Raw genomic sequence first — 57,671 nt, 5'->3', positions numbered from 1 at the left:
TCACCTGAAACCCCTCCGATTATATGTCTTTACTACATTAAGTGTAACAATCTGTTATGAAGGGAGTATAAAACTGGTGTAAAGTGTCTGTAAAGTGTGTCTTGAAATTTTGGCACGTATATAATACGGTCGTTCACATTCAAACTTTATAACAATTAGTGGGGTAGAAAAAAACCCCACTAATTGAGTGATGCATCATCTTATGTTTCTGCTATTGTAAACGCTTAACCGAAACCGTTACAAATCTGTAGTGTCGTGAATGGAGATAAATTTCCGGCTGGAATTGTTTTTCGGAATAGTTACTTGTAGAATGCCATTATTCAATTTTGCTTCGGTTTCTTTTTCGGAAATTGCAAATGGAAGTGTTACAGTTCTTTCTGATTGGTGGCTGTAACCTTCTTCATCCGTGTTCGAATGATCTTCAACAAAAATTCGTAATTGATTACCAAATATCTCTAATTGGATTTGATCGCGTCTGTACCCTGGAAGTTCAGCTTCTACAATCACATTGTCCTCTGTTTCACGTGTACGAACAGCCAATGGGCGTTTAATAAGCGAATTGAAATTCTTCGCAGATTCATTAAAAAAAGCGTCCATTTGTTCCATAATACCTTGAAACGGTCCTCGTTCTCCGCGTTTCCAACGTTTATTATCCATTAGCAAACACCTCGTATATGCGTATTTACTCATAATATATGCTTTATCTATTCAATCGTTTTGGGCGAGTGCACCAAAATAATGATTTTACCTAAGGATTCTCAAATGTATATCACATTTGAACCTGTCCAACACATACCTGCCAACTCGTGAGTGGGAGTTTTGTACAATAACGATATATCCATTGGAATTTTTTATCATTATAGGTAAGTATAAAGTTTTTGAAATTTATAGTAACAGAAAAACAAAGGCTTTTGCTATAAGACTTGCGACAAGCTAAGTTTTTCTATGTAAAACTTTTGAGAAAAATTTTAGAAACATTTGCGCTCTTTTTAGTAATATATCGAAAGCGTTACCTATAAAGGGAGCATCGCAAATTTAAAATAAATATTAATTATATATTAGCGTAAAATTGTGTAAATAAACGTTAATTGTCAAAAAAAGCAGTATAGACAAAAAACACTACTAGTGATATATTAGTTAGTATTATTTTTAGGAGGCGATTCTCTTGTTAACTAACCCGTTAATTGCTACTGTACTTATTTTTGCATTAATTGCACTGGGAGAATGGCTCTCCATTGTTTCTAGAGCAAGAATACCTATGCTACTCACTGCCATGACAGGGTTTCTTGTTCTTGTTTGGACAGGGATATTTCCAGAAGATATATTGGAAAAATCACAGTTTGCTGCATTAGGCGCCATATTAATTGGTCCTGCAATCGTTCATATGGGTACTTTGATTCCTATAGCTTTATTAAAAAGTCAAATAAAAGCCGTTTTTATTTCATTAGGTGGTATACTTGTAGCAAGTGCCACTATTTTAATAGTTGTTTCGCTTGCTTTTGACTATGCAACGGCTGTTGCTGGAGTTGGACCGTTGAGTGGAGGAATTATTGCTTTAATTGTTACTTCTGAAGAGCTTGCTGCTGTAGGTAAATCTAGCCTTGTCGTTATACCAGCCTTAGTTGTTGCTTTTCAAGGGGTTTTAGGTATGCCATTAGCACTAAATTTTATGCGGAGATATGCGTTGAAGCTTCAAAAGCAAATGGATACCAATACATTTATCCCTATGGATGCAAGCATTATGTATAAAGAAGCGTCTAGTGCGACAGAACAAATCAGTCCATTAAAGCAAAGTTTAACGTTAAAACTGTTTTACGTGTTTGTGGGAGCAGCAATAGGTGTTGCTCTTGGTGAATTAACACCTATACATTATAGCTTATGGTGTTTGGCAATCGGTATTATTGGTTTGAAATTAGGTTTGTTAGAGAGTAAATCTCTAGAACAGGCGAATTCTTTTTCTATAACAATGGTAGCAATAATATTTGTAGTTATCGGCACAATGGCGGGGGTTTCTCCTCAAGATGTTCTCGCAAATTTACCTAGTATTTTGCTGATCTTAATTTTAGGAACATTCGCAATCGCACTGGGCGGGTATGTAATGTCCAAGCTAGTAAAATGGGATGTATTAAAAGGTATGCCTGTTGCTTTAACCGCATTATTTGGATTCCCTGCGGATTACATTTTATGTGAAGAAGTGAGTCGTAGTGTAGCTAGAAATAAACAGGAAGAGAAAATAATCTTCAATGAGCTACTTGCGCCTATGCTAATTGGCGGATTTACAACTGTAACAGTAGCATCTGTAGTTCTTGCTGGAATCTTAGTAAAAACTTTATAACGGGAGGAAGAAAAATTGGGAAAAAAATTAATTAAGAATGCGCTTATTATTGACGGAAACGGTGCAGCTCCAATAAAAGATAGTATCATTGCCTTAGATAATGAAAAAATTACTTACGTTGGTAAAGAAGAAAATTATACATTTGATGGATCAGAATCCGTAATAGATGCTCAAGGTGGCACCGTTTTGCCGGGGTTTATTGATACACACGTACACATGATGTTTGAATACGCACCAATTACCCAAAGACTAGCCACTCCATTTTCATTTATGTACTATCAAGCAGCAAATTATTTAAAAGCAACTTTACATGCTGGAATAACTTCTGTTCGCGATGCTTTAGGTGCTGATTTAGGAGTGAAAAAGGCTGTTAACGAAGGATTAATATGTGGACCAAGGATGCAATTAAGTATTAATGCTTTAACAATTACTGGAGGGCATGGCGATGGTTATACTATATCTGGAAACACCGTGGATTTGTTAGCTTCTAATTACCCAGGTATGCCAAATGGGAAATGTGATGGCGTAGAGGAAGTTCGTAAAAAAACACGACAAATGCTACGGGCTGGTGCAGAAGTGATTAAAGTTCATGCTACAGGTGGTGTGTTAAGTGCCACAGACCATCCTGAATTTACGCAATTTTCATTGGAAGAATTGAAAGTTATTGTAGAAGAGGCAAACTTTCGCAAAGGTGTTAAGGTAATGGCTCATGCCCAAGGTGCTGAAGGGATAAAGAATGCGATTAAAGCTGGTATTCACTCCATTGAACATGGGATTTTTATAGATGATGAAGCTATTGAATTAATGTTAGAAAATGAAACTTATCTCGTGCCAACCTTACTTGCTCCGGTTGCTGTTTTAGAGACAGCAAAAGATGCAGGAATGCCTGATACAGCTGTAGAAAAGTCGAAAGAAGTGATTGAACAGCATCAAGCAAGCATTGCGAAAGCGTACGAGGCAGGCGTAAAGATTGCAATGGGAACGGATGCTGGTGTTATGAAGCATGGAACAAATTTACGAGAACTTGGTTTAATGAGAGACGCTGGGATGACTGCTATGGAAACAATTGTGGCTTCTACTAAAACAGCCGCAGAGTGTTTAGGATGGGAAGAGCAGTTAGGCACCCTTGAAGTGGGGAAATTAGCGGATATTATCATTGTAAAAGGCAATCCACTAAACGATGTTGATATGCTAGCGAATAATGATACCATACAAGTAGTAATCAAGAATGGGAAAGTAGAAAAAAACTTATTGTTTTAATTATATCTTACTATTCATAAGCTGTTGTTCGTTCAAAAAGAATGAGATACCTTTTTAGACCTAACATTTAGTAATTAATGGGAGACAACGATTTGCCGATATTTTTGCAAGAGCGTGGCTTTGATACATGCACCTCACATACTCTTTACTATTACAATTCGGTAACCAAACATATATATTTGTAATCGTACTTAAGCATTGAACAAATACCCGATCATCATCATTTGATGCTCGGGTATTTGTTGCACTATAGGAAAGTATAGAACCTCTAGGCTTATTAGTATAAGAAAAACGACGGCATTCCCATCGCCATCAAGGCGTGGTGGAAAGCCAAGTTTTTCTAAGAGGATAAGAAAAGTACTATTGGATACCGATTTAATGGAATAGCGACGTCCGGCTCCAGCGGACAGCAACTAGGCGACTTCACTCCATTGCCCTAAGCTGAGTCACTATCGGTTCGTGCTAAATAGGAAGGCCGACTAAAAACGGGCTTGCCTTCGTGCGTCGGCATACCCCTGTTTTAGTGGCAGGCTTCCTAAAACTTTCGTTGATTCGCTCCACTTGCTACGTTGCAAAACGGGCGCTTGCACCTTTTTTCTATTATAGAGAGTCACTTATTCGAAAAAAGGAATGATACCTACAATTAGTTACATTTACCATTTAATTGTATAATAACGCTAGCTAAAGTCGCAATAATTGTCGAATGGTAAGAGATGTTGTTTTATTTATCATCGAATTTAGATAACAATACTATTATTTAGAATTTTTCGTAGCTATTCTTAAAGGAGAGCATATTCTACAACCGTGAGGACTGCTGAACACATTTAATCTTCCTAAATGCTACTTAAAGCCTTTTGACGATGTAGTTGATTTATTTATAAGCTTATATAGAAGCTTATATTAAACGAAGGGAGAAGTGAAACCATCCAAACAGCAATTCGCACGAATTCAGTTAAAAGTAAAGTAGAACAAGAACTTACATTTCGTATGCCTACAAAAGATGATGGGGCAGCAGTCTGGGATTTAATTCATCAAATTGATAATCTGGATTTAAACTCTTCTTATAGTTATCTTCTATGGTGTGATATGTTTTCTGAAACATCTATCATCGTTGAGGAAGAGGGAGAAGTGGTTGGGTTTATATCCGGGTTTATCCATCCGAATAAACCGAATACATTATTTGTTTGGCAAGTTGCTGTTGATACTTCACAGCGTGGGAAGGGCCTAGCGACACGTATGTTATTTGAACTGCTAGAACGAAAGCAGTTAGCAGAAATTCAGTTTGTTGAGGCAACGGTAACACCTTCTAATTTGCCCTCACAGTATTTATTTATGGGCTTAGCTAAAAAACTAAATACAGAATGTGTTGTTGGTAATTACTATACTTCCGTCGATTTTCCACGAACAGGACATGAAGATGAACAGTTGTATAAGATTGGCCCTATTCCAAGGGAAAATAACAAATAAAAGGATGATTTGGTGACTACAACAGTTGTAAAAAATAGTCCAATGCAAGCATTTGAAGAATTAGAATCAGCAGTAAGAACTTATAGCAGAGGATGGCCGACGATTTTTGAAAAAGCAAAAGGCTATAAACTTTGGGATATAGATGGAAATATGTATATTGATTTTTTTGCAGGTGCTGGTGCGTTAAATTATGGTCATAACCATGAAAAGATGCAACAGAAACTAATCACTTATATACAAAATGATAATATTATTCATAGTTTGGATATGGGGACGACACCTCGTAAAGAATTTTTGCAGACCTTTTATAAGACCATTCTAAAACCACGAAATATGGATTATAAAGTGATGTTTCCAGGCCCAACTGGAACGAATACAGTTGAAAGTGCATTGAAGATAGCTAGAAAAGTAACTGGACGTGATACAGTAATAAGCTTTACGAATGCTTTTCATGGAATGACAATTGGATCGCTGTCGGTGACAGGAAATTCATTTAAACGTCATGGAGCCGGGATACCACTGCATCACAGTGTTTCTATGCCGTTTGACGAATATATGGATGATCAAGATTCACTTGCTTACTTGGAACGATTTTTAGAAGATAGCGGGAGCGGTGTCGCTTTGCCTGCAGCAATTATTCTTGAAACTGTCCAAGGCGAAGGAGGCATTAATGCGGCTAGCACGGAATGGCTGCAAAAGGTTGCTTTCATCTGTAATCGTTGGGATATTTTATTAATTGTAGACGATGTTCAAGCTGGATGTGGGAGAACAGGACCTTTTTTCAGCTTTGAGCTAGCTGGTATCATACCAGATATAGTGTGTATGTCAAAATCAATTGGTGGTATTGGACTTCCAATGGCCATTACTTTAATCAAACCGGAATATGATCAATGGGCACCAGGGGAGCACAACGGAACATTCCGAGGTAATAATTTAGCGTTCATCGCAGCAACAGAAGCTTTAACGGAATTTTGGAAGGATGAAGAATTTTCAAAGTCTATACATCGGAAAAGTAAAATCATGAAAAAACGTATAGATTATATTATCGAAAAATTCCCATCATTAAATGCGAAAGCTCGTGGAAGAGGATTGATGCAAGGGATTGCCATGGAGAAAAGTGAACTTGCGTCAGCCGTTTGTAAGGAAGCTTTTGAAATTGGGTTAATTATAGAAACATCTGGGCCAGATGATGAAGTTGTCAAGTTTCTACCACCGTTAACTATTGATGAAGCGGGGATCAACCAAGGGTTTGATATTTTAGAAGTAAGCATTGAACAGGTGTTAAACAATAAAGGATAAATAAAGGAGATACTTACATGATTGTTAAATCACTAGACGATATCATTGGCACTCGAGATGAAACATCGGGTAACAATTGGACGAGTCGCCGTTTTATCATGAAGAAAGATAATGTAGGTTTTAGTTTAAATGATACGATAATTAAAGCAGGAACAACAAATTTCTTCTGGTATAAAAATCATATTGAAGCGGTTTATTGCATTGAGGGGGAAGGTGAGATAGAAAAGCTGGAAACTGGTGAAGTATATAACCTGAAGCCAGGCACTATGTATCTATTAAACGAAAATGATAAACATGAGCTTCGTGCAAAAACACAAATGCGTATGGTCTGTGTTTTTAATCCTCCTCTAGTAGGAACTGAAACACATACAAAAGAAGGATATTACCCACTTTTAACCGAATAAACAGCAAATCTTTAGAGCGAGGGACATAAGTAAAAGGAGTATAAACGCGGCTTATCACCAAATTTTATGGTGAAAGCCGTCGTTTTGTTTTCCTCTACTATGAACCCCTCATTAGCCATACCATTTGCGGTAGTATGTAATTATGTCCCTTTCTCACTTATCATGATGTAAGAATTGTTAGTAGAGAGAACACAGTCAACTAATCACTAATTATTAGCACGGGTATTTATGAAGTTTTATCTTGTTTTAACACCGTTCGTTGGGTCGGAACGCCACCTAAATTAACGTTCCATTCTATAAACGTGTAAGGAGCCCCATCAATAATAAATCGCCCATTACCTTCATAGAAAGCTTGCTTTCCTTGTTTTTTTAATTCTTGTAAAATAGCTTGTATATAATCATCATAATTAACATAGCGCTCATCTAAATCAAGAACAACTTTCCCTTTTCCGTGTCCAGATAGGAAATGAAACAAAAACAATCCCCCAATAAAAGCTAGAGGTACTAAAATAATGCTCCATATATTCATATTTTTTGTCTCCTTTATGAAATAGTACGATGCAGAAAGAAAAATGTTTCATAATTTGTCTATAAAATCCATTAAATGTAATTTTCGCTGTGTAGGAAACGATAAAGGGTGCACTTAGGAAATAAATAAATAACTATTTATGCATGTCTTGATCCATCGCCCAGTAACTAAGCGACTTCATGAAATCACCCTACGACGGTTCTTCACCTTGCTATGACCTTTTTATCTTCGTTGATTTGTTCCATTCGCTACGTTATTAAACGGGTGCCTCTCGTTGTTGTTCTTGCGCTATATTTAATAGCATAGCACTACCAATGATTGCCATACGTCCAATTCCTGTTAAATAGCTTTAGGCTTCCTCTCGTAGTACAATGCCAATTAATGATCATCTATACGGTTTTTATTTGCGGTAATACTGATTATAAAATAACTGTCAACGAATTTTCCACTCGTATTTTTTCCATATATTGCTTTAGCCAGATGACCGAATTTGTTTATATAATAGTAGTGGAGGTGATATATTGTATATTGGCTTAGTAATATGTATTCTTTTTAGTTACTTGTTCTTTAAAGGCTATCAAAATACACAAAAATTCGTCGTTAATGAAATTACGATAGATACAGATGATAGCGATAATAAAGAAAAGGTGCTTCAAATATTGCATATTTCTGATATGCATTTAGAAAATATTTCCGTTACTCCAGATCGTTTAATAGAAAGCATCGGTTCTTATAATATTGATATAATCGCTCTAACTGGAGATTTTTTAGATCGGAAACGGAGTATACCTAAGTTAATTCCCTATCTAAAAGCTTTAAGGAATTTACAACCAGTGTACGGTTCATTTGCTGTTTTTGGAAATCATGATTATGTGTTAAAAGAGAAAAACTTTGTAAAACTTAAGAAAGTATTAAATGAATACGGTTTTCAAACATTACAAAATGAAAATAGACAAATAGAATTAGATGGGAAGAAAATAAATATCATTGGAATTGATAATTATTCCACGAAGCATAGTGATGTAAAAAAAGCTTTCACTGGTATAAATCAAGGAACCAATTTAGTATTAACCCATGATCCTAACGTTGTCATAACGATCAATGAATATCGATTTGATTATTTACTTTCTGGACATTTTCATGGTGGGCAAATCCACTGGCCAAAACCTTATCATCTAAAAAAAATGGGACAGTTGGTCAAAATGAATATGATAAAGGGGCTCCACAAAATAAATGGGCGTCCTTTCTATATTAGCGAAGGGCTTGGTCAAACCGGCTTTAACATTCGTATTGGTAGTCGTCCGGAAATAACTATTCATCATTTTGCTGTAAATGGTAAGGTAGAAAAGGCGATTTTAAAATAAGAGACCAGTAACATGAGAGAGGTTACTGTAAATTTGTATGTGAAAAGTTTAACTCATTTCCTTCACCTTCTAGTAAATTTAAGGTGGAGGATTTTTATAAGATAAGAAAGCTTTTGTTTTTCTGATACTTTGCTATAGAGCAAAACAATTTCTAGTTAAAAAATGAATAAAAGTGTACATGAATAGAGTTTGCAAATCACTATGTTGTAAAAATTGATAGAAAGAAGATTATCTATACATTTAAAACAAGATTATGGTAATGTAAAGCTATTGTTTTATCTTTTTGGGAAGGAATGTCATCCTTATGGAAGTTTTTACTGGGAAATTAATCCTTATTTTCTTGTTTATTTTTGTCATACACAGTATTGAAACTTTAGCTTATGCAGTGCGATTATCGGGGGCTAGAGTGAAAATGATTGCCTCTGCACTTGCTTTATTTAATGTAATGGTTATTGTATCAAGACTAGCCAATATGATGCAGCAACCGTTTACAGGGAGCCTTATTGATACAGCACCGCCAGTGTATGCGCTACAAGTGGTTGAAGATCAATACCGTATATTAATTGGAGCTTCTACTGCAGGTACTATCGCAGGTATTATTGTATTTCCAACGTTTATCGCCTTGTTTTCTAGAGCTATTATTCATTTGGCGAATGAAAAAGGATCTATACCTGCGCTTATAAAAAAAGGCTTTTCAATGGAATTTTTTATGCGCGGGTGGAAACATTTTCGCTTACCAAAACGTACGGATATAAAAGAAATTCGTTTCAGTGATATACCAATGAAATTATTTCTTATGAATATGATCATAACAGCTATTTACACAATAGGTGTGTTAGCTGCTTTATACGCCTCATTGCTTGTACCAGAACGTGCAGCTACAGCTGTCATGGCTTCTGGATTAATTAATGGAATAGCAACAATTTTACTTGTTGTTTTTGTAGATCCAAAAGTTTCTGTTTTAGCAGATGACGTGGTGAATAACCGAGGGAGTTATCGAACTTTAAAAGGCGTTTCGCTTATGATGGTAACCTCGCGTTTGTTCGGTACATTATTAGCCCAAGTACTATTTATTCCTGGAGCAAAGTATGTTGCTTGGTTTACTAAGTTTATCGTTTAACGATAGGTGTTTATTACATAGCTCGTAATAATTAGTGCGCTTTTTATTATGGGCATGGTTTTGCGGGGAAGTGTTTTTCAGTAAAAGTATAAAATTCTATATTTTTAGTATGATGAAAACTACATATTTTGTCTTCAAAACTTGGCTATCAATCAATTTTTATATACATATTGGTTATGCAAAAATAACAATATTAATGTATAGTATATTCAAAACAAGCTAGATGGAGAGTAAATGGATGGTATATAATAAATGGCGTTTGCTTGAAAAGTTAAATCAACAAATAAAAACAAATAGGCATGTGATTGGAGTTGCAGCTGGATCTGGGCTTACAGCTAAGTATGCAGAGCAGGGCGGAGCTGATTTTATCTTAGCATTATGTTCTGGGCGTTTTCGCCAAATGGGTGTTAGTTCTTTGGCTGGTTTTACAGCTTGTGCGAATAGCAATGAATTAGTTATGGACTTTGCTTCAAAAGAGTTGTTGCCAGTTATGACAAAAATTCCAGTTATTTTTGGATTGTTTGCCACCGATCCTATGCTTCATATGGAAGACTATATTTCACGTATTAAGCAATATGGTTTTATTGGAATTAATAACTATCCGACTGTCGGCTTAATTGATGGTCAATTTCGAGAGGCGTTAGAATCACAGGATATCACTTTTTCTAGAGAAGTAGAGGCTATTCGAATAGCAAACCAACTTGATTTATTTACAGTAGCATTTGTGTTTAATCAATCACAAGCTATCGACATGCTTCATGCTGGGGCTGATATTATTTGCGTACATTTAGGTTTAACAACAGGCGGTGTGTTAGGAGCAAAACAAATTCAGTCTTTACAGAGTGCTAAGAAGTTAGCCGTAGATATTTTTCGAGCATGTGATGAGCTTAATCCGAATATAATTAAGATGGTTTATGGTGGACCTGTCAATAGTCCAATTGATGTGCAATTTATGTATGATGGTACGGGTATTAATGGGTATATTGGTGGGTCCGTGTTTGAACGCATTCCAGCTGAGCAAGTAATTAAAAATACAACCAAATCCTTTAAAGAAACGTTTAACATTCAATATGAAGCTTCTATTCAAAAAATAATGGAAGGATTTGCAAATAAAGAAGACTATGTAGAGTTTATTAAAGACTATATCAGTAATCATTATATGGAAGAAATCACCTTAAGTGATTTAGCAAATATTTTAAACTTATCCAGAACGTACGTAAGCACGCTTTTTAAAGAAGAAGTAGGCGTTTCTTTTGTTGACTACCTCATCAATTTTCGATTAAATCGGGCTATTGAAATGATGCATACGGAAAGATTACCCTTAGCAAGAATTGCTGAAATGGTCGGATATGCGAATTACGTACAATTCAGTAAGATTTTTAAAAAAAGAAAAGGAGTGTCTCCAAGCCGATTTTTGAAGGAGTAGTATATATTATGGGTGATGGTTAATACTTGAATTATAATCCCATTTACGTTTTTTTAAAGGAAATTACAAACGTGAAATCGTGTTAAACGTTTGTAAGTGAACATAAAGACAAAATGAACATACATAACGACATTAATTTTCACTTCCGAAAACGGTATCATATAAGTGAGGGCAAAGTAATTTTAAATTACTACTGCTTTTACTTTCACAAATGGTGCCGTTTATTTATTCACGAAAAAGGAGAGAGTACATTGACAAAAACGATAGCTTTAGCAGGGACGTTTGATACAAAAGGAGAAGAATTTTTGTATGTAAAACATCTAATTGAGTCATTAGGTTTTAAAACCTTAACCATTCATACTGGTGTATTCAGACCACAATTTCAACCAGATATTTCAAATGAAGCCATTTTTCAAGCTGCTGGGGAAGACATACAATCCATTGTAGCTGCAGAAGATCGAGCGAAAGCTACGCTTGTATTATCAAAAGGTATGGAAATCTTATTACCTCAACTGTATAAAGCAGGAAAATTTGCAGGGGTACTCTCTTTTGGAGGATCAGGTGGAACTTCCATTGTAACTCCTGGGATGCGAGCGTTACCGATTGGCGTTCCAAAAGTGATGGTATCTACAGTTGCCTCTGGTAATGTAGCCCATTATGTTGGGACAAGCGATATAATGATGTACCCTTCTATCGTTGATGTAGCAGGTTTGAATCAAATTTCTACAAGAATATTTTCGAATGCTGTGTTTGCGATTGCAGGGATGTTACGATTTGAAAATAATCAAAAGATAGAACAAAAACCACTTATAGCAGCTACCATGTTTGGTTTAACGACGCCGTGTATTAATTATGCGAAGGCATATGTGGAAAAGCAAGGTTATGAAATGCTTGTTTTTCATGCCACTGGGATCGGCGGTAAAACAATGGAGAGTTTGATTGAAGATGGGTTTATTGCAGGTGTGCTAGATATTACTACTACGGAATGGGCGGATGAGTTAGTTGGAGGTGTATTAGCAGCTGGACCGAATCGTTTAGAAGCAGCGGCTAAACATCACATTCCACAAGTGGTTTCTGTTGGGGCAGTCGATATGGTTAACTTTGGACCTTATGAGTCGGTTCCTGAAAAATTTACTGGGCGCAAATTTTATAAACATAACCCAACAGTGACGTTGATGCGCACAAATGTAGAGGAAAACAAACGCATTGGAGAAGTTATAGCTAAAAAGTTAAATTTAGCACAAGGGAACACTTCTTTAATTTTACCATTAAAAGGATTATCAGGCTTAGATGTAGAAGGTCAGCCATTCTATGGGCCAAAAGAAGATCAAATGCTTTTTCAAACGCTAAAAGAAAACGTTGACAGAACGAAGGTTCAAGTAATTGAATTGGAAAAAGCAATTAATGACCGTGCTTTTGCAGAAGCAGCAGCCGAAAAACTTATTCAATTAATTGAAAAGAGAAAAGGAGAGAAATAGCATGTTAAGTAGAAAAGAAATTATACAACGATTTCATGAACAAATAAATGAAGGTAATGTTTTACTTGGAGTAGGGGCTGGTACTGGGATTACTGCAAAGAGCAGTGAAGCTGGTGGTGCTGACATGTTGATCATTTATAATTCTGGACGTTATCGCATGGCAGGCCGTGGTTCTCTAGCTGGGCTTCTCTCCTATGGAGATGCTAATCAAATCGTCGTAGAGATGGGCAATGAAGTTTTACCAGTTGTTAAAGATACGCCAGTTTTAGCAGGTGTAAATGGAACAGATCCATTTCGTGTCATGGACGTATTTTTAAAGCAACTGAAAGACCAAGGATTTAGTGGAGTACAGAATTTCCCTACTGTCGGATTAATTGATGGTGTTTTTCGTCAAAACTTGGAAGAAACAGGGATGGGTTATGATTTAGAAGTAGACATGATTCGTAAAGCACATGAGCTTGATATGTTAACTACCCCATATGTCTTTGATGAAGACCAGGCTAAAAGAATGGCAGCGGCTGGAGCTGATATATTAGTAGCCCATATGGGTTTAACAACAAAAGGAACCATTGGCGCTCAAACCGCATTAACATTAGATGATGCTGTGGAGCGTATTCAAAAAATAATTGCTGCAGGTAGATCCGTAAATCCTGAAATCATGGCGATTTGTCATGGTGGACCAATCGCAGAGCCCGAGGATGCTGCTTATGTGATTAAAAGAGTCGATGGGATTGTTGGCTTTTTTGGAGCTTCCAGTATAGAACGATTTGCAGCAGAAAAAGGGATTAAAGAACAAGCGGAAGCATTTAAACAAATTGGTAAGTAAGTTTTAACAATACTTGTACGGAAGTCATGTTTATGTAAAAGAACTTCCCTAATTTTAATTATTGATTTGACATTTTTGTAATAAAAGGGGAAAGATTGCGCATAATGAGTGTAAATGCTAAGAAAGCTAGGTGAAAAAATGGAAGTGCATCATCATTTTCAACCAGGTGAAGTTGTTTACATCATTATTCGCAATCCACATGCCCAAAATGTTGCACACATTCAACAAGCTGCTGTAGTCGAACACCCAGAGCAATCCAATGAGTTGGCGCTATTTATCCATGAAACGTACTATCCTTTAACAGAGGAAGTAGCTGTGTATAAAACATCGGATGAAGCTGAAGCGGCATATGCCTCAGCATTTGGCGTGGCGGAGCAGGAAGGATATTATGGTTAAGCCGTTTGTGCCGCAGCTTGTTTATGTGGAACCAAAAGCATTGGATTATCCTTTAGGGCAAGAGCTCGTTACAAAATTTGAAAATATGGGAATAGAGATTCGACAAACTACTTCTCATAATCAGATTCGTAATTTACCTGGAGATAACCATTTTCAAAAATATCGGGTAGCAAAATCTACTTTAGTAGTAGGATTACGAAAAACGTTGAAATTTGATACGTCAAAACCTTCTGCCGAATACGCTATCCCTTTTGCTACAGGGTGCATGGGCCATTGTCATTATTGTTATTTACAGACGACGATGGGGAGCAAGCCGTATATCCGTACGTATGTTAACACAGAAGAGATATTTGAAGCTGCAGAGGCGTATATGGAAGAAAGAGCCCCAGAAATTACACGTTTTGAAGCTTCCTGTACGTCGGATATTGTAGGTATCGATCATTTAACCCACACATTAAAACGGGCAATCGAATTCTTCGGGAAAACAGAGCATGGACAGTTGCGATTTGTTACGAAATTTGCTCATGTTGATCATTTGCTCGATGCTGAACACAATGGAAGAACTCGCTTCCGCTTTAGTATAAATGATGATTACATTATTAAATACTTTGAGCCGGGTACGTCCAGACTTCATGAGCGGATAGAAGCCGCTGCTAAGGTGGCTAATGCAGGTTACCCATTAGGTTTTATCGTTGCACCAATTTATTTACATGAAGGTTGGAAAACGGGTTATTACGAGATGTTTGAAAAATTAGAAGCAATGTTGCCAGAAAAAGCGAAGAAAGATTTAACTTTTGAAATGATTCAGCATCGTTTTACGAAGCCAGCTAAGCGTGTAATTGAGAAAAATTATCCAATGACCAAGTTAGAGCTAGACGAATCAAAACGAAAATGGAAATGGGGCCGTTACGGCATAGGAAAATATGTATATAAAGATGAAGAACAAGCTGATATAAAAACGACATTACATGGGTATATTCAAGAGTTATTTCCAGCTGCTAAAGTGGAATATTTCACGTGATAAAATGTTTATCTTTAGAATTTGTGGCAACACCATAAGAACCTTTTATAAATGAGGGCTGCTAAACCGTTAAGGTGGTATAAGCAGCCCTTTTTCTTATGGTCTAGGAAATTATAAAATTTAGCAGCTGTGGATAAACTTACTAAGTTATTTAGCCACGTCCGGCTCCAGCCCCCAGCAACTAGGCGACTTCACTCCATCGCCCTACGATAAGTCATCATCGGTTCGTGTTAAAAAGGAAGGCCGACTAAAAACGGGCTTGCCGCCCACGGCATACCCCTGTTTTAGTGGCATGGTTCCTAAAACTTTCGTTGATTCGTTCCACTCGCTACGTTGCTAAACGGGCGCTTGCGCCTTTGTTCTTACGCTTAGAAAAACGGGAGCTTCTCCTAAAGATTTTTGGTTTATAGTAGCAGAAACAACTTTTGCAAGACCAGCCTTCTATAAAATAAATTAAACTAAAATATCAATGCCTTTTTCTTTTAAGTTCACAACACATTCTTGTAAATATGTGTCGTCATGTTCGGGGTAGACAGGCCATTCATTACTAATATTTTCTTCCCCTGCATAGAGGCTTTCTTTTGTATGTTGCTTACATTGTTTCCCTCGGTAAAATGCGTTTTCCCATAAAGGATCGACTCGATATCCTCTTCCTTTCATTTCTTCCATAATGAATTGGTGATATAAAAACAGGCGATATGGAGAGTAGTGAAACACGTAATTTACAATTGCGTGACTTTTTCCCCAACCGTTTCCTCGTAAAGCACAACATTCTCGATGTTGCCCTAAAAGTTGTTGTCTAGGTAATTTTGTGATTAGCTTTTCATGCCAAAGTCGCATAATGTTATGTCCCCTCCTTTCAATAAATAGTGTCGTAAATAGCTTGTTAATGTGCCAATAGGATAATGTATGATAAAATGGCAGTATGGTAAATAATTGATATTTTGGAGGGTATGCGCATGCTCGTAGATTATTTTCTTACATTACATCCAATAATTCAAGCATTAATTGCAACTTTATTTACATGGGGGATGACAGCACTCGGCGCGGCTCTCGTTTTTACAACCAAAAATTTTAACCAACGTTTTTTAGATAGCATGCTCGGTTTTGCAGGCGGCGTAATGATTGCAGCTAGTTTTTGGTCGTTATTATCTCCAGCGTTAGACATGGCGGAAGCTAATGGTGACACGCCATGGGTTCCTGCCGCTATCGGTTTTATGTTTGGTGGAATAGCACTTTGGGGTGTTGACAAGGTATTACCACATTTGCATCCTACTTCTCCAATCCAAGAAGCAGAAGGGATACATCCAGGACGTAAAAAACGTAGCACGCTGTTAGTTTTGGCGATCACGTTACACAATATTCCTGAGGGCTTAGCCGTTGGTGTCGCATTTGGAGCTATTGCTGCTGACCTTCCAACAGCGACTATTACAGGGGCAGTAGCCTTAGCAATTGGTATTGGCATTCAAAATTTCCCTGAAGGTGTTGCGGTATCAATGCCATTGAGAAGGGAAGGGATGTCTAGGAAGAAAAGCTTTATGTACGGTCAATTTTCAGGAATGGTTGAACCAATAGCTGGTGTTGTTGGTGCTTTAGCTGTAACGTTTATTCAGCCATTACTACCATATGCACTTAGCTTTGCAGCCGGAGCAATGATTTTTGTAGTGGCAGAAGAGGTTATTCCTGGGTCGCAAGAACAAGGCAATCGTGATTTAGCCTCCATGAGTTTAATGGTTGGCTTTACAGTTATGATGATATTAGATGTTGCGCTTGGTTAAAGAAAAGCTCCAGAATAGACAAATCTATCTGGAGCTTTTTACTTCTACAAAATCTATTTTTACATTTGTTCCCTTTCAATGGTAACAGGGACCCAGCCTCTAACGCTGTTAATAAGCCAAATATTCGATATTTGTTGTAAATCTGTAATAGTAATGATTTTTTCTTGCACTTCTTTTGTTTCAAGTACATATTGACGGAAGGTTCCTGGTAGCAACCCGCATTCTACTGGGGGAGTATAATATTTTTTATCTATTTCTACGACCACATTGCCAATGGTAAATTCGGTAACTTGCAACTCATCATTCCATAATAAAACGTCATCAGCATCGGGATGCTCTGTTAAAAATGCTTCGTATATTTCTCGGTTTGTCGTTTTATGATAAAAGAAAGGGTTTGTTTTGTTTATTGCCCGTGTAGCAAGACGGACATGCAGTTGTTTTTTTAACATGCTTATCGGCTGCAGATCTAAATTAATTTGCCCAGTTTTGGATAACAATAAACGCAATTTGTGCACTCTTGTATTCGATTGCTGGGCAATTTGTTCCAGTTTCTGCTTTATAAATAATGGATCAAATGGGTAAGAAAAATGGGTAGCCGATTTTTCCATTCTGTTTAAATGGTACGCAAGCAATGGATAGCAACCGTTTTCTAGCCGAATACTTTCCAGTAAGTCAAAGCTATTTTTCTTTTTTTCTAACACGAGCGTTTTGGCAAGCATTTCTTCATATTCTTCCTCCGCTGTTGAATCCCAAGTTATTCCTCCTCCTACACCGTAAGTAGCTTCATTACTAGTGTTGTCAATGGATACTGTTCGAATTGGTACATTAAAGATCGCTTCATGTTCAGGAGTTATGTAGCCAATTGCACCACAATAAATATTGCGCGGTGTTTTTTCTATATTACGAATGATATTCATGGTGCTGACTTTTGGTGCCCCGGTAATCGAACCACAAGGAAACAATGCTCCAAAGATGCTCGTTAAATTCGTTTCCACTTCTGCTGTAACAGTTGATGTCATTTGAAAAACAGTGGGGTAGCGTTCTATTGTAAACAGTTCAGGTACACGTACGGTGCCGCGTTTTGCAATTCTACTAAGATCGTTACGTAATAAATCAACAATCATCACATTTTCCGCACGATTCTTTTCAGAATAATAGAGCCAATCCGCATTTGCTTTATCCTCTTCGATTGTGCTACCTCTTTTTGCAGTTCCTTTCATCGGTTTTGTAGTAACTACCCCCTTTTTCAAATGAAAAAAAAGCTCTGGGGAAGCCGATAAAATAGAATAATTGCCCGTTTGTAAATAAGCAGCGTAGTTTGCAGCTTGTGAAGCGGCTAATTGCTCATAATATGCAAAGCTATCACCTGTAAAATAGCTCCTTAAGGGAATGGTATAATTAACTTGATATGTATGACCTTCTTCAATCTGCTGTTTAATATGTTCAATTTGCTGCTTATATTCTTGTTCTTTGATATCCATTTGCCATTTTTGAATGGCAAATGGACTCACTCGTCGTTTGTGAGGTGCCTCCGCTTCTGAAAAAATACCGAACCATATTAGCGGAAAGCTCCCGTTTGTATGTACTTGAAAAGCTGGGTCAAATGCTGGTGCAGCTTCATAAGCTAGAAACCCTCCTGCGTAGTATCCAGCTTGAATATATTGCTCCACCTTCTGCAAACAAGGGACAACTTCAGATAACTCATAGGTGGAAATAATGGTAATGGGATCTTTAAATGCAACAGGTTGCTGTTCGTTAAAGTCAAATTGCAGGTAAATATTTTCCATTCTTATAACTTCCTTTGACAGTAAAAAAATTATGAAGTAATTCGATTCCACTTTTTGATAAAATTGCCTCGGGATGCGCTTGTATGCCTTCTATTGGATAAAGTTTATGGCGAAGCGCCATGATTTCTCCCTCTTTTGTCGTAGCGCTTGTTTCTAAGCAGTCTGGCATGGATTCTTTATTTACAATGAGGGAATGATACCGAGTAACTGCTAGAGGATTATTTAGATTTTGAAACATTCTTCGATTATCGTGGGTAATGAGAGATACTTTACCATGCATGGGTTGCTTTGCTTTTTCAATCGTGGCGCCAAAAGCTTGGGCAATCGTTTGATGACCAAGGCATATACCAAGTATAGGAAATTGCTGGTATAGTTTCGTTACAATTTCTAAACAAATTCCAGATGAATTTGGAGTTCCAGGACCTGGAGACAGGACAATCGCTTCTGGCTGCAATTGTTGAATTTCTTCTACAGTGATCGCATCATTTCTTTCAATAAGCACTTCCAAATCAAGCTGTCTCATATATTGTACTAAATTGAAGGTAAATGAATCATAATTGTCAATCATGAGTATCATAAAATGACTCCTCGTATATTAATTTAGGTGTTATATTCATCCGTTATTTTTCTAAGATTTTATTTGTTTTCCTAATCCAAATTGTATACGTACTTGAACCCGTCGTTTTTCACTATAGGCGGACGCTTTCCTCATGGTTGCTTGAGTCTCCTCACTCGCAAAAAACGCCAAGCTCATGCTTTTCCAGCAGGAGTCGACACCTTTCCTTCCAAGCGAATGATTATGTGCTCCTACTATTACTGGACAGGTCCAGTTTTTAGCCGTTTTTTTGAGATGTATTTGTCCCTTTGTTCCACTATCGGAAAAACGTTAGCTTTTGCCATAAAACTTGGCGACAAGCCAAGTGTTTCTAACGTATATAAGTATAACATAGATAGAAGGTAGAAAAGGCTTCAAGTAACCAGAAGGGAAACATCCCCACTGGTTATGTTGAGAAAAAATGATTCGTGCTTCTAGCACCATTAAAAAAGTTTCATGTTTGCAAAAACTTCCGAACTATGCAATTCTCCTTTTATTCGTTTCATATTCGTGTCTTTACCTTGAAGCCAACGGTTAAAGTCAAATAGTAAAGGCTCTCTATCTCCTCCTAGCGCAAACCACGCAAGTTTACTTTTAGGTAAATATAGCGCCGTATGCAATGTTCCAGCCCAAGCCCCATATTTCGTCGAAAATATACCATTATTTGACTGATTGAGCATTTGGAAAGCTTGATAACGGGTATGGATATGTGTAGACTGACTTTCTATTGCATCGTAACGTCGCAAGGAATCATCCATGCGAAAACGGTTTTCTTCAGATAAATGCTGAAAATGATTTGTGCAAATAGAAGCATTGTGTACCACAACATCTCGAGGAGAGGCTTCGACGACTTTTCTCATGCCATTTTTATCGAGTAAGGCGTAACTAAAAGAGTGTCGATGTGGTATTTCCCTTAAAAGTGCGACAGCCTCTTCTACATTTTTACATGATTCCAAAATAATTCGTCCAATCATATTACATAAAAATCCGTCAGCAGACTGCTTACGATTAATAAAGTTATAACCCATTGCTAAACCATGCTCGTTCATCCCATCTGTTCGCCCTGTTATTTGCATTGTAGGGCCGAGAGCGGCGTATCCATAATCTGTAGGTTGATACAGTAAATAACGACCTTCATAGGTAGAGGGTGCATTATCGTAATTTCGCACCATGTAATCCGTATTTGTGTAAATCGAGCAGCCACTACGACCGTACTCCAAATAATATCCACCAAAATCTTGAATTGCTTCATTAATATTCATTTGTAGAGCATCTTTTAGACCGTGAAGTTCATCCCAGATACCAGGTGCAAATTGAAATAATCGTTCTTTTATTTTGTTGTCATCTATTATAAAATGGCGTTGCTTTTTTGCGGCCCATTGCTTTTTTCGATTGGGTAAAATAGGCAAATTTTTTAATAGCGTTCCTTGGTAATAACCAAAGTCGTAATGAGTTCCACGAAATTGATTAATATCACTATAAACTTGTTGCATGGAGAACCTCCCTTTCATTTAGAGGCTTTTGAGTATGATATACGAACATTCAGTGGAGGATGTACTTAAACTCCCTGATGAGTCAAGATTTCACATTATATAGGAATATAATTCATTTTTCCGTCATAGAATTTTTCTAAAAGGAAATATAAGTGGTGCGTTTGAATCGTTTGAAGCTATATAGAGTTTACGCGATGTGTAAAAAAAAGCATAATAAAATGCTTTATGAAAGTAGTGCTGCTTTTTAACATATGTATTTTTAAAGACTTACTGGTGGCAAAAGGCTGCCGTTACGCTTGTACTGTACTATAAGGGATCCAATTTTATCTTATGAAAATGCTAAACAATTGCTTATCTCCGAGCATGTTGGTGCAATTTTTTGTTTTACAATAAACCAATGTATAAAAAATGAAACTTAGCGATAAGCCAAGTCTCATGAAGAATTTTCGTTTTGCAACGAGCTTTATTTCATTAAATTTAGGTACAACAATGTTAATGCTTAACGATTTTGCTTTTTTATTTCCTGATTCATTGGATTTTCTCTGGAAAATTCAACATCGGAACGTAACTTATTGTGTTTATTTTGATTGTTTTGCTTATTTTTGTCTTTGTTACGGTTTTTGTTTTGTTCAGACATGTAACTTCCTCCTTTGCTATACGTAGATTTTCCATATAGCAAATAAATTATGTATATACCTTGGGGGCTATGGATTATTAATCGTGCTGTTTTCGGTTTTGAAAGAGATAGAATTTAAAACTGTAGAGAAGGCTAGTTACAGCGATTTTGAGAAGTGAAGTTTTTTCTAATATTTTTTACTCAATAAGAAGGTCTAGCGGTGTATCGTATAACAACAACTACAGTTTCGGCTATAAAGATTAGCGACAAGCCAAATTTTCTAAAAAGTATTGACACGTATTTGTGTAGAATGTATTATTATAAATTAAATCCGACTAATTTTATAAGGAAAGGATGTTTTTAATGAAAGTTCAACCAGTTAGTGAAGTGAAAAACCCTGTACGTACGGATCAGTTTCAATTAAACAAACCACAAACTACTTTCATTACAGGCGGAATCATTGTTGCTTTTCTCCTTGGAATATATTTAGTTACTACTCAGGAAATCACCCAGCCAATTTTGTTACTACTTGGTTTGTTATTAGGTTACACATTGTTTCACGCACGTTTCGGTTTTACTTCTGCCTTTAGACGTTTTATGTCTGTAGGTAATGGAGAAGCATTACGTTCTCATATGCTCATGCTTGCTGTAGCAGTTACGTTGTTTGCCCCAATTCTTGCTTACGGTTATTCTTTTTTTGGTGCAGAAGTAAACGGCTATGTTTCGCCTGTTGGTATTAGCTTGCTAGTTGGAGCTTTCGTATTTGGGATAGGCATGCAACTTGGTGGTGGATGTGCTTCAGGGACACTTTACGCTGTTGGTGGGGGGAGAACGGTTATGTTTGTAACACTCCTGTTTTTTATTATTGGGTCTACCATTGGCGCAAAACATCTTCCTTTTTGGACAGAAGATTTACCGAGCTTTGCACCTATTTCATTAGCTACATCTACGGGCCTTGGGTATGGTGGCGCATGGTTGATATCAATTATTTTGTTTGGCATGATTACATGGATCACGATTGTTGTAGAGAAGAAAAAACAATCACCTAAAATGGCATCTGTACCTTCCGAAAAAGGCTGGAAGCGTATATTGCGGGGGTCATGGCCTTTACTTGCGGCAGCGGTGGTATTAGCTGTATTAAATGCGCTAACACTTATGACGCGAGGCACACCTTGGGGAATAACATCTGGTTTTGCACTTTGGGGCTCTAAAATTGCTGCACTTATAGGTGTGGATGTAGCAAGCTGGGGTTATTGGCAAGGGGATAATGCTCAAGCATTACAAGCTTCCATTTTTGCTGATTCCACAACTGTACTGAACTTTGGCGTTATTATAGGAGCTTTTATAGCTTCTGCTGCTGGTGGTTTATTTAAATTTACACGTTTAAATTTGAAAAATGTCGCTGCATCAGTTATCGGTGGATTGTTAATGGGTTATGGAGCCCGTTTAGCTTTTGGGTGCAATATTGGCGCTTATTTTGGAGGAATTGCCTCATTTAGTTTACATGGCTATATATGGGGGATTTTAGCGCTAGGAGGAACATTTATCGCTTTATATGTACGCCCATTATTTGGCTTGTCTGTACCAAAATCAAAAGATTCGTTTTGTTAAGTGAAACTGCCGGAGATTCTTGCGGCAGTTTTTTACTCTAGAACAAATGAGAACTGGACAAAGGGAGATTGAGTTCTTGGTTTGTAGAACGTGATAGAAGAAGCCAGCTAGTAATCGATAGCACGGTAGCTGTTAGATTTTAGAACATTATCAGCGGAACTTAACGACCCCAAATTGGAACCAGGAGAACTTGGTCTACTTTGCGACATATATGCTAAAGAAAATAGACTTTATGTAATTTCTAATAGCTTTAGTAGTGGCTATTTGTTTTTGAAGGTTTATATGATAGGTAGGACTATCCATTGTTCCATCGCAAGCTAACTGATTTACAGTAGCATAATTGAACATTTGCACAAGCCTATTTTATTCCCAACTAGAAGCGAATAAGTGGGTGAAATTTCATTTTATGTGAACTTTGTCACAAATAAGTTCACAAACATGTCACGAAAAAAGGCTTGTTGTATCCGATTGCAAATGATATATTTTGTTTTAGATTGTTAGAATTTGTTATGGAATGAGGGGAGGTATCTATGTTACCACTTGAAAGGAAGGAACGTATTAAAGAGCTGATCTTGCAGAAGAAAAATTTGAAAATTGCAGATTTAAGCGACATGTTTGGTGTATCAGAGATGACCATACATCGTGATGTTAAATCCTTGGAAGAAGAAGGAATTGTTACAAAAACCTTTGGTGGCATATCCTTAGTGCAAACAGAGGAAAACAGGCAGGATAGGTGTGTTTATTGTGCAAGGTCAATAAATGAAAAAATGGCTTATCGCTTAATATTGACGAATCATAACATCGAAGTTACTTGTTGTGCCCACTGTGGCTTACTACGCCAACAACAACTTGGTGATAAAGTGAATCAAGCCATCTGCCCTGATTTTCTAAGGAGTACAACCATTAGTGCTTCTTTAGCTTGGTATGTGACGGATACTTCTTTACATATGGGCTGCTGTCATCCGCAATTATTAACTTTTGAGTACCGAGAACATGCTGATAAATTTGTAAAGGGTTTTGGAGGAAAAGTGTATTCATTTGATGAGGTACAAGAAGTCTTACATCAACAAATGAAAGGATCGACACAATGCAAGCATCACTAAAATTTTAAATTTAAAAGGGGATTTGTTGTATCATGAGAAGAAGATTTTGGATGTTTATTGGAATTATTGCGTTAATCTTAATGACCGCATGTGGACAAGAAGAGAAGGCTGAGAAAAGTACGGATGCTAAAGAGGAGGAGCCGAAAGAGTTAAAAGTGGATTTTGAAGTTCCTGAATCAGCTGAAATAGGAGACACTGTTGAGTTGAAAGCAACGGTAACTTATGGGGAAGAAAAAGTAACAGATGCAGATGAAGTGGTGTTTGAAGTTTGGGAAAAAGGTAAGAAAGATGACAGTACTAATTACGAATCTACCAATCATGAAGATGGCACTTACACCGCAGAAGTTACTTTTGATAATAACGGTGTATACGAGATGTTTGCTCATACAACCGCTAGAGATCTGCATACGATGCCGCAAAAAGCGATTACAGTTGGTGATGTGGAAAATGTAGAAACAAAGGATGACGAAGAACATGCCAACCACGAGGGAACAGACGGATTTACGTTACACTTTATGGAACCAGAAAATGTGGCAGCGGGAGAAGAAACCGAGTTAATGGTACATCTACAAATGAATGAAAAACCTTTAGAAGAAGCTTCTGTTCGTTATGAAATCGGTCGGGAAAATACAGCGGATAAAGAATGGGTAGACGCTGAAGAAGGTAAAGCAGGAGAATACACAGGTTCTTATACATTCACAGACAAAGGGAAATATCAATTAATTGTTCATGTAGAAAACGATGATGATTTGCATGAGCATGAAGAGTATGAAATTACAGTAGAAAAATAACGACGCGTCTCACTTATAAAAATAATTGGTAGAAAATTGGAGTCTACACTACTACTTTAAAATATAAAAATAAATTTCTATATGTGGAATGGTTCAATACGTAATACTAAAAAATGTAGCAGCGTTATAGCGTTATTTTATGTAATGCCACTATAAGTAATGTAGAAAGTAATCCCTCTTATGCTTTATAATTTGGAGGGATTACTTTTTTTGCTACAAAAGTGTAATGATGTAGACTTGTATAAAAAAGTTAGGTTACGCTTAAAGAAAGCTTGCTAAGCTATGTTTTCTAATTTGTATATCTTTACGTTGCTGCTTAAAATAAAAAGAGGTGGATTCATGAATGTCAAACGAATCGTAGATATAGCCAAAGAGTTAGACAAAGCTCAAATTACCTGGGGAATTGGCGGTTCTATGCTGTTAGCTTACTATGATATTGTAGATCATGTAAATGATATAGACATTATTGTAGAACCAGAGCATATAGATAAGGCTGTCCATGTTTTACAAAGGATGGGAAAAGAAAAAGAAGTAGAGCGCCACAAGCCATTTGCTACCGTATATTTTCATAAGTTTCGTGTGGAAACGGCAACTGTGGATATGATGGCTCAATTTCAGTTAGAGCATATAAATGGTTTGTATACCTATGATTTTTCCAATTATTCCGTCAAGCGGCATAACTATTTAGGGGAGGTACTTCCATTCTGCTTACTAGAAGATTGGTTCGTGCTTTATCAATTAATGCCAAGAAGAGAGCAAAAAGTCAGGTATATGGAAAAATATTTCCGAAAACACGGCATTTCCCATACAAATGTTTTACAAAATGCATGTAAGCAGAATTTACCTGCTTCAATAGAAATGAAAATATATGCTATATTGGAGGAGAACCATAGATTACGTTAAACATCCTAATGGGAGGAGGAGATACATGATTTTATTTCAAGTGGATAATTATTCCATAACTATACATGGTCAAACTATCGATCTTCTCAGAAAAGAATACTTACTATTGAAATATTTGTATATGAATGCGAATAAAGCGTTATCTCGAAATCATATTTTAGAAGGAGTTTGGCCACTACAGTCTCCGTCTGATCGAACAGTAGATGACCATATTTATCGGTTGCGAAAAAAATTAAAACCTTATCGATCCTTCTTGACCATTGAAACGATGAAAGGATATGGATATTGTCTGCGTATAAATAATACTTATGTAACAAATGAAGAGACACATTTAAGGAATAATGTTGAAATACAATCTTTGTATGAACAATTAATTTCCAAATATCATCTATATGGAAATGGGCAAGCTGTTAGAAACCTTTTGGATGAGAAAGTGTTTACTGTACAAATGGAAGAATCGATCCGTGCTAGATTGTCTTTTTTTAATGGCGACTTTTCTTCTCTATTAAAGAATAAAGACTTGCCTATAAAGGAAAAATCTTTTTGTTATCTTTCTTTTTATGCATTAGTAAACACAGACCACTATTATAATTATGGATTACTGAAAAGATACATAGAAAAAGGCTTCATTGATGAAAAAGATTTACCCGAAGTGTATTTATTAAGTTCTTTTATGTATTTACAGCTGAGTCATTCGGAACAAGCATGTTTACTTTTGAAAGAAAAAGACGCTTTTATTTTAAATGAAGAAAATGGCTTTTATGGTTTTCAACAGCTTTGGTGGCTTATGTACGCCTTGTATATAAAAGATGATTTATTAACAGAAGAAAAAATAGCAGAACTCCATCAATTTCTTGATACAAAGAGCTACCAAAGAGAAAGAGGATTATTTTCTTTATTAAAAGGATTTTACTATATTCAATTAAACAAAGAAAAACAAGCTTTAGATAGTGTACAGCATTTACTATTTTAGAGAGAGAAGGATTTCCCCTTCATATTCTTTTATCTATAAATATAGGGGAACTACTGCTGTCAGTTTATTCAAACTTCCGACTCAAAGAGTTACTTAAATACTTACGTGAAACCTACGAAACAAACTATCACACAGACCACTATAAAGAAAAAATAAAACAAGAACTTTTATCTTGCTTATAACTACAGTAACCGTTTTTATTTAGGAACTGTTTTTTAAAGTTTATGAAGGTTATAAAGTTAATGTCGGCTGTTTCTTCAGGGAACGTACGTTTTTATTATGACATTTTTTCATCCTCTGATATTCTTCTGACATTCCATTGCTATCCTTTCGTTATACAACTCTAAACCGAAAGGGAGTATATGGATTTTGAAGATTAGTGTCATTTCTCCAATATATATTATTTTAATCAATGCCATCTCCTTATTAATGTCAGCACTTATTTTATTTAGCATTCTTAGAAGTGCTAGTTACCATATTATCAGTACGAATGGTGAAGTGGAAAGACAGACTGAAGGCAGCTTTTTTCGTTTATGGATGGAAGGTTGGATGGTTATTTTAAGAAGGAAAATCTTAATTTTTAGTATGTTGATTATGGTTATAGGGGTTACAGGAGTACAAATGGTCGATATCCAAATTGGTGTTATATTACGTATGTTTGCTCCTGCAAAACCTGAGCTAGCTGGCTGGTTAATGGGTGCTTCTGGATTAGGAGCTGTTTTGGCTATCCTTGTATTAAATCGTTATACAGCTTTGAAACAATATGGCAGGTTGTTAGGCCTAAGTTTGTTTCTTGTTGGCATTGGATTTGGTGGAGTTGGATGGTTAACACATGGTTTTCTAACAATATATCTTCTATTACTTGGATTTATTGCTGGAATAGGGATTGGATTGTTGAATAGTATATTCTCTTATATTGCCCCTTCGCTGATTAAAATGAAATAAGGTTGGACATACTGAAAACTATCAAAATAAAATGTTAGGTGGTTTTCATATGTTAATAGAAATTAAGGATATTGAAAATGTGTTCCATATTCCAGAACCTTGGTATATCCATGTCTGTATATTTGATGAAATAAAGCAACAGCTAGATGTCTATTTAAAAGTAGATAGAGATGCTTTATTTTCATGTTCGGAGTGCGGGGCTAAAAATCAACGTTTTTTTGATATTGCTGATTACAACCGGACATGGCGTCATTTAAACTTTTTAGAATACCCATGCTATATTCATGCAGAACACCCACGTACAGATTGTGAAAACTGCGGAAAAAAGCGTCGTGTTTCTATCCCTTGGGCTATAAAACCACGAGCTTCTTTTACAAAGCTATTTGATGCGTGGATTATGATGCTTGTTAAAGACATGCCAATGAATGCAGTAAGTCGCTTAGTGGGGGAGCACGATACACGTTTATGGCGAATATTACATCATTATGTAGATCAAGCTATGGCTCATCAAGACCTTTCTCATGTTACTAAGATTAATACGGATGAAACGTCATCAAAGCGCGGGCACCAATATATTACTATATTTGTGGACTCAGATAAAAAGAATGTCATTCATGTTGCCAAAGGAAAAGATGCTGCTACATGGAAAACGTGTAAAGAACGCCTAGAAGAACAAGGTGGTCATGCGAAAAATATAACAGAAGTCTGCATGGATATGTCACCTGCTTTTATTAAAGGCGCCTCTGACTATTTTCCGGAAGCCTCTATCACTTTTGATAAATTTCATGTGATTCAAGAGGCTAACAAAGCTGTAGACGAAGTTCGTCGCAACGAGCGTAAGACATGTGCTGAGCTCAAAAATACCCGTTATGCTTGGTTGAAAAATGAAGAAAATTTAACGAAGAAACAAAAAGCCATGCTGGATAAACTGAAAGATACAGAATTAGATACTGCCAAAGCTTATCGTATGCGACTTTGTTTGCAAGAAATTTATCAATACCCTGCTCCCATCGCTCCTATGGTATTGGAAGACTGGATACAATGGGGATTACGATCTCGACTAGAACCAATGATAAAGCTGGCAAAGACGTTAAAAAAGCATTTTGATGGTGTAGTTCAATGGTTTCAATCGCAATTAAATAATGGTATTTTAGAGGGTATTAACAGCTTGTTCCAGACGGCTAAACGAAAGGCAAGAGGGTACCGGTCTGATAAAAATATTGTAGCTATGGTGTATCTTCTTGCTGGGAAACTAGACTTTTCCATCAAATAAAAAGAACAGGTATCAGTATGGAGTCATGTGTCGCTCGCAACCAAACCCGTTCCCTTGTCCAATACTTAGGATACCACCTAGAAAGAAAATTATACATCGAATAAGATGTTGCTTAATTGGACTTGTATCAGGTGGTGATTGTGGAGCGAAGCAATTAAATCCGTTCCCTTGTCCGGTTTTGATTTGGTTTTTTCATAGATTTTATAGAAGCTATTAAACTGTGTTTTATGCTATTTCATCGTATTTAGCGAAGAGCCCTTATATTATTCAAATGAACACATCCACCTCAGAAATAAGTAGAGTTACTGGCATAACAAATACTGTTATAAGCAGTACAGTGATTTTATCTCCTCTGATAGGTGGTTTATTGGCCGAAGTAGTAGGTATTATTTCATTGTACCGTTGGGTTGGAATTAGCCTAGTAATAGTTTCTATATTTTGTATAATAAGTAATAAATGGTTCAATGAGGGGCGACTATTAAACGTTAGGGAACAAAGTATATCATAATGAAAAATAGTTGTAAGAAAAACAAAGCAATTATTCAATCTAGGAAGCTGCTTCACATGTAAAAGTAAACGTTAAAAACATAGAAGAGAGAGGCACTTTGTACAATGCCTCTCTGTTTAAAGACCCTTATAGTTATTCGTTGTCTACATCTGCTAGTTCTCTATTTAATTCGTCTGTTTCATATCGTGGGCTACCTAAATCATAATCATCTGTCGTGTGCTTTTTACCACTTATATTTTCCAACAGCTCTTTGACATCAATGCCGGAAGATGCCTTCAATGACTCTTGTAGATTTGCCATTAAGTTTGTTGCATATCCAGAAACTTTATTTGCTCCACCCTCTGCATTATTGCTACCTGTGTCTACTACAGTAATTTTATCAATATTGGAAAGTGGACTAGCGACTTCTTTTGCATATTCTGGAAGCATTTTAATAATCATATCTAGAATAGCTGCTTCTCCGTATTGTTCAAATGCTTGCGCAATTTCTCGTTTTGCTTCTGCTTCTGCTAAACCAGTAAGCCTGATGACTTCTGCTTCTGATTCCCCTTGAGCTCGTTGTGAATCTGCTTTAGCAAGACCGTCCACACGTACACGTTCCGCTTCTGCTTTTGCTTCCGCTTCAATACGATATTGATTTGCCTCTGCTTCTGTCATTTGTTTCATTTTATCTGCTGTAGCTGCTTGCTCTACAGCATAACGATCAGCATCTGCTTTCTTTTTCACTTCTGAATCGTATTGTCGCTCACGCCGTAAGATTTCTTTTTCTTCCAGTTCGATTTGTTTTTGTCGTTCAATGATTTTAATTTGCATTTCCTGTTCAGTAACGTCTTGTTTAGCTCTTGCGGTTTCAAAATCATACGCTTGGTCTGCGCGAGCTTTCGCAATATCCTGCTCACGACGATAGTCGGCTGTTTTTAACTGGTTGACTTTTTCTGCTTCAGCGATTTCTGTTGCGCGTTCTAATTCTGCTTTTTTCGCCTCTTTGGCAGCTTCTGCTTGCTTAATCCGCGTTTCTTTATCTGCCTCAGCTGTAGCGATATCTGCATCTCGTTTTACTTGGGCGATTCTAGGTTTACCAAGAGATTCTAAGTAACCATTTTTATCTTTCACATCTTTAATCGTAAAAGAAACAATAATAAGTCCCATTTTTGCTAAATCTTGTGAGGCGACACGCTGTACCTCCTGTGAAAATTTATCCCTGTTTTTATAAATTTCTTCTACCGTCATCGATCCTAAAATAGAACGAAGATGCCCTTCTAGTACTTCTTTCGCTTCTACTTCCCGATCTTCTTTCGTTTTTCCAAGAAATTGTTCAGCAGCAGTAGCAATTTCACTAATGGACCCACCTATTTTAATAATCGCTGTTCCGTCTGCCATGACTGGAACTCCTTGTTCTGTATAAACTTCAGGTGTTGTTACTTCTAATTTGCTAGATAGTAGACTGAGAGGCTCTGCTTGTTGGAACACTGGCAATACAAATGAGCCACCGCCGCGAATGATCTTAATTTTGTTTCCAGATTCATCGATATGGACATTTTTCCCACCAAGATAACTTCCAGTGACAATAAGTGCTTCATCCGGACCAGCTGTGCGATATTTGGAAACAAAAATACCGATAAGTGCTACGAGTAAAAATAAAACAATACCAATAATAATCCAAAATCCTTCAAACATAGAATTCCTCCTTAGATTTGTTTTGCTAAACAGATAATCCCTTGCTGAGTGCATTTGAAAATAATTAAAATGCATGCACGGAATGGGCTGAAAAAGTGTAAATTACTAAAGTAACATGCTTAGAACTCGTGCATGTTTCTATGCATCTAAAACATCCTTCGAATAAGCTTCAGCATAGAGCACGCCACCTTTTATATCTAAAATTAATACTTCTGTTCCTTCAGGTATGGGCTGGTTGTGATACGCTGTTACAGGTTTAGAGATTCTACCACTTTTGCTTTCAATAACAACTTCTCCGTATCCATCTGCTGGAACGGGAATGATAATTTTGCCGACACGCCCAATTAACGATTCCTCTGTATAGCCAAGAGATTCTTCTGCAGAAGCCAAAGGAACCAAAATAAATACATTTAAAAGCGTATCAAGAATAAAGGCAATAAGCATGGCAATGAAAATAATGATTAGGCTGGACAAGGATGTTAACGTTTCAAGTAAGTAACCCGTTGCTGAAAAGAAAGTGACAAAGGCAAGAATAAGGATAGGATTAGCTATAGGAATTACTTCACCAATCCCTTCTAATATATCGCCAAAAAGCATGTAAATAATGGTTAGGGCTGCAGCAATAATCAGCATGTATAAATATAATGTCTCGATTGGCAACCCAAAAACAGTCATATGTATTCCCCCTTTTTAAGCCGTAGCGTATAAAACCTTAGGCTTTATAGAATATGAAAAACGACAATTTTCAACATGTTAGGCAATGAAGTTCGTTTTTCTACAAAAGTAATGGAAATCATTTACTTATAATACGAGTGAGTGAATAAATAGTTTCAGATTAAAGTAAATTAATTTTAGAAAATGTACCGAATTTTAGACGTCTCGCTTATTTCGCTATAAGATACCCATTTCAAGATTTGAAAGAGGAGGATGGGCAAATTTAAATGGAGAAGAAAACCATGTGTCGCTTATGAAAGATGGACATTATAAATACCGTTATGCATTATTTTTAGTACTAGTAGTGCTTCTCTGTCACTGCTCCCTTGAAAATATTCGTCTATTTCAAGGGAGCCAGTGTATATACATTTTTTTTGGAAGCTAACTAAAGACGCCTTTGTAATTACTCTTATTCAACTGAATTCAGCTCTTCTCATTTATAGCATAGGAAAGTATTTTTTTTTGGCTTTATCGTATAAGAAAAACAAAGAATTTCTCCATAAGGTTTGGCGACAAGTTATGTTTATCTCATATTCTTTTATTCCACATAAGTTACCTCTCTGTCGTTACTTGCTCAGCATTTTTGTAATATTCTCCAATTACTTTCCCTAAAGCTTTCGTTGTATTGGATAGTTCTTCTTTATTATTATCTACGCCACCAACTTCGATTAGGATGGACTGTTTGGATAAATCTTGATTGTAAATACCATTACCATCTGTGTGATCTTTTAAAAAGATACCGCGACTTATGCCAGGATAATTTTCTTCTAGTTGGGCATTGAGCTTTTCTACAAATGCAAGGTTTTCTTTGTAATTTTCATGTTCCTCACCAACAATAAAATACAATTTGGCAAATGGCTCTCCGTGAATCGTCGTAGTAGTAATATCTTTACGCTGGGCATCACGATGAATATCAATAAAATATTGTATTTTCTGGTTGCTTGCCATCGCTGCTTCTACCGTTTTTCGAGATAATCGGTAGGAGTCGTAATAATCCCAACCTTGCTCGTGTAGAGCAGCAGTAACGTTTGTTCGATCATGAAAAGTAGGTATACCTTGCTTTTCTAATTGCTCCGTTAACATGGAGCCTACTAGAACAATATTTTTTGCATTATCCGTACTAGATGCTTGTGATGGTTTTTGTTTATCTTCTCCTAATAAGGGTAAAAATCCCTCCCAACTATGACTATGGTAAACATACACTTCTGCTTCTTGCTGATCCGTTTTATTTTTATCGTCTGTTTGCTCTTCTTCCGGTTCTTCTTTTAATAATTCCTCAAAATCTGGTGGCGGGGATTCAATAGGCATGGATAATTCATCTACACCGTTTGAAACAAACGAAAAATGAAAGTCAGGGTTTCTTCCAGGAAGTGCTAAATCTAGTAAGCTTGAGAAATTTCTAGGCGAAACACCAGATGTGGTTTCTAATAATAGTTTTGGTAAATTTGCCATTTGTATATCATTTTCTTCAAGTGTAGTTTCCATTTGTGGTATTTCTGTGCTCATAACCATATAGAGTGCATCAGAAAAAACAACTGATTCTGTTATTCCATCAAGCAATGGTAGCTGAAAGAATTTGCTTTGAAATTGGGGTAAAGTAAGGAAAAAAATGAGTGAAAATATACTTGTCATAGCTACTAACCCGGTTAATAATACACGTTTCATTCTATGTCAGCCTTTCTTTGTTTCTTTAACATATTCTATGCAAGAGAGACTTTTTAATAGAACGAACAAATATGAAAACATGTCATTTTCTACCGAGAAGACAATACTTGGAAAAATTCTACTTCAGTGGACAGCTTATCCATGAATCCATTTGGCAAACATATTGCATTTTTTCCTATCTGATCTTTCCATTGCTATTTCTTATTGGACAAGGAAAGCTATGCATGCGAACAATGAACGAAGAAACTGATTGTCATTTTCAAGGAGTAACGGTGCTTCTCCTCCGCTACCTTATTCTAGCATTGTTTGCCAGAAGGGGGATTATTCAAACAAAGCTAGACGATAGCTTAAAGTGCAAAAACACCTAATTTAACTCTTCTACATGGAATATTAAGGAAACGTTAAAAACATTAAAATAAAGCAAATATTATGTAAAAACACCCAAAAACAATAATTATTATGTTTAAATAAACGTGGAAAAGGAGCCTTAGAAGTAAGTTATTACATTGAGGGAGGGTGAAGAATGAGCAAAGTGGAGTTATGGGATATCTCCAAATCTTATGACAAACAGGCTAATGTATTAAATGGTATTAACCTGTCCATAGAGGCAGGGGAGTTTTTTGTGCTAGTAGGACCTTCTGGTTCAGGAAAAAGTACGTTATTACGTATGATTGCTGGTTTAGAAGAAATTACAGGAGGCACATTAAAGATTGCCGATCGTATAGTAAATCATTTACGCCCAAAGGATCGTAATTTATCCATGGTTTTTCAAAATTATGCATTGTACCCGCATTTAAATGTAGAGCAAAACATTTTATTTGGCTTACATGCGAAGAAAGTAAGCAAACAAGAGCAGCAGGATAGATTGAAAAAGACCACAGAAATGATGGGGTTATCAGAGTTGTTAAAAAGAAAGCCTAGGGAACTTTCTGGAGGACAACGACAAAGGGTAGCACTTGCTAGATCTGTTGTCAGTGAAGCACCTCTTTGTTTAATGGATGAGCCATTGTCTAATTTAGATGCGAAACTCCGTGCGCATATGCGTATAGAAGTTAGAAGATTACAAAAAAAGTTGGGTTTAACCATGATTTATGTAACACATGATCAAGTGGAAGCCATGACGATGGGTGACCGAATTATGGTTTTAAACGATGGGGAAATTCAACAAGTTGGAGAGCCGATTGCATTGTATAATGAGCCCGCTAACTTATTCGTTGCCTCATTTATCGGATCACCAAAAATGAATCTCGGAAAAGCTGTGTTCAATCAGCAAATGTTAAAGGTAGAAGATTTTCTTGAGATTGATATGGGTTCTATACAACCTGCCACAAAAATTGTCCAAGCTAAAAATCTTACTATTGGTATTCGTGCAGAGCATATTTTACCTGCCGTTGATCGGGAAGCTACGCATCATCTAGATGTAATTAATGTAGAACAGCTTGGAAATGAAACACTAGCTACATTTGAAATAGGTCCAGAATTATGGACGGCTAAATGGTTAGGGCAATGGTCGATAAAAGTTGGGGAAAAGGTACCCGTACATATTTCCAGAGATAAACTGTGTTTTTTTGATACAGATTCAGGTTTATTACTAAAAGCAGCTTCTTCAACAAAGGAGAAAGAGGTTGCGGTCGTATGAAAGAAGCAGTCGTACTACAAGAGCAATATAGGAAAATTAACTTCCTTAAAATCAAGAAAAAGCAAAAGCGTATCCGCTTTGTTAAAGGGATGCTGTTTCTATTACCTTCTATGATATTGTTTAGTGTATTTTTATTTTACCCAATGGCGCGAACATTATATTTAAGTTTTTTTCTGACTGATAACAGTGGAGCCACAACGGTTTTTGTAGGCTTGGATAACTTTAAAAACATCTTCACATCACCTATTTTTTTGAAAAGTTTACAATCCACTTTTTTATTCGTGCTTTACACCGTGCCGGGTACGATTGTAATTAGTTTGTTTCTCGCTGTGATTGCCAATGAAAAATTAAAAGGAATCGGTTTATTTCGAATGATTTTTTCCTCTACCATGGGAATTTCTGTAGCTGCGGCATCTGTATTTTGGATGTTTTTATTCCATCCGACGATGGGGTGGTTTAATCAACTGTTAGAGGCGGTAGGGTTAGAGGCAATTGGTTGGCTAACAGATCCAAAATGGGCGCTTATTTCTGTATCTATATCCACAATTTGGATGAATCTTGGCTTTACCTTTTTAATTCTTTTAGGTGGTTTACAATCGATAGATTCGCATTTGTATGAAAGTGCAGAAATTGATGGCGCTAGTTATTTATATAAATTACGAAGAATAACGATACCAATGCTGTCGCCTACGTTGTTTTTTGTCATTACCGTCTCGTTCATTAATGCGTTTCAAACCTTTGGTCAAATTGACATGTTAACCCGTGGTGGACCGCAAAATGAAACGAACTTACTTGTGTACTCTATATATCAAGAAGCATTTGAAAATTATCAATATGGGACAGCGAGCGCACAAGCAGTTGTTTTGTTTGTCATTATTCTTTTGATGACATTGTTACAATTTAAGTTGGGAGAGAGGAAGGTGCATTACCAATGACGATGTCTATTAGTAAAAAGCTGGTTTTTTACCTTCTTCTTACCGTATCTGCATTGTTGCTGTTCGCCCCAGCGATTGTGGCGTTTTTAATGAGCTTTATGTCGAGCCAAGATATTTTAACAGGGAAGATTCTACCAGAAACATGGACGTTGGACAATTATATAAAAGCCTTTGAACGTTTTCCTTTATTTGGTTATTTGATGAATAGTTTTATTGTCTCGTTGCTTATTACGCTTGGACAATTGTTGTTATCAAGTATGGCTGCATATGCTTTTGTGTTTTTGGAGTTTAAAGGGAGAGATACGTTGTTTTTTATTTTTATTGCGACAATGATGATCCCTTTTGAGGCTTCGATTATACCTAATTTCCAAACGATAAGAGGGCTTGATTTATTGAATACGTATACTGGGTTGTCCTTGCCATTCTTTGCAGTTGCGTTTGGCACGTTTCTGTTACGGCAACATTTCAAACAAATCCCAAAAGAATTAAAAGAGGCAAGTGAAATAACGGGGATGGGCGATGTCAAATTTTATCTAACTGTCGTTCTACCTGTAGCCAAGACGAGTTTAGTAACTTTAGGAGTATATGGCTTTTTAACTTCTTGGAATATGTATCTCTGGCCTTTACTTTCTACCACAGATGATACGGTTCGAACCGTTCAAATAGGATTAAAGCAATTGCAATCACAGGAACAGCTTAATGAGTGGGGAGTTATTATGGCTGGCGGGCTAATTGTGGTTTTACCAACATTAATTTTATTGTTTTTAGGGCAAAAGAAATTGCAAAAAGGTTTAACAGAAGGCGCAATAAAATAACACAATTCTATCTTAATAAAATAAATAACATTGTCAAAAGGAGCGAATAAAATTGAAAAGAATACTCGTATTTACTTTAGTTATTTTTACGTTCATACTTGCTGCCTGTAGTTCCGAGGGAAAAGATAGTGGAGGTACAGCAAAAGCGAAAGAAGATGGAGAATCAGGTGGCAAAACAGAGGTAACGTTTTGGCATGCAATGGGCGGTCAAGCACAGGTTGCCTTGGATGAAATCGTAAAGAAATATAACGAATCCCAAGATGAAGTTCAAGTCAATGCGGAATATCAAGGGACATATGAAGAAACGCTATCAAAATACCATAGTGTAGGTGGAACTGACGATGCACCAACCATTGTGCAAGTAAATGAAATTGGAACGATGTCGATGGTTCACAGTGGTAACGTGGAACCAATTCAAAAGTTTATTGATGAAGAAGGTTATGATATGAGTAATTTGGAGGAAAATATTACGAATTATTACAAGGTTGATGGAAAGTTTTATTCCATGCCTTTTAACTCCTCTACACCAGTCATGTATTATAATAAAGATGCATTTAAAGAGGCTGGTTTAGATCCAGAAGCACCACCAGAGACCTATGAGGAAGTAGAAGCAGCAGGCAAAGCAATTAAGGAATCCAATTCTGACATGAAAGGCTTTGCGCTGCAAGCTTATGGCTGGTTATTTGAAGAATTGTTAGCAAATCAAGGTGGTCTGTTATTAAATAATGATAATGGACGTGGGGATACAGCGACTGAAGTAGCCTTTGATAATAAAAAAGGAAAATCGATTTTTGAATGGGTCAAACGTATGATGGATGAAGATACATTTGCAAATTATGGAACGAATTCAGACAATATGGTAACTGGATTTTTAAGTGGCGATGTAGCTATGTTTATGCAGTCTTCCGCTAGTGCTAGAGATGTGATTGATAATGCGCCATTTGAAGTAGGTGTTGCTTTTATCCCATATCCTGAGAAAGAGGAGCGCCATGGAGTTGTAATTGGTGGTGCGAGCCTTTGGATGTCTAAAGGAAAGGCAGAAGAGGAACAAAAGGCCGCTTGGGATTTCTTAAAGTATGTGCAAAAACCAGAAGTACAAGCTGAATGGCATGTAGGGACAGGGTATTTTGCCATCAATCCTGAAGCATATGAACAGCAAGTTGTGCAAGAAGCGTATCAAAAAATGCCGCAATTACAAGTAACGGTAGAGCAATTACAGGCTACCAAACCTTCCATAGCTACACAGGGAGGACTCATGGATATGATACCTGAAGAGCGTAAAATTATTGAAACAGCATTAGAGACGGTATACAATGGCGGCGATGTCGATGAAGCATTCTCGACTGCTGTAGAACAAGTGAATGCGGCGATTGAACAAGCAAACACTGCTCGAGGAGAGTAGATTATAAGAAGAGAATGAAGCTAGTAGTTTCATTCTCTTCTCTATATAAAGTGATTTATCTCGGATGTGAAATGCTGTAAGACTCGGACTTCAAAAATGCGATGCGATCTGGGTAAATCGAAATTTCTATTTGAGAAAAGAAAGTAAATTTTCCCTAATAAGGATCTTACGTGGTAAGTATAAAATGGATCACTTTTACTATTTAAGGAGGGACTTTATGGAAACAAAAATTTATGGTCATCGAGGCAGCATGGGAACATACCCAGAAAATACGTTGTTAGGATTTATGCAAGCTATAAAAGAAGGTGTTGACGGGATTGAATTAGATGTGCATATGACAAAGGATGGAGAAATTGTCGTTATTCATGATGAATTTTTAGATCGCACAACAGATGGAACAGGATATATAAAGGACTTAACGTTAGAAGAAATAAGAAGACATAGTGCTGGGGTGAAGTTTTCTCACTTTGACTTATTTGAGGATCAATGGCGCTTGGAACAGGTTCCTACTTTACAAGAAGTTTTAGAATTGTTAAAACCGTATTCGATTGAACTAAATATTGAATTAAAAACGACGAAGTTTACGTATAAAGGAATAGAAGAAAAAGTGCAGCAAATTGTGCAAGTTTATGGTAATAATAGAAAAGTGATTTACTCATCCTTTCACTTACCAACATTGCTTCGAATAAAACAATTAGACCCAAATCATGAGATCGCGCTACTCGTAGAAGGAAACTTACCGCATCCGCATGAGTATATGGATTGTTTTCATTTAGAAGCTATTCACGTTTCTCGAAAAGGGATTTTAAACGGGGTAGACTATTGGCGTCCTAGTTTTCCAAGGTTACGAGCATGGACAGTGAACGATATGAATGATATGAAGCAGTTGCTTGATCTTCGGGTAGCTGCAATCATAACGGATTATCCAGAAAAGGCAGTGTTCTACAAAAGTGAAAGAAAATCATTTGTTTAACAGAATAGGAGGGTTTTTGTTCATACTACTATTGCTTACAAGCTTATCGTTATATGCTCATGCAGAAATTCAAATAACGCCTATGGTTACAGAAAAAGCAGAAATCTATGCGCATAGAGGGGCAAATGATCGTTTTAATGAAAGTACCGTTACTGCTTATGAGATAGCGGCTAGAGATGGTGTGGATGCGTTAGAATTAGATTTACGAATGACAGAAGATGGAGAGCTTGTTGTCATGCATGATGACACCATTGATAGAACAACGAACGGTAGCGGCAAAGTATCTGCGTATACGTTTGCGGAATTGAGGGAGTTTGAGACTGTTGAAGTCTTTCAGCAAGAGGAGAAACGGGAAACAATACCAACTTTAGAAGAAGTATTGCAAGTTTTTGAAAAAAAGGAGCATTATTATATTGAAACACGGCTCGTTCATGGTAAAGCGAAGATGGAAACAAAATTAATTGAATTATTAAAGGAATATGATCTGCTTGATCGACAACATGTCTCTTTTCAATCATTTTCAGAATCCAGCTTGGAACAATTGCAGCTGCTTGCTCCGTCCATTCCGTTAACATTACTGTTTAAAAAAGGGGCATTTAATCTTGAAAAAGCAAAAGAGGTGCCATATTCTGCTATTGGAGTAGAGTCGACGGATGTGAGTTTACAAGTTGTAAACGAGCTTCATAAGCAAGGAAAAGAAGTACACGTATATTTTACCGATTTGGCAACACAAAAACAAGAACAAAAACGTGTCAAATCTTTTAATGTTGATGGCTATTTTACTGACTTTATCAATTATACACAACAGTTATTAGACGATAAGACGATTAAGTAGTTAGGAAAGCATGTTTTTCATGAGAAAGTAAGAAGGCTTTTTATTTTTACGGGGAAAAATAATCTACAATTCTATACAAATTAAAAAAAGCAGGTCGCAATAGGGACCTGCTTTTTCCTGTAGTGGTAAAATCTTAAAAGCATGCTGCTCCAACGATAATGAGTAAGATGAATAGAACAACAATTAAAGCAAATCCGCCGATACCACAGCCATATCCAGCAGGTGCGGAGTAACCGTATCCTCCACAACCGCAATTATATCCATATCCCATAGTTTATCCTCCTATCTTTATGAATTGTTAACAGATGTAGGCAACCCCTACGATAATTAACAGAATAAACAATACGACAATTAAGGCAAATCCACCGCCGTAGCCATAACCTGCAACAGCTTCACCCATGTTAAACACCTCCAGTTCTTTTACAATAATAATGTATGCCTAAGCAATGAAAATGATATGGGTGATCACCTAGTATGCTTGAATTTATTTGAAAGAAATTTTGTGAAATAGCGTTATACATACTATTACCCCTAAGATTTTTAATACTTTAGGTAGGCCAAAAATTTTAGGACTTGTAGTATAAGAAAAATAGTTTATGCCTTCTGACTGGATGACAAGCTGAATTTTGCTAAAGGATATTTTTTAACATTAATTTTCCGCTCATTACCTGAGTAATTTGTCTTTTACAGGGCTAATTACTATCTCATATGATGTTGTATCTGACTTATACATTGGGGGTGAAATTTATATGTCAGGTTCGCATTATTATTCATTATGTCAACGTCATATGGGAAAGGCTGTAGAGATTAAAACACATTGTGGGAAAGTTCATCGAGGTATCATTGAAAAAGTGAGCCCAAACCGAGTTTACATGAGGCCGTTAGATAGAGGACGTGGACTGGGAGGCTTTGGTTTTGGTTTTTATGGATTTGGATATGGATTCGGCTACGGTGTTGCTTTAGGTGCAATTGCATCATTAGCCATATTACCGTTTTTCTTTTGGTAAGAATTCGTTGATTTTTCTTGTTATTTGAAGTGCTTCTATAGGAGAGTTTAGAGTTGATTCTTTTAGTCGATGAATCAACTCTCTTTCCGTATAGTGATAAAGATATTAACTGGCAAAAAAATGAAACTAATACGATAGTCCTAAATTTTGACGGGGTAAATATTTCCTAATTTTACCATGTGAAAAATGTACATTCGGTATAAATTAGGTCTTTATTATCAATTATCCAAAAAATGCATATAGTCAATTGACATAGAAAATTCGGTTGATTAGTCTTGTAGGAAAGAGGCTAATTACTTTATTTCGCCTCTAAGTAAATGAACAAAGGGAGATGAGATTGTAATGGCAGGACAAATTCGTATGACGCCTGAACAGCTACAGGCAAAAGCAAAACGGTATGGGGCGAGTTCTGATCAAATTGAACAAATTCTAAGAGATCTATCAAACCTACAAGAGGAGCTGCGCGGTGAATGGGAAGGTCGTGCTTTCGAACGCTTTGATGATCAATTCCGCGAATTGAAGCCTAAAGTGCAAGATTTTGCTCATTTAATGAAAGAAATTGAGATGCAATTAACAAAAACTGCTGAGGCTGTTGCACAACAAGACGAAGCATTGTCCCAAAATTTTGGACTTAGATAAGGCTTATATATGAGCGAAAAATTGTCGTAAACAACGTTTCGTGACTCATTATGAGAGCTGCACGGCTTAAGTTGTGCAGCTTCTGTTTTGGAAAGATAGTATAAAAAAACGAACAAGATTTTGCGATTAGTGATTCATGTAACAAAATAAATTGTGAAACTTCTAGGAGCTGTTTGTTATGAAAAAATGGGATAAACGCTGGTTCCTGTTTTTAGTATTAATCGTTATCTTAGCATCAGGCTTATCCTATCTTGCTTTAAGTCAACAAGAACAAACAGAAAAGGATGAATCAGAATCAAATAAAGCAATGGCTGTAGCGCTTGTTAATGAAGATGAGGGGTCTATCTTAAATGGACAAGAACTAGCTTTTGGAGAGGCTTTCGTCCAAGGAGTGAACAATGAAGACAATCACGAGTGGTTTGTAGTTAGCCGCGGGGTAGCAGAAAGTGGCTTAAAACGTGGTACATATGACATGATGATTGTGATTCCTAATGATTTTTCCGAAAAAGCGCTATCTATTGATTCGGAATCGCCAGACCAAGTCGTTTTAAATTATAAGATTAACGCAACGGATAATGAGCAAATAAAAGCGGAAGCAGAAAAAACAGCCAGTAATATTCTTAATCAATTTAATCGTAGGATTATTGACGTTTATTTTGCAAGTATTGTCGGAAATCTGCAGAATGCACAGGATAATATTGGTGGCATTATTGAAAAACAAGCCGTATTTACAAACACTATGAGCAGTGAAGTGTATAATCCTTTAGATAATTATACCAATCAATTTAGCACGATAAAAGATAGCACAGAGGTATCGAAGGATAGCTTTCAAGGCTTTCAGGAAATAATGAATAACTTTGAAAAAGAGCTGTTAGATGATGCAGAACTGGATGAAGATTATTTGTCATCTGTTCATGATGTTAAAAAATTAAAAGAGCAAAATAATACGCAAATTCTCGAATTCTATCAAACTTTAAATGAATTTGATCGCTCCTTAAAGCAACAGGAAGTAGAACAAGAGTTGGAACGTTTACAGTTGGCAAATAAATTGATTAATGAACAATTACAGAACAACGGCGGTATGGAAGAAATTAAACCACCTGTGAATTCTGTAATGTATCAAAGTAATCCCGGAGGTAATATTGCAACAAGAGCGAATGTATTAAGGAAGCATTTAGACGATTCATTAACGCAAGTCCAGAAAACGTATAATGATATTGAAAAACGAATAAACCCAGAATATTGGGGCGGTTTTACTGGGGTAATTTCAGATCGTTTAGATGGACTACTTACCAGCAAGCTGGGTAAAGATGATCAACTGGTAAATATGCTTTTAAAAAAGCCAGCTGTTCATGCAAAAGACAATATTCATAAGCACATAAGAAGATTACCTTCAATGGATATGGAGGACTTTGAAGAAGTCGGTTTGCCAAAGCGGACAATCAAAGAAATTAGAAATGTTATTGCGGTAACAGAAAAATATATGAATGAAGACGGCTTAGGCAAAGATGAAAATCTTAACCCGGGTGGTGACCCAACCAAACTCCTATCATATAAGATAAACAAACTAAAAGAAAAGTTGCATACTTCAGGGATGACGATGTCTGATTCCGTCAAGTTGCCAAAAAATGAAAAATCAGCACAAACATTCAAATTAAAAATACCAAAGCGTATTCTCGAAAAATATAATGTGGAAAACTTACAACTTACCATTCCTGGTATTGGCGAAGAAGATTATACAAGAGAATATTATGATGGTGAAATTATTCTTCCAGCGAATGAAGAAGGTGTATTTACCGTTCAGGTTACACTACGGTTGCGTGATAAAAATTCAAATATAGACATACTCCAACCAATTCCTTGGGGATGGAATCTTCATCAAAAAGATATTAATAATGTAGATGTTCCTGAAACAGCCCAAATTGAAACAGCAGAAACACCACTTGTTGCCAATGCAAAGGTAGAGGTGGAGCAACAAGGAAAAAATGTTGACACTTCAGATAATAAAGCGAAGCAAAAACCAACTTCAGAAGAAAAGTCTGAGGGAAGCAATGAACAGAGCGATTCTGAAGAAGGTGGAAGTTTAGGTGAGGATGGAGAAACACCTGGAAATAATAATCCGGACGAGCCAGGGGGCGGGGATGTCTCAGATGAGGATGAACCATCGGACGAAGAAGATAGTGTCCCGCTTGAGAAGCTAAAACCAGCAACCAAAAGAGTTAAAGTCATTAATAATCGCATTAACCATGAAATTATGACTCCAATGGAAGGAATGGATAAAGCGACGAATCAATTAATTAAAGCTGTAACGAACACGGTAACCCCTTACCAAAAACTATTCTCAACCTATGAAAGTTATTTTGGTTTGCATATGGGGGGGCCGAATTTACCGGAACAAATTAAAGGTAAACCTTTAAAAGAATTAGCTACTAAAGATTCGTTATATTATCTTTTTAATAAAAAAGATGTCCCTGGTTTAATCAAAGACTATATTGTCTTACAAATTAGTGATGAAGTGGCTAAAGAAATCCGCACTCCATGGGAACAATTACAAGCTCAAATAGAAATCCATGAAGAGAAAGTTGCATTAATGAACAGCAATGCGGATGCTTTAGTGAATAAAATAGATGAAACTGCTGAAAGAGCTAGGGTCTTGAATAAAAGTCTTGAAGCAACTTTAAGTAATGTAGAAGCTTGGCGAGAGAAAAGCTTGAACTTACTTGAATCTCAAGAACAAATTCAAACAAAAGAAGATGAAGAGCAGTCTGCCATCGTTTCCTTGGATGACAGCTTTCAGCCACTACTATCAGCTAGTCAATCTTTGTCGGAGCAAGCACAGAGCAATGTAAATGAAGGTGATGTAGTTTATGATACTTTCGATAGTATTAATGAGCAAGCGACGACGATTCAAGAAAGTGGCGATGATATTGTTCAACAAGTAGAAACGTTGTCAGAAAATATGACAAATAAATTAATGGATGATGAAAATTTTGCCGAGAACTTCACTGGTGTATTAGCAAATAGTCGTATTGGTGACAGGCAAAATGAAGACTTATATGATTTCTTATCCAATCCAGTTCAAACAAGTAATGAAGGAACGATTACATCCAGTGATTCATTTACACCATACTATCTTGTGTTAATCTGTTTCATTGTTGTCTTGTTTACAGCCTATGTTATTTCAACAATAAACCAGAAGCGTATGGAGAGGGATCCATTTTCGGAAGGAAAAACAATAATGAGCCTGAACACACCAATTACACTTATAACGATTGGTATTGGCGTATTAGAAGGCATTGTGATTGGTGTTGTATCTAGTTATACAATGAAAATTGCTGATAGTGATATGTTAATGCTTACAACGCTTATTATCTTATTAATTACTGGAATGTTACTTTTTTCCACTTATTTATTAAGACAAGTTAAAATGATTGGTATGTTTATACTTTTAGTGGTGCTCAGTCTATATCTGTTCTTAACAAATGCTTTGGGAACAGGTATAAAAGGAATGGAGACGTGGAAAGAATTTTCGCCACTGCAATATGTTGAAACCCTTTTGTTTCGTGTTGTACAAGGAGAAGCTAATTACTCCGCGTCCATCTTTATTATGATTGGTGTTGTAATAGTAGGTGCTTTAGCCAATTTGTTTGTTGTACATCGCTCAACACAAAAAGGGGATGTGGACAATGAAAAAGAAGCAGAGGCTAGTTAAAGCGATCCTCACACTTGTTATTAGCGTGCTGGTTGTTTGGGGATACCAAGCACCAGCGGCTAGTGCCGATAGTGATGGAGACTTAGAAATGAAAATTGACCGTATTGTGGAAGATGATAAGAAAAATACAGTTAACCAGGAAACAGAGTTAGAAAAGATTTTCCCTACACTATTTACAGAAGAAACATCTAAAATCATTGCTGAAAAGAAAGCGGAGCAGCAGCAGTCTTTAGAAGAACTGGAGTCAGATCTCTTTGCAAAGGATGTGCAAACAAATAAGACATTGGATTCTGTTAAAGACGACCTGTTCACGAAAGATTATGAAGAGATTGCCGCATCTACCTCGAAGCCGAATAAAGATGAGATAGCAGAGACAAGCCAATCTAGTAATACATGGCTATATGTGTTAACAGGTTTTGCTTTACTTTTATGTGGTGGAATCTATGTAATGATGCAAAAAATGTTAAATTAGGAGAAATAACAAATGGCACAAGATACCCATATTAATGTGACAATGGATTTTAACTACATTGGATGCGGAGTTTACGACCTCCGTATCCCCACACAATTAACGGTAAAACAATTACTCTATTATGTAACAGATGCTCTACATATTACGCTACCAGATCATTCTTACTATGCCATCAAAGTTACCACGAAGAAGCTGTTCATTGCAGATGATGATTATATCATCGATTACCCTGTTACAGATGGAGATATATTAGTTGTTCAATAACAAGAAACATATGGCTTATATGAATGATCGCTAAAATGATCGAGCTTGACACAATATGTCGTGTTGTAAGCGGAATATGCATTTTTACTGGAGGACAAAGGAGTTAATGGGAAATGAAGGAAAAAACAATCGAATTTGAAAACCTCACATTGCAATTTGAAATGGATCAAACTAATTGGAAAATGCGTTTACCGAAATCACAAACCGCTGTACATGATGTTCGCCAAATGGATATCATGTTACATCCTTCTGATTTTTTTGCCCCGCTTACTATAGAGGAAGAAAAAGATGCATTTCAATTTACATTTAAGTTAGAGCCTAGATGGAAAAACTGGGATCATCTACTGCAATTACATAGAAATGAAAAATTACGATTACTTTGCAACATGTTGCAATTAGAGCCTATTTTGAACACGAGGATAACTTTTGTTCTTCATCCTGATAACCTGATGGTTAATGATAATCTGATGCCTGTTGTTATCTATCGAGGTATTCGCAAGCTTGTACCACCTTATGAATGGGATGAAGCAGATTTTTTAAAACAATTAAAATGCTATGCGATCGCTTTATTCTCTAAAAAATTTAATTTTGATCAGCTTTATCATGGGTCATTACAAAATGCAACGGAAACCGAATTCCAACGACAGGTAAGTGAAGTAGCCGACTTAGCAGAGCTCAAGGATTTATTGTATAAAAGTTATCAGGAAGAACAAGTCAAAACAGAACAAACGATGACAGTTGTACCAACGAAACGCTTTCGTTTATTTAAGCAACTTTCGATTATTATGATTATCGTTTCCGTATTGTTAACCGTTCCCGTCATTTATTACGGCATTATAAAAGCACCTTACCAAGATAATCTATTAGAAGCTCACGGTGAGTATTTGGCTTCTTCCTATGGCGATGTTATTTCCACTTTAGAGGGGGAAGATCCAGAAAAGCTACCGATTCAAACGATGTATATTTTAGCTCATTCCTATATTAACGTGGAAAACTTACCTGATGCAGAGAAGGAAGTTATTTTAAAAAATGTCAGTTTGAAAAGTGATCCTGATTACTTAGCCTATTGGATTTATAATGGCAGGGGAGAATTTGATACATCGCTTGAAAAGGCCAAGTACATTGATGACCCTGTCTTAATTATACACGGACTTATTCAAAAGATAGAGGAAGCTAAAAACAATCCAGACTTAACAGGATCAGAGAGAGAAAAGACTGTTAAAAAGTTACAAGATGAACTAGAACAGTACCGTGAGGAGTTTGATTTACAAGACGAGGATGAAGAAACAGTACCGGCAAGTGAGTCAGAGGCGGAAGATACTAACCAAACAGAACAAGAAGCGCAATCAAATGAGGACAATAAAAAGAAAGAAGATAGTGGTGACAAAGAAAAGGAAAAATAGCTTTTTAGCCATCTCTTAAATTAATCTTTCGTGTTGCTTCATCGATACACACGTTCATTACAGGTATGACATCAAGCGCCGTATATCTTGCGTAGTATAAACATTGGCGTCCAGAAACTGTCCACATATTTTATATTGTAACGTTTTAGAGAGGGAGAAACGTAATGGCAAACAAAATACTCATGGTCACTTATGATAATCAATTGCATAAATGCCATTTACCAGATCAAGAAAAAAAGGAAATGATAATTGGTAATAGCTGGTCAGATAATATAACTTTTTCCAACTTAGAGCAAACACATAAACTAATGTGGAATGGCAACGAGGCTTTTATTGGGGAAGCGAAATTAGAAAAACAACTGTCTCTCCCTGAAGCGGATCATCTGTTGGAATTATATTTGTTACATAGGGAAGAAACCAGATTCTATGACGCTGCAGGTGTAGAAACAATAACGGTTGGCACGCATTCATATGATGATATTATGCTACCTAATTCGTCTGTTGATTTTGTCTTGCACAGACAGGAAAATGGGTTTACTTTTCAGCTAGAAAATAATGGTGCAACCATTTTTCATAACTTTAAGGCTGTTGAAAAGCAAGCAGTCGTATGTCCTGGAGACCAATTATTTGTTGCTGGAACGATGTTTTGCGTAGGTGAAAAGGAATTACAAGTGATGACATCACATCTTGATTTTACAAGTAAGCTTGTGGAATTGGTAGAAGTGACTACTCCTTACAGCGGGGAGTATCCAGATTATCATCGTTCACCTAGAATTATTTATCGGGAACCTGAAGAAGATCGAACGATTGCTAAACCAGCACATAAGCCTTCAAAGCCTAGTGAACAATTGGCAAGAACGATCGTACCTCCAATAGTAATGGTTGTAGCACTGATTGTTATTTCACTAATTCAACCTAGAGGGGTTTACATCATCGTGATGCTATCGATTACCATTGTCACGATAATATTTTCGATTACTTCCTATGTGAAAAGTGTTAAAAAATATAAAGCGGATATGAAACATCGTGAAGAGACATATAAAGCGTATTTGCAACGGAAAACGAAAGAACTGCACTTAGTAAGTGAGGAGCAACGCCACGCTTTATTTTATCATTATCCTGATATCGTAACGATTAGAGATATGGTTAGAAATATGGAGGCAAGAATTTATGAAAAAACCATGTATCAGCATGATTTCCTGCATTTTCGTGCGGGTTTAGGAACGGTTTCATCTAGTTTTAAAATTGACTTTAATGATGAAGAATTTACCCAAGAAAAGGATGAACTTATAGATCAAGCAAGAGAGCTCTTATCTCAATATAAAGAAATTGAAAATGTACCCGTTGTTACATCATTAACCAAAGGACCTGTTGGCTATATCGGTCATCGTCCGCTTGTGTTAGAACAGTTGCAGTTATTAGTTACACAACTTGCATTATTTCATAGTTATCACGACGTGCAATTTATTACAATTTTTCCAGAAGAAGAAAAACAAGAATGGGATTGGATGCGCTGGCTACCACATGCTAGTTTAAGAGATGTTAACGTGCGCGGTTTTATATATCACGAACGTTCTCGTGATCAAGTGTTGTATTCCTTGTACCAATTATTAAAAGAACGTAGACAAACCATAGAAGAGAAAACGAACAAAAATGAAAAGCTTTATTTTTCTCCCCATTATATCGTACTTATTACAGATGAGAAGATGATATTAGATCATATTATTATGGAATTTTTCAATGAAGATCTAAGTGAAATTGGTGTGTCCTTAGTATTTGTGCAAGATGTCATGCAGGCACTTCCAGAACATGTGAAAACGGTTATCGACATTCGTGATGCAAAGCATGGAAACATTTTATTAGAAGAAGGAGAATTAGTGAATAAAAAATTCCATCTGGATCATTATCCGGAAGGGTTTGATAAGGAAGAAATTACCCGTGCCTTGGCACCGATCAATCATCTACAAAATCTAAAAAACTCTATACCTGAAAAAGTGACTTTTCTAGAAATGTATGATGTGGAAAATGTAACGGATTTAAATATTGAACATCGTTGGAAGGTGAATGAAACGTATAAAAGTTTAGCCGTTCCATTAGGTCTTCGGGGTAAAGAAGATATCGTTCAATTAAACTTACATGAGAAGGCTCATGGTCCACATGGTCTTGTTGCTGGTACAACTGGTTCAGGGAAATCTGAAATTATTCAGTCCTATATTTTGTCTTTAGGGATCAATTTTCATCCTTATGAAGTTGCCTTTTTACTCATAGATTATAAGGGCGGTGGAATGGCAAATTTATTTCATGACATGCCACATTTGTTAGGAACGATAACGAATTTGGATAAAGCGCAATCAATGCGGGCGCTCGCTTCGATAAAAGCAGAGCTGCAAAAACGTCAACGGCTATTTGGGGAGCATAATGTCAATCATATTAATCAATATCAGAAGCTTTACAAGCAAGGTAAAGCAAGCGAAGCGATGCCACACTTGTTTTTGATTTCGGACGAATTTGCAGAACTGAAATCCGAACAGCCAGATTTTATGAAAGAGCTTGTATCCACTGCGAGAATTGGGCGTTCTCTTGGTATCCATCTTATCCTTGCAACACAAAAGCCAAGTGGAGTTGTCGATGACCAAATTTGGTCGAACTCAAAATTTAAATTGGCGCTCAAAGTACAAAATGCGAGTGATTCGAATGAAATATTGAAAACACCTGATGCAGCGGAGATTACGTTACCAGGACGGGCGTACTTGCAAGTTGGGAACAATGAAATCTATGAACTGTTTCAAAGTGCGTGGAGTGGCGCAGATTACGTGCCAGATAAAGAAGATCATGAATTTATAGATACAACGGTTTATGCGATTAATGACTTAGGTCAATATGATATTCTTACTGAGGATTTAAGTGGATTGGCCAATAAACAAGATGTGGAGAAAAAACCAACTGAATTGGAAGCGGTGATTGATTACATTGCTACTTACACAGAAAAATGCCAAATTGATCCTCTTCCAAGACCATGGCTCCCGCCGTTACCAGAACGAATATTGCCAAAGGAAATACATGATGTTCATTTTAAAGAAATTTGGCAAGAGGAAAGCAAGAAATCGCTAGTCGTTACATTAGGTTTACTAGACCAGCCAGAATTACAATCGCAATCGCCACTTACGCTTAATTTAACGAAGCATGGACATATTGCTGTTTTTTCCAGCCCGGGCTACGGAAAATCAACGTTCTTGCAAACAGTTACTATGAATCTTGTGCATCAGCACCATCCTGAACATTTACATGTGTACTTACTAGATTTTGGTACCAATGGTTTACTACCGTTAAAATCGTTACCACATGTTGCGGATACGATGCTACTGGATGAGGAAGAGAAAGTAGCTAAATTCATCCGTCTTATGAGCAGTAAAATCAAGGAACGGAAACAGAAGTTAAGCAATTATGGCGTTGCAAGTATGGATATGTATGAAAAAGCGAGCGGAGATATAGTGGAAAATCAATTAATTGTTATTGATAACTATGATTCTGTCCGTGATGCAGCATTCTCTGATGAGTTCGAAAAGCTAATTACACAAATTGCTAGAGAGGGTGCAAGTATTGGCATTCATCTAGCCATCAGTGCCGGACGACAAAGTGCTATGCGCATGCCGTTATTGTCGAATATTAAAACTCAAATTCCACTTTATTTAATTGAAGAAACCGAAGCTCGTGGAATTGTCGGTAGGACAGAGATTGAAATTGAAGAAATACCAGGAAGAGGGATGATTAAGCTGGACGAACCAGCATTATTCCAAACCATGCTTCCTGCAGAAGGAGAAGAGACATTAGCAATTATTGATGCGATTCAAGCAACTGCAAAAGAAATGGCAGCATTCTGGGATGGTGAATTACCAGAGGAAATTCCGATGATGCCTGAAGGAGTGGTTGACTTTGAGAAGTTTAAAAACAACAGAAAGACAAAACAACTTGTAAAAGAAATGCAAGTCCCCCTAGGATTGGAATTTGAGGAAGTACAACCACTTGCTTTTGATCCAATCCAACATGGTCATTTAACTGTTGTAAGTGATCGGCAAGATGGTTTAGATAGATTACGTCAATCATTAGCAAAAAATATGTCTCTTCTTTCTGGTTTTTATCAAACGATGTTAATTGATACGGCAGAACAACAACTGTCCGACATTGGAAAAAGCCTACATGCATATATATCTGAAAAAGAAGGAGTTATTTCTGTGAAAAATGATCTTATGACAGAAATTAACATCCGTACTAAACAGACAACGGGGGAGAATGTTAGATGGCTTGTTCTTATTGCCGATGTAAAAGATTTTTGTGATCGCACTCAATTAGAAGTGGATGAAATAACCCTTCTAATAGAACAGGGCAAAAAGGCCGGCATCCATTTCATATTCATAGGGGATTACAGCTATATTGGACTGAGCTTTGAACAAGTTGCTAAGTATATACGTTCGCAAGCCATAGTAGGATTGATGAGTATGCGACTTGGCGATCAGGATATATTCAAGCAACCATTTATTAGACAGGAAAAATATCCAAATCCATTTGAATGTTATTTAGCAATGGATCATCAGCATACAAAATTGAAAATACCTGAATAAGGGGGAGTGAGGGATGAGCACATCATTAAGTCTTTTGCGGGAGCAGAGAAGGACTGTGTTACTTGGTATGAATAATGCAAGGAATGAAATATCAGTTTTGCAAGATAAGGTTAGCAGGTTACAGGAAGCTTCTAATACATTGGAAACTAATATTACACATTTAAGAACAACTAAAAAATCCATTGATCAGTTAGAGGAAGATGGCAGAAGATGGAGAGGAAATAATAAAGATACGTATGATAATAAGTATAGCTTATATAGAGATAGTATTCAGCAATATTTATCTAAATCGATGGATGCAAAAGAGACTATTGATAGTGATATTAGAAGGTATGAGGCCAATCAAGCTTCATATGCAGCAGGATTAAATAATCTGCAAAGCTCTCTCCATTCACTGGAGAGTCAAATAAGGGCAAAGGAAAGGGAGTAGATTAAATGGGGGAGCAAGTAGGTATAAACATAGAAGTTTTTCGGGAGAATGTTTCTAGGTTAAGAGCTGCTGTTTCCAATATAAACAGTAGTACTAATAAGAATTGGACTTTTGATAAAACGAATATTACGCCGTTTACTAATGATTTGGAAAATGCGGTTAAAGCAATGACTATATTGGAAAGATACGTAACTCTTTTAAGTAATGATATAGACACATTGAAAAATATAGGAGAAAGTATGAAAGAAAAAGATGAAGAGTTAAGTAAGGGAACGTCTAAGATAACTAGTGACTGATGGAACATTTATAACGAAAGGAGGGTTTAGATGGGGAATAAAGTGGATATATCAGAGGTTATCGAGTTTTCTAGTGACTTTCAAAAGGTATCTACTCATATTAAATCAAGTTTGAAAGAAATATCAACTAATATCGAACAAATTATTGGAATGGATACTTTCTCTGGAAAGGCAGCAAAGAACGCTAAAGGTTATTTCGATAGCTTTCATAAGCATGGAATTATTGAAGCACTTACTGAATTGTTTACCGACTTGAATCACAATCTAAAAGATCATTTAGAAGCATTTCATTCAAATGTAGATTCTCATGAGAATGCGATCATTCAAAGTGACTACTTAAATGATCAACAAATCAAAATAAATATAGACTATCAAAAGTTGAGGGATTTAGATGATCGTATTCAAAAAGCAATTCACAATGTTTCTGACATTACAAGTGCAGGTACTCCATCTTTTTATACGATTGTACAGGATGAAAAAGAAGTGGTTGAGACTATTACTGAATTAGAAGAGAATTTTAATTCGTTTACCAATGAAGGAAAATCACATAATTCCCAAACAAGGGCATTAATAGAACATATTGAAAAGACAATGAACTCCGTTAAAGGATCTGCAGGTGTAGAAAGGTTTAGTGATTATAAAAACGACGAAAACTTTAAAAAGCTAAGTAGTTTAACCAGTACGTATCTTGCCCCTTCAATATCTGGGTATACCTCTTCAAAAGCAATAGCTAGAGCAGCTGAAAATGACGGGTTAAGCGTATCGAAATATGAAAAGAACGGAAGGATAACTTATCGTATTAATGCAAGCGAAGCAGCTTTAAAAGAATTAGGTATAAAACCGAATAAACATGCAAAATATTCACTATACCAAAGTGGCAAATCAGGAAGAGCAAAAACTCCTTTAAATTATTATGATAAGAAAACAGGAAAGCAAGTATGGTCTCCTGAGGGGAGAAATATAATTAAAGAATATCCCGAAATGAGAGCTTACAATGACAAGGCAACAAATTGGGATAAATTTAAAGCTGTTGGAAAATCAACAGTTCATGGAGCAAAAGACAATATAAGTGGTATAAATCCCAAAAATATACTGGGGAATGGGCATTTAAGAACTGCTGGAAAAGCGCTTGGACCACTTGGAGCAGGGTTAAGCTATTACAATAATTATAACGATGCTAGAGCAGATGGTTTAACTAGAGAAGAAGCGTATTCTAGAGCTGCTGTAGACACAACAGTTGAAACTGCAATAAGCGGAACTGTGCAAGCTGGTTTTACAGCTGCAGGGACTGCCTTTATTCCAATTCCAGGTGTCGGAACTGCAGTTGGAGCTGCTCTTGGTATATTTGCTAACATAGTTATAAATAAAGATTTTGGTAAAAGTAGAAAATCCTTAGTAGATAGAGCGAAGGGTGCCTTTCATAAATTAACAGGTTGGTTTAGTTAGAATTAAGGAGTTGGTAATGTTGAAATTACTAAATAATTTATATGAAGAAGATTTCTCAGTATTAAGAGGACCACTGAAGTCTGGAAGGCAAAGTCCTAACTCTATGGCAGGTATGCTTATTTTTTCAATTTTTCTTCAAATTTTTATGTTTGTTTTAATATATATTGTGGCTGCCGACCGCTCCATATTCCCTTTTAAGGAGATATTAAAAATTGTTCATTTAGTATTAACAATAATTCTAATTATTTTATCTATTGTGTATTCCATTAACTCCGTTTATAGAAAGCATGAGGAATTACAGTACTTAGTGAGTATATTAGTATCACAAAACTTATTTGGAGTCTTTCCATTTTTAGGTGCTTTATTTTTTTTAGGAAAAGAATTAAGCAAAAGTCTTCTATTATTCTTAACCATTATTACTTTAATACTTGGGGTATTAATTGTTATGATTACAGCCATTCGCTTTTATTTTTTATTAAAAAAGGGAGAATACCGAGGTGGATCAAAAAAAGGTCAATTAAGAAGTAAATTTGAGACTACCACATATCTACCAGCTGTAATTATAGGAAGTACAGGCTTGGTATTTGTGATTCAACACATAATTAGAAATATGATTTTTGTCGACCTTGAATTAATCATTTTAGTTGTAGTGGGTTTCGGAGTTTTTTTCACCATGCTTTTTGTACTACCAGAACAATTAGTTATTCTCTACTGTAAATATCGTTTTGAAAGTTTTAATTTTGATAAGGATGGAAATTTAAAGCCAATGGGGTCGGAAAGGGAGGATGATTGATTTGCAATTTGAAACTCGCTCACTTATTTTTAATAATTTATTAATCTATGAAACAAGGCAGTTAAGAAAAAATTGGCAACAAGGTTTTTTCATTATGGAAGATTTTATACTTGCTGAAGGTATTTACCAAAATGGTCCCATATTTTTTTCGGTTTCTCCTGAAAAGAACGAAGATAAATTTGGTAAGTTCACATATTATTTGCCAATTAGCGAGCCTGTTAAGTTATCAGATGAAACCGACTTTCATTTCCAAGAGAAACTATATATTAAAGACGCTTTAGTTTTACGCCAGGCGGATCAAGCAACTGATTTCCATGCTGCTTATCAGCGAATTCAAGAATATGCTCATCTTCATGATGTACCAATAGATGCTACATTTTATTGTGTACTGTTGGAAGTATATGATGATTTTATCATTGATCTATACGTACCTTTAAATCATAGAGGTGAGGGGTCATGATTGTAGAACAACATCATATTGCTTATACAAATGTAGTTTCAAAATATTATCAGTTTGTACCTGAAGAAACTGATATAGCCATTAAAGATTTTCAATCTATTTTGGAAAAGGAAGGATACCATCCAGATGGTAGAATGTTATTTACTATTTTGAGCGACCCAACAAGTGAGGTTATGCAGGCAGAAATTTTTTTGCCAATTCTTGAAAGTAATTTTACAATTTCGGATGAAGAGCAGCAAGTATATTTTCATAGTTACTTTTCTGTCAAGCCAATGATAATGACACGCTTAATGGATGATTTTGAAGCAGCATCTCAAGTGAAGTTTTGGGAGCTAATGCACTATATAAGACAAAATGGATTGCAACAGAAAACCCCTGTGTTTGTAGACTATAAGACTAGCCATATGGGAAGAAGATATGTGGAGATGAGTGTAGGAGTTTAAACGCAATAGCCATTGGGGAGGGAGAATGAATAATGAAAAGGTTTTTAATGCTAATTATGATTGCGCTTTTGTTTTTATTGGTTGCATGTAGTAATGATGCAAAGGAAATTGATGACAGTGAGAAGCAATCTGAAGATACAGAAGCGCAGGCGAAAACAGATAATGGAAATGAACAAAACACAAGTGAACATGCTGGAGGTCAAATGCACGACTTACAATTGAAATTACAGAAACAGGACAAAGATGCGGGGATGACAATTCAAAATAATGAAATCTATACGGTTTTAGATGAAGCAATTAAAGCTGATCCCAAAATGGGAGTTCCAAATGATTTTAGCCTCTATCCGTTTGATATTTCAATTAACCCTGATGGAAGTCGATCCATTTTATTTCTGGCTATTAATCGACTAAAAGATTCTATGAAGAATATCAAATTTGATATGACATTTGGAAATCAAGAAGGAGAATACATATTTGAAAATAAGGAGTTAGTGCTTACTGAAGAAGAGTTTGGCATTCTTCATGCTGATACCGCAATACCATTTATGCTGGATGTAACTCCACAACAGGAGCAAATGTTTAATCGTTTAACAAAAGATAATGTGTATATAGACATGGCTAATTTTGAAATGGATATAGAAAAGTAAGCATTTTAAGCTATTATTAATAGACAGGAATAACTCTTAGGTAATAGTTTGGTTACGTCAGCCAGCACTAAATAGCAGGCTTTTGACGGCTGGATCTGGGGCTTCTCCATATGAAGTATTAATTATTCATGCGGCATGTATAGTGCACCACACATTATACATGCTGATACAGATAATTAAAAATTTAAAATGAATTTAAATGTAAAATGTGAGTTTTGTGTAAGTAGGTGGAGATAGGATGAAGAGCATATTTACTGGGTCTTTTTCTCAAGTGGAAGAGGCAATTAGCGAGAACTTTATGAAAGAGGCAATAAACTCTATAAAAAATTTTAAAATGCATAAATTCATTATATTTTTATTATTTTTTTCAGGTAGTTCTTATGTTGTTTACGGGGTAAGTTTTTTCTTTACTAACAATATAGATGATTTAGCAGTATCATTTGATAAAAATAATGAATTTATCCCTTTATTTTCAAGTATATGGTATATACATCTCCAGGCTTTTATATTTTTTATTGCCGGATTGATAGCTTTTATATTTTTTATTGCCGGATTGATAGCTTTTATATATAAAGAAAAAAATCATGCGAAAGGTTACTTTCTATTTATCTTTTTTTTATCTCTTGGTGGGTTACTATTTTTGCTTTTTGCCTTTAAATTTACCCAATTAATAGTAAATAGCTATACATTACGTATGTTATATACGGTATTATTTTTATGTAGTTTTATTTTCGTTTTTTATCAAAGCTATCAAAATGCAAAGGAAATGGTGTGTGGTACAAAAAAGAAAAGATTAGCATTTGTTGAATGGCTAAGGAAAAACAGAAAAAATGTTTTAAGTATGCTATTTGGAGTTGGAGCTTTATATTATTTAACAAAAGTAATCTCTCCAGAAGTAGATGATTTAGAAACTAGAATTATGGGCTCATTAATTGAATTTGCGCCTTTAGCCGTCTGTTTATTATTTTTCACGTTTATATATTTAAATAGTAAACTAATAAGATCGTATTATTTATATAAGTGTTCCGAGGAGTTCAGGAAGAAATTTGGAATTGCTGAGACAGATTGGTATGGGGGGAAATAT

54 protein-coding genes (1 of these 54 only partly in view) are annotated in these 57,671 nt (G+C 36.2%); 41 read left to right on the top strand and 13 right to left on the bottom strand.

Annotation, left to right across the window (positions count from 1 at the left end):
- Positions 1-237: 237 nt before the first annotated feature.
- Positions 238-657, bottom strand: a complete 420-nt coding sequence (locus D9780_RS10490) for an Hsp20/alpha crystallin family protein (RefSeq protein ID WP_073005647.1) — start codon at positions 655-657, stop codon at positions 238-240.
- A gap of 508 nt (positions 658-1,165) precedes the next feature.
- Between D9780_RS10490 and D9780_RS10485 the strand changes: the two genes are divergently transcribed.
- From D9780_RS10485 to D9780_RS10460, 5 genes are all read left to right on the top strand, one after another.
- Positions 1,166-2,335 carry a hypothetical protein gene (locus D9780_RS10485; RefSeq protein WP_121640052.1) on the top strand — a complete coding sequence of 390 codons (1,170 nt, stop codon included), beginning with the start codon at positions 1,166-1,168 and terminating at the stop codon, positions 2,333-2,335.
- A gap of 15 nt (positions 2,336-2,350) precedes the next feature.
- Complete coding sequence (locus tag D9780_RS10480) at positions 2,351-3,595, top strand: metal-dependent hydrolase family protein (protein WP_121640051.1); 1,245 nt, start codon at positions 2,351-2,353, stop codon at positions 3,593-3,595.
- Between the two features lie 987 nt (positions 3,596-4,582).
- Positions 4,583-5,062, top strand: a complete 480-nt coding sequence (gene ectA, locus D9780_RS10470; RefSeq protein ID WP_121640049.1) for a diaminobutyrate acetyltransferase — start codon at positions 4,583-4,585, stop codon at positions 5,060-5,062.
- 12 nt (positions 5,063-5,074) lie between these two features.
- Positions 5,075-6,361 (top strand): diaminobutyrate--2-oxoglutarate transaminase, encoded by a 1,287-nt coding sequence (gene ectB, locus D9780_RS10465; RefSeq protein ID WP_371413651.1) that lies wholly within the window; start codon positions 5,075-5,077, stop codon positions 6,359-6,361.
- Positions 6,362-6,378: 17 nt separating this feature from the next.
- Positions 6,379-6,765: an ectoine synthase gene (locus D9780_RS10460; RefSeq protein WP_073005637.1), complete on the top strand. Its 387-nt coding sequence runs from the start codon at positions 6,379-6,381 to the stop codon at positions 6,763-6,765.
- 226 nt (positions 6,766-6,991) lie between these two features.
- Here D9780_RS10460 and D9780_RS10455 read toward each other — a convergent pair whose 3' ends face one another.
- Complete coding sequence (locus D9780_RS10455; RefSeq protein WP_121640048.1) at positions 6,992-7,294, bottom strand: hypothetical protein; 303 nt, start codon at positions 7,292-7,294, stop codon at positions 6,992-6,994.
- Between the two features lie 521 nt (positions 7,295-7,815).
- Here D9780_RS10455 and D9780_RS10450 point away from each other — a divergent pair.
- From D9780_RS10450 to splB, 7 genes are all read left to right on the top strand, one after another.
- Complete coding sequence (locus D9780_RS10450; protein WP_240458660.1) at positions 7,816-8,658, top strand: metallophosphoesterase; 843 nt, start codon at positions 7,816-7,818, stop codon at positions 8,656-8,658.
- A 304-nt stretch (positions 8,659-8,962) separates the two neighbouring features.
- Positions 8,963-9,778 (top strand): lipid II flippase Amj family protein, encoded by an 816-nt coding sequence (locus D9780_RS10445; protein ID WP_073005630.1) that lies wholly within the window; start codon positions 8,963-8,965, stop codon positions 9,776-9,778.
- Between the two features lie 238 nt (positions 9,779-10,016).
- Positions 10,017-11,204, top strand: a complete 1,188-nt coding sequence (locus D9780_RS10440) for a phosphoenolpyruvate hydrolase family protein (protein ID WP_121640046.1) — start codon at positions 10,017-10,019, stop codon at positions 11,202-11,204.
- A gap of 251 nt (positions 11,205-11,455) precedes the next feature.
- Positions 11,456-12,682: a Tm-1-like ATP-binding domain-containing protein gene (locus D9780_RS10435; RefSeq protein ID WP_073005626.1), complete on the top strand. Its 1,227-nt coding sequence runs from the start codon at positions 11,456-11,458 to the stop codon at positions 12,680-12,682.
- Position 12,683: 1 nt separating this feature from the next.
- Positions 12,684-13,508: a phosphoenolpyruvate hydrolase family protein gene (locus D9780_RS10430; protein WP_073005625.1), complete on the top strand. Its 825-nt coding sequence runs from the start codon at positions 12,684-12,686 to the stop codon at positions 13,506-13,508.
- A 114-nt stretch (positions 13,509-13,622) separates the two neighbouring features.
- Entirely contained in the window at positions 13,623-13,904 is a 282-nt protein-coding gene (locus D9780_RS10425) for a transcriptional regulator SplA domain-containing protein (RefSeq protein ID WP_305847178.1), read from the top strand.
- A complete protein-coding gene (splB, locus tag D9780_RS10420; protein ID WP_073005623.1) occupies positions 13,897-14,925 on the top strand; it encodes a spore photoproduct lyase in 1,029 nt (342 codons plus the stop codon). Before D9780_RS10425 ends, splB begins: the two co-directional genes overlap by 8 nt.
- Before the next feature lie 453 nt (positions 14,926-15,378).
- Here splB and D9780_RS10415 read toward each other — a convergent pair whose 3' ends face one another.
- Complete coding sequence (locus D9780_RS10415; protein WP_121640044.1) at positions 15,379-15,765, bottom strand: TIGR02328 family protein; 387 nt, start codon at positions 15,763-15,765, stop codon at positions 15,379-15,381.
- A gap of 119 nt (positions 15,766-15,884) precedes the next feature.
- Between D9780_RS10415 and D9780_RS10410 the strand changes: the two genes are divergently transcribed.
- Positions 15,885-16,703, top strand: coding sequence for a ZIP family metal transporter (locus D9780_RS10410; RefSeq protein ID WP_073005619.1), 819 nt, complete (start codon positions 15,885-15,887; stop codon positions 16,701-16,703).
- 59 nt (positions 16,704-16,762) lie between these two features.
- Here the strand turns inward: D9780_RS10410 and pabB are convergent, their stop codons facing one another.
- The 5 genes from pabB to D9780_RS21095 all read right to left on the bottom strand — a co-directional run bounded on the left by pabB (position 16,763) and on the right by D9780_RS21095 (position 21,215).
- Positions 16,763-18,361, bottom strand: a complete 1,599-nt coding sequence (pabB, locus tag D9780_RS10405; RefSeq protein ID WP_371413743.1) for an aminodeoxychorismate synthase component I — start codon at positions 18,359-18,361, stop codon at positions 16,763-16,765.
- Positions 18,328-18,408: a hypothetical protein gene (locus tag D9780_RS21650; RefSeq protein ID WP_367112749.1), complete on the bottom strand. Its 81-nt coding sequence runs from the start codon at positions 18,406-18,408 to the stop codon at positions 18,328-18,330. Before D9780_RS21650 ends, pabB begins: the two co-directional genes overlap by 34 nt.
- Positions 18,409-18,464: 56 nt before the next feature.
- Positions 18,465-19,067 (bottom strand): anthranilate synthase component II, encoded by a 603-nt coding sequence (locus D9780_RS10400; RefSeq protein ID WP_121640042.1) that lies wholly within the window; start codon positions 19,065-19,067, stop codon positions 18,465-18,467.
- A gap of 461 nt (positions 19,068-19,528) precedes the next feature.
- The gene (locus D9780_RS10395) at positions 19,529-20,578 is read right to left on the bottom strand and encodes a C45 family autoproteolytic acyltransferase/hydrolase (protein WP_121640041.1); all 1,050 of its coding nucleotides are present in this window, start codon (positions 20,576-20,578) and stop codon (positions 19,529-19,531) included.
- 499 nt (positions 20,579-21,077) lie between these two features.
- Entirely contained in the window at positions 21,078-21,215 is a 138-nt protein-coding gene (locus D9780_RS21095; protein ID WP_162985840.1) for a hypothetical protein, read from the bottom strand.
- 342 nt (positions 21,216-21,557) lie between these two features.
- Between D9780_RS21095 and D9780_RS10390 the strand changes: the two genes are divergently transcribed.
- From D9780_RS10390 to D9780_RS10360, 7 genes are all read left to right on the top strand, one after another.
- Positions 21,558-22,805, top strand: coding sequence for a YeeE/YedE family protein (locus D9780_RS10390; protein ID WP_162985839.1), 1,248 nt, complete (start codon positions 21,558-21,560; stop codon positions 22,803-22,805).
- Between the two features lie 530 nt (positions 22,806-23,335).
- Positions 23,336-23,908, top strand: coding sequence for a DeoR family transcriptional regulator (locus tag D9780_RS10385; RefSeq protein ID WP_121640040.1), 573 nt, complete (start codon positions 23,336-23,338; stop codon positions 23,906-23,908).
- Positions 23,909-23,940: 32 nt separating this feature from the next.
- A complete protein-coding gene (locus D9780_RS10380; protein WP_121640039.1) occupies positions 23,941-24,699 on the top strand; it encodes a FixH family protein in 759 nt (252 codons plus the stop codon).
- Between the two features lie 339 nt (positions 24,700-25,038).
- Positions 25,039-25,602: a hypothetical protein gene (locus D9780_RS10375; protein WP_121640038.1), complete on the top strand. Its 564-nt coding sequence runs from the start codon at positions 25,039-25,041 to the stop codon at positions 25,600-25,602.
- A 25-nt stretch (positions 25,603-25,627) separates the two neighbouring features.
- Positions 25,628-26,575, top strand: coding sequence for a winged helix-turn-helix domain-containing protein (locus D9780_RS21545; protein WP_162985838.1), 948 nt, complete (start codon positions 25,628-25,630; stop codon positions 26,573-26,575).
- A 369-nt stretch (positions 26,576-26,944) separates the two neighbouring features.
- A complete protein-coding gene (locus tag D9780_RS10365; protein WP_121640036.1) occupies positions 26,945-27,520 on the top strand; it encodes an MFS transporter in 576 nt (191 codons plus the stop codon).
- Positions 27,521-27,569: 49 nt separating this feature from the next.
- On the top strand, positions 27,570-28,793 hold the full coding sequence (locus D9780_RS10360) for an ISL3 family transposase (RefSeq protein ID WP_121638963.1): 1,224 nt from the start codon (positions 27,570-27,572) through the stop codon (positions 28,791-28,793).
- A 640-nt stretch (positions 28,794-29,433) separates the two neighbouring features.
- Here the strand turns inward: D9780_RS10360 and D9780_RS10355 are convergent.
- The 3 genes from D9780_RS10355 to spoIIP form a co-directional block, all read right to left on the bottom strand.
- The gene (locus D9780_RS10355) at positions 29,434-30,978 is read right to left on the bottom strand and encodes a flotillin lipid rafts scaffold protein FloT (RefSeq protein ID WP_121640035.1); all 1,545 of its coding nucleotides are present in this window, start codon (positions 30,976-30,978) and stop codon (positions 29,434-29,436) included.
- Positions 30,979-31,116: 138 nt separating this feature from the next.
- Complete coding sequence (locus D9780_RS10350; protein ID WP_121640034.1) at positions 31,117-31,653, bottom strand: NfeD family protein; 537 nt, start codon at positions 31,651-31,653, stop codon at positions 31,117-31,119.
- A gap of 591 nt (positions 31,654-32,244) precedes the next feature.
- The gene (spoIIP, locus tag D9780_RS10345; RefSeq protein ID WP_121640033.1) at positions 32,245-33,357 is read right to left on the bottom strand and encodes a stage II sporulation protein P; all 1,113 of its coding nucleotides are present in this window, start codon (positions 33,355-33,357) and stop codon (positions 32,245-32,247) included.
- Between the two features lie 523 nt (positions 33,358-33,880).
- On the opposite strand from spoIIP, the gene D9780_RS10340 reads away from it, so the two are divergent.
- From D9780_RS10340 to D9780_RS10315, 6 genes are all read left to right on the top strand, one after another.
- On the top strand, positions 33,881-34,996 hold the full coding sequence (locus tag D9780_RS10340) for an ABC transporter ATP-binding protein (protein ID WP_116278009.1): 1,116 nt from the start codon (positions 33,881-33,883) through the stop codon (positions 34,994-34,996).
- Positions 34,993-35,931, top strand: a complete 939-nt coding sequence (locus D9780_RS10335; RefSeq protein WP_121640032.1) for a carbohydrate ABC transporter permease — start codon at positions 34,993-34,995, stop codon at positions 35,929-35,931. Before D9780_RS10340 ends, D9780_RS10335 begins: the two co-directional genes overlap by 4 nt.
- Entirely contained in the window at positions 35,928-36,746 is an 819-nt protein-coding gene (locus D9780_RS10330; protein ID WP_073005577.1) for a carbohydrate ABC transporter permease, read from the top strand. The genes D9780_RS10335 and D9780_RS10330 overlap by 4 nt, the downstream gene beginning before the upstream one ends.
- 52 nt (positions 36,747-36,798) lie before the next feature.
- Positions 36,799-38,148, top strand: coding sequence for an ABC transporter substrate-binding protein (locus tag D9780_RS10325; RefSeq protein ID WP_240458806.1), 1,350 nt, complete (start codon positions 36,799-36,801; stop codon positions 38,146-38,148).
- A gap of 217 nt (positions 38,149-38,365) precedes the next feature.
- Positions 38,366-39,121, top strand: a complete 756-nt coding sequence (locus D9780_RS10320) for a glycerophosphodiester phosphodiesterase (protein WP_116278006.1) — start codon at positions 38,366-38,368, stop codon at positions 39,119-39,121.
- A 16-nt stretch (positions 39,122-39,137) separates the two neighbouring features.
- Positions 39,138-39,956: a glycerophosphodiester phosphodiesterase gene (locus tag D9780_RS10315; protein WP_121640030.1), complete on the top strand. Its 819-nt coding sequence runs from the start codon at positions 39,138-39,140 to the stop codon at positions 39,954-39,956.
- Between the two features lie 133 nt (positions 39,957-40,089).
- On the opposite strand, the gene D9780_RS10310 is transcribed toward D9780_RS10315, so the two are convergent.
- Positions 40,090-40,227, bottom strand: a complete 138-nt coding sequence (locus D9780_RS10310) for a YjcZ family sporulation protein (protein ID WP_073005569.1) — start codon at positions 40,225-40,227, stop codon at positions 40,090-40,092.
- A gap of 27 nt (positions 40,228-40,254) precedes the next feature.
- The gene (locus tag D9780_RS10305; RefSeq protein ID WP_073005567.1) at positions 40,255-40,356 is read right to left on the bottom strand and encodes a YjcZ family sporulation protein; all 102 of its coding nucleotides are present in this window, start codon (positions 40,354-40,356) and stop codon (positions 40,255-40,257) included.
- Positions 40,357-40,705: 349 nt separating this feature from the next.
- Between D9780_RS10305 and D9780_RS10300 the strand changes: the two genes are divergently transcribed.
- The 15 genes from D9780_RS10300 to D9780_RS10230 form a co-directional block, all read left to right on the top strand.
- Positions 40,706-40,963 carry a hypothetical protein gene (locus tag D9780_RS10300; protein ID WP_073005566.1) on the top strand — a complete coding sequence of 86 codons (258 nt, stop codon included), beginning with the start codon at positions 40,706-40,708 and terminating at the stop codon, positions 40,961-40,963.
- A 342-nt stretch (positions 40,964-41,305) separates the two neighbouring features.
- The gene (locus tag D9780_RS10295; RefSeq protein ID WP_077704690.1) at positions 41,306-41,602 is read left to right on the top strand and encodes a WXG100 family type VII secretion target; all 297 of its coding nucleotides are present in this window, start codon (positions 41,306-41,308) and stop codon (positions 41,600-41,602) included.
- 178 nt (positions 41,603-41,780) lie between these two features.
- On the top strand, positions 41,781-45,314 hold the full coding sequence (esaA, locus tag D9780_RS10290) for a type VII secretion protein EsaA (RefSeq protein ID WP_121640029.1): 3,534 nt from the start codon (positions 41,781-41,783) through the stop codon (positions 45,312-45,314).
- Positions 45,289-45,786, top strand: a complete 498-nt coding sequence (gene essA / locus D9780_RS10285) for a type VII secretion protein EssA (RefSeq protein WP_162985837.1) — start codon at positions 45,289-45,291, stop codon at positions 45,784-45,786. Before esaA ends, essA begins: the two co-directional genes overlap by 26 nt.
- Positions 45,787-45,798: 12 nt before the next feature.
- Positions 45,799-46,050: an EsaB/YukD family protein gene (locus D9780_RS10280; protein ID WP_073005558.1), complete on the top strand. Its 252-nt coding sequence runs from the start codon at positions 45,799-45,801 to the stop codon at positions 46,048-46,050.
- A gap of 113 nt (positions 46,051-46,163) precedes the next feature.
- Entirely contained in the window at positions 46,164-47,453 is a 1,290-nt protein-coding gene (gene essB, locus D9780_RS10275; protein WP_073005557.1) for a type VII secretion protein EssB, read from the top strand.
- A 164-nt stretch (positions 47,454-47,617) separates the two neighbouring features.
- Entirely contained in the window at positions 47,618-52,072 is a 4,455-nt protein-coding gene (essC, locus tag D9780_RS10270; RefSeq protein ID WP_121640028.1) for a type VII secretion protein EssC, read from the top strand.
- A 13-nt stretch (positions 52,073-52,085) separates the two neighbouring features.
- Positions 52,086-52,502 (top strand): YwqH-like family protein, encoded by a 417-nt coding sequence (locus tag D9780_RS10265; RefSeq protein WP_121640027.1) that lies wholly within the window; start codon positions 52,086-52,088, stop codon positions 52,500-52,502.
- A gap of 5 nt (positions 52,503-52,507) precedes the next feature.
- Positions 52,508-52,798 (top strand): TIGR04197 family type VII secretion effector, encoded by a 291-nt coding sequence (locus tag D9780_RS10260; RefSeq protein WP_121640026.1) that lies wholly within the window; start codon positions 52,508-52,510, stop codon positions 52,796-52,798.
- Between the two features lie 30 nt (positions 52,799-52,828).
- On the top strand, positions 52,829-54,244 hold the full coding sequence (locus D9780_RS10255) for a T7SS effector LXG polymorphic toxin (protein ID WP_121640025.1): 1,416 nt from the start codon (positions 52,829-52,831) through the stop codon (positions 54,242-54,244).
- A gap of 16 nt (positions 54,245-54,260) precedes the next feature.
- Positions 54,261-55,037, top strand: coding sequence for a hypothetical protein (locus tag D9780_RS10250; protein ID WP_121640024.1), 777 nt, complete (start codon positions 54,261-54,263; stop codon positions 55,035-55,037).
- A 1-nt stretch (position 55,038) separates the two neighbouring features.
- Positions 55,039-55,497: a hypothetical protein gene (locus D9780_RS10245; protein WP_121640023.1), complete on the top strand. Its 459-nt coding sequence runs from the start codon at positions 55,039-55,041 to the stop codon at positions 55,495-55,497.
- Positions 55,494-55,940 (top strand): DUF5085 family protein, encoded by a 447-nt coding sequence (locus tag D9780_RS10240; RefSeq protein WP_121640022.1) that lies wholly within the window; start codon positions 55,494-55,496, stop codon positions 55,938-55,940. Before D9780_RS10245 ends, D9780_RS10240 begins: the two co-directional genes overlap by 4 nt.
- Before the next feature lie 32 nt (positions 55,941-55,972).
- Positions 55,973-56,587, top strand: coding sequence for a hypothetical protein (locus D9780_RS10235; protein WP_121640021.1), 615 nt, complete (start codon positions 55,973-55,975; stop codon positions 56,585-56,587).
- Positions 56,588-56,825: 238 nt separating this feature from the next.
- Positions 56,826-57,671: the 5' portion of a hypothetical protein gene (locus tag D9780_RS10230; RefSeq protein WP_121640020.1), read on the top strand. 9 nt of this gene lie beyond the right edge of the window; only the first 846 of its 855 coding nucleotides appear in the window; it begins with the start codon at positions 56,826-56,828; its stop codon lies beyond the right edge, outside the window.

Origin of the sequence: Virgibacillus sp. Bac330 (assembly GCF_003667845.1) — a bacterium.
GTDB lineage: Bacteria > Bacillota > Bacilli > Bacillales > Amphibacillaceae > Virgibacillus > Virgibacillus chiguensis.
Note: the sequence above shows the minus strand (reverse complement) of the source record. Positions and strands in the feature narration are given on the sequence as shown.

What these genes read in the sequence shown, in the direction of transcription:
- D9780_RS10490 (WP_073005647.1), bottom strand. Translation starts at nt 657, where the DNA reads ATGGATAATAAACGTTGGAAACGCGGAGAACGAGGACCGTTTCAAGGT.
- ectA (WP_121640049.1), top strand. Translation starts at nt 4,583, where the DNA reads ATGCCTACAAAAGATGATGGGGCAGCAGTCTGGGATTTAATTCATCAA.
- D9780_RS10460 (WP_073005637.1), top strand. Translation starts at nt 6,379, where the DNA reads ATGATTGTTAAATCACTAGACGATATCATTGGCACTCGAGATGAAACA.
- D9780_RS10455 (WP_121640048.1), bottom strand. Translation starts at nt 7,294, where the DNA reads ATGAATATATGGAGCATTATTTTAGTACCTCTAGCTTTTATTGGGGGA.
- D9780_RS10445 (WP_073005630.1), top strand. Translation starts at nt 8,963, where the DNA reads ATGGAAGTTTTTACTGGGAAATTAATCCTTATTTTCTTGTTTATTTTT.
- D9780_RS10440 (WP_121640046.1), top strand. Translation starts at nt 10,017, where the DNA reads ATGGTATATAATAAATGGCGTTTGCTTGAAAAGTTAAATCAACAAATA.
- D9780_RS10430 (WP_073005625.1), top strand. Translation starts at nt 12,684, where the DNA reads ATGTTAAGTAGAAAAGAAATTATACAACGATTTCATGAACAAATAAAT.
- D9780_RS10425 (WP_305847178.1), top strand. Translation starts at nt 13,623, where the DNA reads ATGCTAAGAAAGCTAGGTGAAAAAATGGAAGTGCATCATCATTTTCAA.
- splB (WP_073005623.1), top strand. Translation starts at nt 13,897, where the DNA reads ATGGTTAAGCCGTTTGTGCCGCAGCTTGTTTATGTGGAACCAAAAGCA.
- D9780_RS10415 (WP_121640044.1), bottom strand. Translation starts at nt 15,765, where the DNA reads ATGCGACTTTGGCATGAAAAGCTAATCACAAAATTACCTAGACAACAA.
- D9780_RS10410 (WP_073005619.1), top strand. Translation starts at nt 15,885, where the DNA reads ATGCTCGTAGATTATTTTCTTACATTACATCCAATAATTCAAGCATTA.
- D9780_RS21650 (WP_367112749.1), bottom strand. Translation starts at nt 18,408, where the DNA reads ATGAGTTATCTGAAGTTGTCCCTTGTTTGCAGAAGGTGGAGCAATATA.
- D9780_RS10400 (WP_121640042.1), bottom strand. Translation starts at nt 19,067, where the DNA reads ATGATACTCATGATTGACAATTATGATTCATTTACCTTCAATTTAGTA.
- D9780_RS10395 (WP_121640041.1), bottom strand. Translation starts at nt 20,578, where the DNA reads ATGCAACAAGTTTATAGTGATATTAATCAATTTCGTGGAACTCATTAC.
- D9780_RS21095 (WP_162985840.1), bottom strand. Translation starts at nt 21,215, where the DNA reads ATGTCTGAACAAAACAAAAACCGTAACAAAGACAAAAATAAGCAAAAC.
- D9780_RS10390 (WP_162985839.1), top strand. Translation starts at nt 21,558, where the DNA reads ATGAAAGTTCAACCAGTTAGTGAAGTGAAAAACCCTGTACGTACGGAT.
- D9780_RS10385 (WP_121640040.1), top strand. Translation starts at nt 23,336, where the DNA reads ATGTTACCACTTGAAAGGAAGGAACGTATTAAAGAGCTGATCTTGCAG.
- D9780_RS10380 (WP_121640039.1), top strand. Translation starts at nt 23,941, where the DNA reads ATGAGAAGAAGATTTTGGATGTTTATTGGAATTATTGCGTTAATCTTA.
- D9780_RS10375 (WP_121640038.1), top strand. Translation starts at nt 25,039, where the DNA reads ATGAATGTCAAACGAATCGTAGATATAGCCAAAGAGTTAGACAAAGCT.
- D9780_RS21545 (WP_162985838.1), top strand. Translation starts at nt 25,628, where the DNA reads ATGATTTTATTTCAAGTGGATAATTATTCCATAACTATACATGGTCAA.
- D9780_RS10360 (WP_121638963.1), top strand. Translation starts at nt 27,570, where the DNA reads ATGTTAATAGAAATTAAGGATATTGAAAATGTGTTCCATATTCCAGAA.
- D9780_RS10355 (WP_121640035.1), bottom strand. Translation starts at nt 30,978, where the DNA reads ATGTTTGAAGGATTTTGGATTATTATTGGTATTGTTTTATTTTTACTC.
- D9780_RS10350 (WP_121640034.1), bottom strand. Translation starts at nt 31,653, where the DNA reads ATGACTGTTTTTGGGTTGCCAATCGAGACATTATATTTATACATGCTG.
- spoIIP (WP_121640033.1), bottom strand. Translation starts at nt 33,357, where the DNA reads ATGAAACGTGTATTATTAACCGGGTTAGTAGCTATGACAAGTATATTT.
- D9780_RS10340 (WP_116278009.1), top strand. Translation starts at nt 33,881, where the DNA reads ATGAGCAAAGTGGAGTTATGGGATATCTCCAAATCTTATGACAAACAG.
- D9780_RS10335 (WP_121640032.1), top strand. Translation starts at nt 34,993, where the DNA reads ATGAAAGAAGCAGTCGTACTACAAGAGCAATATAGGAAAATTAACTTC.
- D9780_RS10330 (WP_073005577.1), top strand. Translation starts at nt 35,928, where the DNA reads ATGACGATGTCTATTAGTAAAAAGCTGGTTTTTTACCTTCTTCTTACC.
- D9780_RS10320 (WP_116278006.1), top strand. Translation starts at nt 38,366, where the DNA reads ATGGAAACAAAAATTTATGGTCATCGAGGCAGCATGGGAACATACCCA.
- D9780_RS10310 (WP_073005569.1), bottom strand. Translation starts at nt 40,227, where the DNA reads ATGGGATATGGATATAATTGCGGTTGTGGAGGATACGGTTACTCCGCA.
- D9780_RS10305 (WP_073005567.1), bottom strand. Translation starts at nt 40,356, where the DNA reads ATGGGTGAAGCTGTTGCAGGTTATGGCTACGGCGGTGGATTTGCCTTA.
- D9780_RS10300 (WP_073005566.1), top strand. Translation starts at nt 40,706, where the DNA reads ATGTCAGGTTCGCATTATTATTCATTATGTCAACGTCATATGGGAAAG.
- D9780_RS10295 (WP_077704690.1), top strand. Translation starts at nt 41,306, where the DNA reads ATGGCAGGACAAATTCGTATGACGCCTGAACAGCTACAGGCAAAAGCA.
- esaA (WP_121640029.1), top strand. Translation starts at nt 41,781, where the DNA reads ATGAAAAAATGGGATAAACGCTGGTTCCTGTTTTTAGTATTAATCGTT.
- essA (WP_162985837.1), top strand. Translation starts at nt 45,289, where the DNA reads ATGAAAAAGAAGCAGAGGCTAGTTAAAGCGATCCTCACACTTGTTATT.
- D9780_RS10280 (WP_073005558.1), top strand. Translation starts at nt 45,799, where the DNA reads ATGGCACAAGATACCCATATTAATGTGACAATGGATTTTAACTACATT.
- essB (WP_073005557.1), top strand. Translation starts at nt 46,164, where the DNA reads ATGAAGGAAAAAACAATCGAATTTGAAAACCTCACATTGCAATTTGAA.
- essC (WP_121640028.1), top strand. Translation starts at nt 47,618, where the DNA reads ATGGCAAACAAAATACTCATGGTCACTTATGATAATCAATTGCATAAA.
- D9780_RS10265 (WP_121640027.1), top strand. Translation starts at nt 52,086, where the DNA reads ATGAGCACATCATTAAGTCTTTTGCGGGAGCAGAGAAGGACTGTGTTA.
- D9780_RS10260 (WP_121640026.1), top strand. Translation starts at nt 52,508, where the DNA reads ATGGGGGAGCAAGTAGGTATAAACATAGAAGTTTTTCGGGAGAATGTT.
- D9780_RS10255 (WP_121640025.1), top strand. Translation starts at nt 52,829, where the DNA reads ATGGGGAATAAAGTGGATATATCAGAGGTTATCGAGTTTTCTAGTGAC.
- D9780_RS10250 (WP_121640024.1), top strand. Translation starts at nt 54,261, where the DNA reads ATGTTGAAATTACTAAATAATTTATATGAAGAAGATTTCTCAGTATTA.
- D9780_RS10240 (WP_121640022.1), top strand. Translation starts at nt 55,494, where the DNA reads ATGATTGTAGAACAACATCATATTGCTTATACAAATGTAGTTTCAAAA.
- D9780_RS10235 (WP_121640021.1), top strand. Translation starts at nt 55,973, where the DNA reads ATGAAAAGGTTTTTAATGCTAATTATGATTGCGCTTTTGTTTTTATTG.